At 62.2% G+C, this 57,671-nt stretch carries 49 protein-coding genes (1 of these 49 only partly in view); 7 read left to right on the forward strand and 42 right to left on the reverse strand.

What is annotated here, in order from left to right; genetic code table 11:
* The 16 genes from P3T20_RS13675 to guaB form a co-directional block, all read right to left on the reverse strand.
* A protein-coding gene (locus tag P3T20_RS13675; protein ID WP_429287107.1) for a MaoC family dehydratase crosses the window boundary here: on the reverse strand, nt 1–301 show its 5' portion. It extends 164 nt beyond the left edge of the window; the window shows 301 of its 465 coding nt (coding positions 1–301); it begins with the start codon at nt 299–301; its stop codon lies off the left edge, out of view.
* A gap of 30 nt (nt 302–331) precedes the next feature.
* Nucleotides 332–1,975: a fatty acid--CoA ligase gene (locus P3T20_RS13680; RefSeq protein ID WP_074264312.1), complete on the reverse strand. Its 1,644-nt coding sequence runs from the start codon at nt 1,973–1,975 to the stop codon at nt 332–334.
* Nucleotides 1,976–2,259: 284 nt separating this feature from the next.
* The gene (locus tag P3T20_RS13685; protein WP_083611394.1) at nt 2,260–3,390 is read right to left on the reverse strand and encodes an amidohydrolase family protein; all 1,131 of its coding nucleotides are present in this window, start codon (nt 3,388–3,390) and stop codon (nt 2,260–2,262) included.
* A gap of 89 nt (nt 3,391–3,479) precedes the next feature.
* Nucleotides 3,480–3,944, reverse strand: a complete 465-nt coding sequence (locus P3T20_RS13690; protein WP_167379383.1) for a GlcG/HbpS family heme-binding protein — start codon at nt 3,942–3,944, stop codon at nt 3,480–3,482.
* A 71-nt stretch (nt 3,945–4,015) separates the two neighbouring features.
* The gene (locus P3T20_RS13695) at nt 4,016–4,936 is read right to left on the reverse strand and encodes a LysR family transcriptional regulator (protein ID WP_074266031.1); all 921 of its coding nucleotides are present in this window, start codon (nt 4,934–4,936) and stop codon (nt 4,016–4,018) included.
* Between the two features lie 70 nt (nt 4,937–5,006).
* Entirely contained in the window at nt 5,007–5,855 is an 849-nt protein-coding gene (locus tag P3T20_RS13700; protein WP_074264310.1) for a fumarylacetoacetate hydrolase family protein, read from the reverse strand.
* A 107-nt stretch (nt 5,856–5,962) separates the two neighbouring features.
* On the reverse strand, nt 5,963–7,168 hold the full coding sequence (locus P3T20_RS13705; protein ID WP_074264309.1) for a porin: 1,206 nt from the start codon (nt 7,166–7,168) through the stop codon (nt 5,963–5,965).
* Between the two features lie 251 nt (nt 7,169–7,419).
* The gene (locus P3T20_RS13710) at nt 7,420–8,166 is read right to left on the reverse strand and encodes an SDR family oxidoreductase (protein ID WP_074264308.1); all 747 of its coding nucleotides are present in this window, start codon (nt 8,164–8,166) and stop codon (nt 7,420–7,422) included.
* A gap of 73 nt (nt 8,167–8,239) precedes the next feature.
* Complete coding sequence (locus P3T20_RS13715; RefSeq protein WP_074264307.1) at nt 8,240–8,935, reverse strand: GntR family transcriptional regulator; 696 nt, start codon at nt 8,933–8,935, stop codon at nt 8,240–8,242.
* Nucleotides 8,935–10,170, reverse strand: coding sequence for an LVIVD repeat-containing protein (locus P3T20_RS13720; protein ID WP_217272802.1), 1,236 nt, complete (start codon nt 10,168–10,170; stop codon nt 8,935–8,937). Before P3T20_RS13720 ends, P3T20_RS13715 begins: the two co-directional genes overlap by 1 nt.
* A gap of 63 nt (nt 10,171–10,233) precedes the next feature.
* Complete coding sequence (locus P3T20_RS13725; RefSeq protein WP_083611392.1) at nt 10,234–11,550, reverse strand: MFS transporter; 1,317 nt, start codon at nt 11,548–11,550, stop codon at nt 10,234–10,236.
* 316 nt (nt 11,551–11,866) lie between these two features.
* Nucleotides 11,867–12,781, reverse strand: a complete 915-nt coding sequence (kdgD, locus tag P3T20_RS13730; protein WP_074264304.1) for a 5-dehydro-4-deoxyglucarate dehydratase — start codon at nt 12,779–12,781, stop codon at nt 11,867–11,869.
* Nucleotides 12,782–12,936: 155 nt separating this feature from the next.
* Nucleotides 12,937–13,545, reverse strand: a complete 609-nt coding sequence (locus P3T20_RS13735) for a 2'-5' RNA ligase family protein (protein ID WP_429287108.1) — start codon at nt 13,543–13,545, stop codon at nt 12,937–12,939.
* 382 nt (nt 13,546–13,927) lie between these two features.
* Nucleotides 13,928–15,511, reverse strand: coding sequence for a glutamine-hydrolyzing GMP synthase (gene guaA / locus P3T20_RS13740; protein ID WP_074266030.1), 1,584 nt, complete (start codon nt 15,509–15,511; stop codon nt 13,928–13,930).
* Between the two features lie 110 nt (nt 15,512–15,621).
* The gene (locus P3T20_RS13745) at nt 15,622–16,308 is read right to left on the reverse strand and encodes a hypothetical protein (RefSeq protein WP_429287109.1); all 687 of its coding nucleotides are present in this window, start codon (nt 16,306–16,308) and stop codon (nt 15,622–15,624) included.
* Between the two features lie 6 nt (nt 16,309–16,314).
* A complete protein-coding gene (guaB, locus tag P3T20_RS13750) occupies nt 16,315–17,775 on the reverse strand; it encodes an IMP dehydrogenase (RefSeq protein ID WP_074264301.1) in 1,461 nt (486 codons plus the stop codon).
* A 242-nt stretch (nt 17,776–18,017) separates the two neighbouring features.
* On the opposite strand from guaB, the gene P3T20_RS13755 reads away from it, so the two are divergent.
* Entirely contained in the window at nt 18,018–19,001 is a 984-nt protein-coding gene (locus P3T20_RS13755; RefSeq protein WP_074264300.1) for a DMT family transporter, read from the forward strand.
* A 104-nt stretch (nt 19,002–19,105) separates the two neighbouring features.
* Here P3T20_RS13755 and P3T20_RS13760 read toward each other — a convergent pair whose 3' ends face one another.
* Nucleotides 19,106–19,438, reverse strand: coding sequence for an RnfH family protein (locus P3T20_RS13760; RefSeq protein ID WP_074264299.1), 333 nt, complete (start codon nt 19,436–19,438; stop codon nt 19,106–19,108).
* A complete protein-coding gene (locus tag P3T20_RS13765; RefSeq protein WP_074264298.1) occupies nt 19,435–19,872 on the reverse strand; it encodes a type II toxin-antitoxin system RatA family toxin in 438 nt (145 codons plus the stop codon). Before P3T20_RS13765 ends, P3T20_RS13760 begins: the two co-directional genes overlap by 4 nt.
* A gap of 100 nt (nt 19,873–19,972) precedes the next feature.
* Here P3T20_RS13765 and smpB point away from each other — a divergent pair, with 100 nt between their 5' ends.
* Nucleotides 19,973–20,419, forward strand: coding sequence for an SsrA-binding protein SmpB (smpB, locus tag P3T20_RS13770; protein WP_074264297.1), 447 nt, complete (start codon nt 19,973–19,975; stop codon nt 20,417–20,419).
* A 134-nt stretch (nt 20,420–20,553) separates the two neighbouring features.
* Here smpB and P3T20_RS13775 read toward each other — a convergent pair whose 3' ends face one another.
* From P3T20_RS13775 to ppsA, 3 genes are all read right to left on the reverse strand, one after another.
* A complete protein-coding gene (locus tag P3T20_RS13775; protein ID WP_074264296.1) occupies nt 20,554–21,486 on the reverse strand; it encodes an SPFH domain-containing protein in 933 nt (310 codons plus the stop codon).
* A 38-nt stretch (nt 21,487–21,524) separates the two neighbouring features.
* Nucleotides 21,525–21,974: an NfeD family protein gene (locus P3T20_RS13780; RefSeq protein WP_429287110.1), complete on the reverse strand. Its 450-nt coding sequence runs from the start codon at nt 21,972–21,974 to the stop codon at nt 21,525–21,527.
* Nucleotides 21,975–22,160: 186 nt separating this feature from the next.
* Complete coding sequence (ppsA, locus tag P3T20_RS13785; RefSeq protein ID WP_074264295.1) at nt 22,161–24,566, reverse strand: phosphoenolpyruvate synthase; 2,406 nt, start codon at nt 24,564–24,566, stop codon at nt 22,161–22,163.
* Nucleotides 24,567–25,065: 499 nt separating this feature from the next.
* Here ppsA and ppsR point away from each other — a divergent pair, with 499 nt between their 5' ends.
* A complete protein-coding gene (gene ppsR, locus P3T20_RS13790; RefSeq protein WP_429287111.1) occupies nt 25,066–25,881 on the forward strand; it encodes a posphoenolpyruvate synthetase regulatory kinase/phosphorylase PpsR in 816 nt (271 codons plus the stop codon).
* A gap of 70 nt (nt 25,882–25,951) precedes the next feature.
* Here the strand turns inward: ppsR and P3T20_RS13795 are convergent, their stop codons facing one another.
* The 16 genes from P3T20_RS13795 to rpsB form a co-directional block, all read right to left on the reverse strand.
* Nucleotides 25,952–26,737 (reverse strand): TrmH family RNA methyltransferase, encoded by a 786-nt coding sequence (locus P3T20_RS13795; protein WP_429287112.1) that lies wholly within the window; start codon nt 26,735–26,737, stop codon nt 25,952–25,954.
* The gene (rnhB, locus tag P3T20_RS13800; RefSeq protein WP_429287113.1) at nt 26,734–27,432 is read right to left on the reverse strand and encodes a ribonuclease HII; all 699 of its coding nucleotides are present in this window, start codon (nt 27,430–27,432) and stop codon (nt 26,734–26,736) included. The genes P3T20_RS13795 and rnhB overlap by 4 nt, the downstream gene beginning before the upstream one ends.
* On the reverse strand, nt 27,429–28,598 hold the full coding sequence (lpxB, locus tag P3T20_RS13805; RefSeq protein ID WP_074264291.1) for a lipid-A-disaccharide synthase: 1,170 nt from the start codon (nt 28,596–28,598) through the stop codon (nt 27,429–27,431). The genes rnhB and lpxB overlap by 4 nt, the downstream gene beginning before the upstream one ends.
* Nucleotides 28,599–28,601: 3 nt before the next feature.
* Nucleotides 28,602–29,390: an acyl-ACP--UDP-N-acetylglucosamine O-acyltransferase gene (gene lpxA / locus P3T20_RS13810; RefSeq protein WP_429287114.1), complete on the reverse strand. Its 789-nt coding sequence runs from the start codon at nt 29,388–29,390 to the stop codon at nt 28,602–28,604.
* 140 nt (nt 29,391–29,530) lie between these two features.
* On the reverse strand, nt 29,531–29,998 hold the full coding sequence (gene fabZ / locus P3T20_RS13815) for a 3-hydroxyacyl-ACP dehydratase FabZ (protein ID WP_074264289.1): 468 nt from the start codon (nt 29,996–29,998) through the stop codon (nt 29,531–29,533).
* 193 nt (nt 29,999–30,191) lie between these two features.
* Nucleotides 30,192–31,319, reverse strand: a complete 1,128-nt coding sequence (gene lpxD, locus P3T20_RS13820) for a UDP-3-O-(3-hydroxymyristoyl)glucosamine N-acyltransferase (protein WP_429287115.1) — start codon at nt 31,317–31,319, stop codon at nt 30,192–30,194.
* A gap of 44 nt (nt 31,320–31,363) precedes the next feature.
* The gene (locus P3T20_RS13825) at nt 31,364–31,924 is read right to left on the reverse strand and encodes an OmpH family outer membrane protein (RefSeq protein ID WP_429287169.1); all 561 of its coding nucleotides are present in this window, start codon (nt 31,922–31,924) and stop codon (nt 31,364–31,366) included.
* A 52-nt stretch (nt 31,925–31,976) separates the two neighbouring features.
* Nucleotides 31,977–34,280: an outer membrane protein assembly factor BamA gene (gene bamA / locus P3T20_RS13830; protein ID WP_429287116.1), complete on the reverse strand. Its 2,304-nt coding sequence runs from the start codon at nt 34,278–34,280 to the stop codon at nt 31,977–31,979.
* Nucleotides 34,281–34,346: 66 nt separating this feature from the next.
* Nucleotides 34,347–35,741: an RIP metalloprotease RseP gene (gene rseP / locus P3T20_RS13835; RefSeq protein WP_074264285.1), complete on the reverse strand. Its 1,395-nt coding sequence runs from the start codon at nt 35,739–35,741 to the stop codon at nt 34,347–34,349.
* A 7-nt stretch (nt 35,742–35,748) separates the two neighbouring features.
* On the reverse strand, nt 35,749–36,954 hold the full coding sequence (locus P3T20_RS13840; RefSeq protein ID WP_074264284.1) for a 1-deoxy-D-xylulose-5-phosphate reductoisomerase: 1,206 nt from the start codon (nt 36,952–36,954) through the stop codon (nt 35,749–35,751).
* A 10-nt stretch (nt 36,955–36,964) separates the two neighbouring features.
* The gene (locus P3T20_RS13845) at nt 36,965–37,786 is read right to left on the reverse strand and encodes a phosphatidate cytidylyltransferase (protein ID WP_074264283.1); all 822 of its coding nucleotides are present in this window, start codon (nt 37,784–37,786) and stop codon (nt 36,965–36,967) included.
* The gene (locus tag P3T20_RS13850; protein WP_074264282.1) at nt 37,780–38,562 is read right to left on the reverse strand and encodes an isoprenyl transferase; all 783 of its coding nucleotides are present in this window, start codon (nt 38,560–38,562) and stop codon (nt 37,780–37,782) included. Before P3T20_RS13850 ends, P3T20_RS13845 begins: the two co-directional genes overlap by 7 nt.
* Nucleotides 38,563–38,626: 64 nt before the next feature.
* The gene (gene frr / locus P3T20_RS13855) at nt 38,627–39,187 is read right to left on the reverse strand and encodes a ribosome recycling factor (RefSeq protein WP_074264281.1); all 561 of its coding nucleotides are present in this window, start codon (nt 39,185–39,187) and stop codon (nt 38,627–38,629) included.
* 98 nt (nt 39,188–39,285) lie between these two features.
* Nucleotides 39,286–39,999, reverse strand: coding sequence for a UMP kinase (pyrH, locus tag P3T20_RS13860; protein ID WP_074264280.1), 714 nt, complete (start codon nt 39,997–39,999; stop codon nt 39,286–39,288).
* Nucleotides 40,000–40,220: 221 nt separating this feature from the next.
* Nucleotides 40,221–41,102 carry a translation elongation factor Ts gene (tsf, locus tag P3T20_RS13865; protein WP_074264279.1) on the reverse strand — a complete coding sequence of 294 codons (882 nt, stop codon included), beginning with the start codon at nt 41,100–41,102 and terminating at the stop codon, nt 40,221–40,223.
* A gap of 171 nt (nt 41,103–41,273) precedes the next feature.
* Nucleotides 41,274–42,026: a 30S ribosomal protein S2 gene (gene rpsB / locus P3T20_RS13870; RefSeq protein ID WP_074264278.1), complete on the reverse strand. Its 753-nt coding sequence runs from the start codon at nt 42,024–42,026 to the stop codon at nt 41,274–41,276.
* Nucleotides 42,027–42,390: 364 nt separating this feature from the next.
* Between rpsB and map the strand changes: the two genes are divergently transcribed.
* Genes map through P3T20_RS13885 form a run of 3 tightly spaced genes read left to right on the forward strand, consistent with a single transcriptional unit; the run spans nt 42,391 to nt 47,711 of the window.
* Nucleotides 42,391–43,206 (forward strand): type I methionyl aminopeptidase, encoded by an 816-nt coding sequence (gene map / locus P3T20_RS13875; protein ID WP_074264277.1) that lies wholly within the window; start codon nt 42,391–42,393, stop codon nt 43,204–43,206.
* Nucleotides 43,207–43,235: 29 nt separating this feature from the next.
* On the forward strand, nt 43,236–45,815 hold the full coding sequence (locus P3T20_RS13880) for a [protein-PII] uridylyltransferase (RefSeq protein WP_074264276.1): 2,580 nt from the start codon (nt 43,236–43,238) through the stop codon (nt 45,813–45,815).
* Between the two features lie 6 nt (nt 45,816–45,821).
* Complete coding sequence (locus tag P3T20_RS13885) at nt 45,822–47,711, forward strand: pseudouridine synthase (RefSeq protein WP_429287117.1); 1,890 nt, start codon at nt 45,822–45,824, stop codon at nt 47,709–47,711.
* Nucleotides 47,712–47,883: 172 nt separating this feature from the next.
* On the opposite strand, the gene def is transcribed toward P3T20_RS13885, so the two are convergent.
* Nucleotides 47,884–48,417: a peptide deformylase gene (def, locus tag P3T20_RS13890; protein ID WP_074264274.1), complete on the reverse strand. Its 534-nt coding sequence runs from the start codon at nt 48,415–48,417 to the stop codon at nt 47,884–47,886.
* On the reverse strand, nt 48,414–50,465 hold the full coding sequence (gene ligA, locus P3T20_RS13895) for an NAD-dependent DNA ligase LigA (RefSeq protein ID WP_429287118.1): 2,052 nt from the start codon (nt 50,463–50,465) through the stop codon (nt 48,414–48,416). Before ligA ends, def begins: the two co-directional genes overlap by 4 nt.
* A gap of 225 nt (nt 50,466–50,690) precedes the next feature.
* Here ligA and P3T20_RS13900 point away from each other — a divergent pair, with 225 nt between their 5' ends.
* A complete protein-coding gene (locus P3T20_RS13900; protein WP_429287119.1) occupies nt 50,691–51,536 on the forward strand; it encodes a hypothetical protein in 846 nt (281 codons plus the stop codon).
* Nucleotides 51,537–51,660: 124 nt separating this feature from the next.
* Here P3T20_RS13900 and P3T20_RS13905 read toward each other — a convergent pair whose 3' ends face one another.
* From P3T20_RS13905 to P3T20_RS13915, 3 genes are all read right to left on the reverse strand, one after another.
* The gene (locus P3T20_RS13905) at nt 51,661–52,890 is read right to left on the reverse strand and encodes a cell division protein ZipA C-terminal FtsZ-binding domain-containing protein (RefSeq protein WP_429287120.1); all 1,230 of its coding nucleotides are present in this window, start codon (nt 52,888–52,890) and stop codon (nt 51,661–51,663) included.
* A gap of 97 nt (nt 52,891–52,987) precedes the next feature.
* Nucleotides 52,988–56,506 carry a chromosome segregation protein SMC gene (smc, locus tag P3T20_RS13910; protein WP_429287170.1) on the reverse strand — a complete coding sequence of 1,173 codons (3,519 nt, stop codon included), beginning with the start codon at nt 56,504–56,506 and terminating at the stop codon, nt 52,988–52,990.
* Between the two features lie 148 nt (nt 56,507–56,654).
* Nucleotides 56,655–57,584: a DMT family transporter gene (locus tag P3T20_RS13915; RefSeq protein WP_074264270.1), complete on the reverse strand. Its 930-nt coding sequence runs from the start codon at nt 57,582–57,584 to the stop codon at nt 56,655–56,657.
* Nucleotides 57,585–57,671 lie beyond the last annotated feature (87 nt).

The raw sequence follows: 57,671 nt of genomic DNA on the forward strand, positions 1-57,671 counted from the left end.
TCATGAAACGCACCTTGTCGAGACCGTAGTTAAGGCCCGCGGAAGCGTCCTTTGGAACGACACCGATTTCGATCGCGAAGCCGCCAAGCAACGACAAGGTCAGATAGCCGTGTGCGATCGTGCCGCCGAACGGACTCTCACGCTTCGCCCGTTCCTCGTCTACGTGGATCCACTGCCTGTCGCCCGTACACTCGGCGAACGCGTTGATACGCGCCTGATCGACGACCACCCAGTTCGACACGCCTAACTCGACGCCCACGAACTCGTTGATGTTGGCGACGCTGTAATTTTCCAGACTCATCTTTTGCACTCCTTGAAATTGGCTTGCCGATCAGGCGAACTGCTCGCGCAGCCACTTCTTGTTGGTCTTGCCGACGCTCGTCTTTGCCAGCGCGTCGACGAACTTCACGACCTGAGGCACCGCATATTTCGATATCTTTCCGGATGTGCTAAACGACAGGACGTGCTGCTTGATGTCGTCTTCCGTGACGGCTGCGCCTTCCTTGAGCACGACCAGAGCCACTGGCCGCTCGCCCCACTTGTCGTCCTTGATGCCGATCACCGCCACTTCCGACACACCGTCATATCGCGAGATCAGGTTTTCTATCTCCAGCGACGACACCCACTCGCCGCCCGACTTGATCACGTCCTTGAGACGGTCGGTGATCTGTACGTTGCCGGTCGAATCGACATTGGCAATATCCTGGGTATGCAGATAGCCGCCAGCCCAAAGCTGCGCCGAAGCCTCCGGATTGTTCAGATAGCCCTGCGTGAGCCACGGTGCCCGCGCAACGATCTCGCCAGTGGCTACACCGTCGTGCGCGAGTTCGTCCATGTTCTCGTCGACGACGCGCAGGTCGACGAGCGGCACTGGCCGGCCGGTCTTGCAGCGCAGGCGCAGTTGCTCGTCCTCGTCGAGGTTTTCGGCGCCGGGAGGAAGTTGCGCCAGACTGAGCACCGGGCACGTTTCAGACATCCCGTATCCAACGAACACGTCAATTCCGCGATCCAGCGCCGCCTTGGCAAGGCCTTGCGGCAAAGCGCCACCGCCGATGATGATCTTCCACCGGCTCATGTCCGTCGCCTTGCCCTCCTCGCACGAGAGCAGCATGTGCAAGATCGTGCCGACGCAATGCGAGAACGTGACGTTCTCTTCACGCACGAGTCGCGCGAGCCGGTCCGGCAAATAGCGGCCGGGATAAACCTGCTTTACCCCCAGCACTGTGGCGATGTACGGCATGCCCCATGCGTGGACGTGAAACATCGGGGTAAGCGGCATGTACACGTCGCCACGATGGAAGCGCTGCCCCGAGACAGGGCTCGCCAGTGCCGCCATCAGCGTGAGGGTGTGCAGAACCAGTTGCCGATGGGTAAAGTAGACGCCCTTGGGAAGACCGGTCGTACCTGTGGTGTAAAACGTCGTTGCGCGTGTGTTTTCGTCGAAGTCCGGGAACGTGTAGCTCGTGCTATGCGCCGCCAGCATCGCCTCGTATTCAGCTGAAAAGGAAATGCTGTGGGCAGACGCTTCGCTGCCCGGCTCATCGATCCAGATAAAGGTGCGCACTGTTTCCAGCTGGTCCTTGATCGATTCGACGACAGGCAGAAAATCCGTGTGAACCAACAGGACGTCAGCACCGGCGTGATTGATCGTGTAGGCAATCTCCGCTGGAGACAGACGCACGTTCACGGTCTGCAAAACCGCGCCCATCATCGGGACAGCGAAATAGCATTCGAGGTAGCGGTGACTATCCCAATCCATTACGCCGACGGTGCTGCCGTGCTGCACGCCAAGCTCGCTCAGACCGTTGGCCAGCCGGGCGATGCGCTCGCGCAACGTTGAATAGGTCATCCGGAACTGATCCCGGTAGACGATCTCCTCGTCCTGCGACTGAACAAATGGTGTGAGTAAAAGCTGTTTAATCAGCAACGGATACGCGTAGGCCGTGGAGTCTGGCGTCTTGATTTCGTCCTGCATGTGTCTCTCCTTGAGTCCCCAAATGGATTGCAGGCGACTATTGATCTATTTGTTTTTTTGGCCTGCTGTGCTAATGCGTTGGGAGAATCATGCAAGTGCCGGGACACGGGATGTACCCCCTGAATGGGGGAGTGCCGGCGAACCAGGTGGGGGAGACAGGCGGTAGATGCGGGCCTCGGGGAGGCCGTGGCCCTTGCTGGGCGGGGGTTGGCGCGGGTTGGCGGGAAAGCAGCGGAACGCGGCGCGCTATGGCCGCCGACGCGCCACCGCTCTTTTCCGTCCGCTTATACGACGAGATTCGGCAAAATCGCGTGCGCGTTCTGCCATTCGATCTTCGCGAGCGCTGCGGCACTCATCCCGGAAGCTCGCAGCCCATTGGCGGTGTCCAGCGGCGATGCGGCGGGGAAATCCGAGCCGAACAGGATCCTTTCGGGCGGCATCAGCGCCGTCAGCGACGGCAGCGAATACTGGTTCCAGGCCTGTGCGGTGTCGAAGTACAGCTTCTGGATCAGCGCTATGCCACCGCCCGGTTCGGCCTTCATCAGATCCGGATCTCCCGACACCATGCGAGCGAAACGGAAAGTTAGAAACGGCACATCGCCACCGCCATGAGAAAATATAAAGCGGATGTTAGGATAGCGAATCGTAGTGTGATTCATCAGCAGACTGGCGATGGTGCGCGAGGTCTCGGTACCGTATTCGACCACGATGTCAGGCACTTTAGGCACGACATTCGTGCAGCATGCCGGCTGCAGCGGATGAACGAAGACCGTGGCCCTGCGGCGCTCGAGCTCTTCCATCACCGGCGCAAATGCCGGGTCGCCGAGATACTTCGTACCGTAGCTCGTCATCATGCCGACGCCTTGCGCCTTCAGCGTGTCGAGGCCATACGCGATCTCGGCAAGCGTGCTGTCGATGTCGGGCAGCGGCAACGTCGTGAACATGCCGAAACGCCCCTTGTAATCGGCGACCATGCGGGCCTGAAACTCGTTGCAATCGCGAGCGAGGGCCTTCGCCTGATCATAGTCGCCGAAGAAGATACCCGGATCGCTGGTCGATACCACAGCGGTCGCAATGCCGCCCGCGTCCATCGCGTCAAGCGACTTCTGAACCGTCCACGACTGATTGAAGACCTGATTGGTGCGGCGTCCGAGCATCATCGCAAGCAGTGCGGGCGATGTGTAGTGATGATGCACGTCCACGATCCGCGCCGCTGGCCTGGTCTGCTGCGCCCACACATCGCCACCGATCGCGAGCCCCATCCCAAGCGCAGCGGCGGCGCCGAGAAAACCGCGGCGCCCAGCGCCGTGCGCGGGCAGTGCGTGATGCTGTGTGTGGGTATGCGGATGCGAGAGTCCGCAGCCGCAAGGTGGCGCGGCCGGGCGTAGATCGAGCCGGCTCCATTTTTTCAGCATATGTGTCTCCGTTGTCGGCAGGAGCTATCTATCGCTTTGGCGATTGCTCCTGTTCCATGCAACATCGTTGCGGTCGACCGCCTGATTCGCTATTGCAGCGAAGCGGCCGCTTTCAAGGCTGTCTGGCCGTCCTGCGCCGGCGACGCACCGCTGACACCCACGGCCCCCACGATCTTCCCGTCATAAACGAGTGGCTGACCACCATCGGCGGGCAGCATGTCCGGCAGTGCCAGCACATTGAGTTGTCCTGCGGCTATCCGATCCGCAAAGCCCTTGCTGGGGCCCTGAAACATCAGCGCTGTGCGAGCCTTGCCGAGCGCCATCTGCACACCTGCCAGTTGCGCGTCGTCCATGCGTACGAAAGCCAGCAGGTTACCGCCGTCGTCCACTACCGCAATCGACTGGCGCAACTGGTTACCTTTCGCCGCTGCCAACGCGGCTTCGACTATGCCTTGCGCGCCGGCTAGCGTGAGCACCTTCCTGTCTGCGACCTGGGCCTGCGCGCCATGCGCGAGCGCCAGCAGAAGCAGGAAAGACATTGTCCGATTACGCATGTTGTCTCCGTTCACCGATAGAAGCTTCGAACAGGAAAATCGGCTCTTTTCTTTCCGGAGCCTCGCACTCCTCATTGCGTCAGAGCCAGCGGCTGGCGCCGGTTGCCAATGTTCTGGAGTAGCGGCAACGCCTTCGCCAGCGCCGGATTGTCGTTGCCGATCTTCCACGCGAGGTGCAGTTCCACGAGTTTCACGGGATCAATACCGTCGATCTCGCGAAATACAATGCCTTCGTAGCACAGCCTGCTGGCGGTCTCCGGCACGAGCGCCGCACCCAGGCCCGAGCGAACCACGGCCAGCATCGAGTGGACCTGGCTCACCTGCTGACCGTATTTCGGCGTCGCGCCGACGCGGGCGAATACATGCCGAACCAGTTCATGAAAGTACTGCGCTTCGTCGGGCGAATACATCACCATCGCCCGGCCATTGAAGTCCCGCAGATGCAGCGTCTTGCGCCGCGCTAGCGGGTCCTCGAGCGGAAGCGCGGCGACCAGCGATTCGCGCGCCACACATACGCTATCCAGATCGTCGCAATCAGGCGGCAGCCGACGCAGCAGGCCGACGTCCAGCTGGCCGTTTTCCAGAGCCTCCACCTGCGAGCGGCTAACCATTTCGCGCAACTCCAGGTCGACGCCTGGCAGCGTTCGCCGCAACTGCCCCAGCATCTCCGGCAGATATTCGTAGCCGGCGGCTGCCGTGAAGCCAATCACGATCCGCCCTGCCTCACCCTGCCCAGTCCTCAGTGCCGACAGGCGCGCCCTCTCGGCAAGACGCAAAATGGCGTGCGCCTCCGGCAACAGACTGCGTCCCGCAGGCGTCAGCCGCACCATGCGGTTTGTCCGGTTAAAGAGTGACGTCCCTATGCTGTGCTCGAACAGCTGGATCTGTCTGCTCAAGGGCGGTTGCGTCATGTGCAGCCGGGCAGCCGCCCGACCGAAGTGCAGTTCTTCCGCAACCGTCACGAAACAGCGCAATTGATTCAGATCGAACACGAACATTCTCCTTCACGTCGCCGGCGGTGCACGCGCACGACACCCGGTCACCACCTGCATCGAGTCATGCTTATTCGTCGACGATCGAATTCTTCAGGATACCGATCTTCGATATCTCGACCTCCACCGCATCGCCCGGTTTCATCCAAAGCGGCGGCTGACGATACGCTCCCACACCACCCGTGGTCCCGGTGATGATCACGTCACCCGGCCTTAACTCGGTGAACGTGCTGATGTACTCGATCAAGGCGGGAATACCGAAGATCAGATCGTCTGTGGTGGCGTGTTGCACGACCTCGCCATTCAGACGCGTCGTCAAGGAAAGCAGAGAGGGATCGCCCACTTCGTCAGTCGTGACGAGCCACGGTCCGAAGCTGCCTGTGCGCGGGAAATTCTTCCCAGGTATCAACTGGCTCGTGTGTCGTTGCCAATCGCGCACGCTGCCGTCGTTGTAGCAGGAATAGCCTGCCACGTAATCCAAGGCATCCGCGGCTTTCACGTGGCGCGCGTTACGGCCGATCACGACGGCAAGTTCGCCTTCGAAATCGAGCTTTTCAGATGCGCGCGGACGCACGATGGCCGCGTTGTGCGCCGTTTGCGAATCGGCGAAACGGGTGAAAATCGTCGGCTTTTCCGGCGTTTCGCGCCCCGTTTCCTTCAGGTGTTCCAGGTAGTTGATGCCGATACAGAGGATCTTTCCCGGATCGGGCACCACCGGGAGGAATTCCACATCAGCCCATGCGTGAGTCGCTTTCGCATACCGGGTGATTGTCTGGATGGCGGCGAGGCTATCAAGCGCGAGCGCCTGTTTCAGCGTTGAACCGACTTCCAAAGCGTAAGGCGCCAGATCGACGACACCTTCATTTACTACAACGCCAAACGACTCTTTGCCTGCATGTCGAAAACTCACGAGCTTCATGCCCATCTCCTGGAAAAATCTGTTGCGTCCGCGACCGCACCGTTGCATGCTGCCGCCCGATCGACACGCGTCGTCGAACCGACTGTCAATGCAGCGGGAAGGTCTCCTTAGAATCTGTGCATCAGACCGATGCCACCGACAACCTGGCTGCGTGACGACGCAGGCTGTGCGTTACCGCCGTCGCCAGCCGATGCCACGGCATTGACGATGTCTCCGCCGCCGTTGATGCCGAGTGTCTGACCATTTGCCCGCTGAAAGCCTTCCATGGCATAGAGGGCCGTGGCTTTCGAAAGGCTGTAGACCTGACCGAAATTGATCTGGTTATATTGCGCGGCTGACGAAATCCGGTTTGCACTGGTCGCGCGCGTATAGGCGTAACCCGCTGCGAGATCGAACGCAGGGGTCACTTTGTAATGCAACACTGCACCGACCGTGTTGAAAATGGCCGTGTCGGTAAATGAAGAGCGTATGCCCGGGATGTACTGGGTATTCGAATACATCAGGGACAAATCCCATGCCGGACTGAACGTGTAGGCGCCCGCCACCGCGAAGCGCTGCTGCGCTTGCGCCGTCTGGTATCCGACGTTGATGGCCGATATGCCGATCTGGGCGCCGTTATTCGAGGTGACCGACGACGCACCAAATGCCCCGCCGCCCGACGTCGAGTTGTTGACACGCCAGATCGCGGCTGCGGCGCCGATCGGACCGTTGATGTACTGCACACCAGCGCTCCACGACGAGCCGGCGTTGAAACTTCCCGCGACACCACCGAGGGCGTATTCGCCGCTAACGGTCAAACCGTAGAAATTCGGCGACGTGTAGACGAGTGCGTTGTTCTCGTGAAAGTCGGTGTCCGTCCCATCAATATCGCCCGGGTGTGCGGCGTAGTAACCGGTCAGCCGCGGCTCCGGACTAAATGGCTGCAGTAGGGTGTAATAGGCCGAGTATTCGCGTCCCGCCGTGAACGTGCCGTATGTCTGATTCGTCAACCCAACATAGGCGAGCCGGCTGAACCCTAACCCCGAGGTCGACTCCGCACCGGTCGCGGCACTGAAACCCTGTTCCAACGTAAAGATGGCCTGCGTTCCTCCGCCGAGATCCTCGACGCCTTTAAAGCCAAGCCGATCTGCCGCAAAGACGCCCGTCGTCATCTTGACGAGAGAGCGGCCGCCACTCGTGGAACCGAGCGTAGTTGCACTGCTCTGATATCCAATGCCGTTATCCACAATGCCATACAACGTTACTGAGCTCTGAGCGTGTGCAACATTAGCCAATATCGACGCACCTGCCGCCATCCAGACAATCTTTCTCATTTCCGTCTCCGTTTTTCGATAGTAATAAGATGACCTAATTACTCTGAAAGTCTCACTCCTGATTTCTTCTATCTAATTAGTTATACTTATTTATATATCTACTTCTTATCCCGGCAATCTGGCAAAGCAACGGCGTGACGTGTATTACCTGTCAGCCCGATTTCAACACTCTCGTCTTCGTTGGCTGGCCGGCCAGCCAACGGATATTCAGACTCGACTCAAGCCTGGATGAGGCCTGAGTCGGAGCAGCATTAGCCTCGTCCGAGGAACGACGGCATTTGCGATGCCATCACGCTCACGAACTGGACATTAGCGTCGAGGCTCATATTCGCGATCAACAAAACCGTATTGCCTACATTGGCAGCGTCCATCGTCGGTTCGACAGCCGTGGTTCCGTTCGGCTGAAGCACGCCCTTGGCCATGCGGGCGGTCATCGGGGTCGCTGCGTTGCCGATGTCGACCTGGGAACTCACGATGTCGAACGCACGACCGTCCAGACCGATGCACTTGGTCAGTCCCGTGACGGCGTGTTTCGATGTCGTATAAGGCGCGGAACCAGGCCGCGGCACGTGAGCCGACAACGAGCCGTTATTGATGATGCGGCCGCCTCGAGGAGACTGGTCCCGCATCATGCGAAATGCCGCGTTGGCGCACAGAAACATCCCGTGGATGTTCACGTCGATGACCGCCGACCACTGCTCGAAGGTCACGTCACCGAAATTGGTTGCAGGCGAACCCGTACCGGCGTTGTTGAAGAGGACGTCCAGTCTGCCGAACTCCGCTGCGACCCTGGCGAAAAGTGCTTGCACCTCGTCGGGCTTCGAAACATCCGTAGGCACAACCAGGCTACTGCCGCCCGCCAGACGCGCGGTCTCTTCCAGCGCGTCCTGACGGCGCCCCGCCAGCGCCACCGAATATCCGTTCTGCAGCAGCGCCGTGGCTACCGCTCGTCCCACACCGCTGCCGGCCCCTGTGACCACCGCAAATCTGTTCGCCATACTGAATTCCCGTTTGGAAGTTGTGTTATGTCCTGTTGATCGGCTCGGGCAACATGCCCCGCCGCTCCCCAATCTAATCCGGCAGGTCCAGGTTCGACCTGATGATGATGTCTGCTGTGGTGCGGTAATGCTCCATCAGCATCTCGATCGCCCGCGCGGGCGGCCCATCGATGGCGGCGTCTATCAAGGCCTTGTGTTCCTTGGTGACATCGCGCTCTGGATACGCCAGGCTCATTGACAGGTAGCGATAACGCGCCGCGTGATCGGTCATCAAAGAACAAAAATCGAGCAGCCATCGCGATGGACACGTGGCGATCAGCGCCATGTGAAACTGCTTGTGCGTGTCTTCCCACGGCGCGTTCTCCTGAAACACCTCAGGATCCGCCGACCGGTTGGTACGGGACAGCCGATGGCCCGCGAGTATCAGGTCCTCTTCCCATTTAGGTGTCCTGTGAGCCAGTGCCTCTCGCAGTGCGATGGACTCGACCCAGCAACGCGTGTTGGTCAACTCGCTCAATTCGCGCCGCGAAACCTGCGCGACAAAGAAGCCCTTCTGGTCGACTTTCTGAACAAAGCCTTCCGTGACCAGCTGATTGAGTGCCTCACGTATTGGCGTGCTGGTCACGCCATAACGTTGGCTGATCTCATCGATTAAAAGTTTGGCCGCCGGCGTCAGTTTTCCACACAGGATGTCTTGACGCAGCACCCTATAGACCGCACTTGTGCGCGTCGAGCTCGGGGCAGCCTTGGTATTTTGCGAAGGCAACATCAAAGATCCTCGTACTGCGCGATGGTCAGGCCAGCGTTCGTGTCCGTCACGTACATCAGGCCATTACGGTCAACGAACACGTCCGCGGACTGCGTGACAGGAACGGCACCTGGCCGGATATCGACCAGTGCCTGCGGTGCACCCGGGACGAGATGGCCGACTTCGCGCGGCCTGAAAGCATTGGAGATGTCGAACACACGAACGCCCGCATTGTGCCAGGTGGCAAAGATGAGATTTTCGCTCTGAAACGCACCGGGCCTGTTCTCATGGAGGTTATGAGGTCCAAACTTGCCTCCGACCGCGCAGTAGTTGAGCTCTTCAGGCTGCGGCAGCGTCGCGATCGAAATCGGGTTGCCCGCGTCACGAACGTCGAACACCCAGGTGTGCGCGAGACCTGCAGCGCAATTGGAACTGATCGCTTCGTCCGCGACGATCGCCAACTGGCGCCCGGGCAAAGGCAGCGGCGTATGCGTGCCTCCAGCGAAAGGCGGCGAGATGACCGTGTGGCTGATCAGCTTCGGCGCAACCGGATCGGTAAGGTCGTGGATGGTCAGCCCACCATCCCGCCAGGCGCCGAATAACTTGCCGTCAGCGGGAATGGCATGGTGCAGCGCCCAGCGCTTGCCCTTCGGCCAGGTCGGCGTTTCCTCCGCTTCCCGGTTCATGCCGGGCAACGCCCAATGTCCTGCGAGCGTCGGCTTCGTAGGGTCGCTTACATCGAAGATCGCCAGAACGAAATCGGTGAAGCCGTGCAGATGGGCCGAAGCGTAGGCATAGCGGCCACCCGTCCACCACAGTCGATGCAATCCAATTCCCTCGACAGGGCAAAAGCCGATTTCCCGCGGATTCGACGGGTCAGCGCCAATCTCGTAGATACGCAAGCCCGCGACGAATGGCTTCTCGCGACGGTTGAAGCTGTCGTCGATGGCGTTCGTAAAATAATCCTGTTGGCTCTGATAGCGCTGCAGCGCCCACACGTTCGCACTGTTGACGGCCAGCAGAAGATTGTCGTGCAGCTGCAGATGATGCGCACGGGTGTTCGGAGCACAGGCAATGAAGTTGACGGGCTTTGGATCTTTCGGGTTGCGAACATCTATGACCGAGATGCCATCGCTGAACATGTGACCGATATAGGCATGGCCGCGGTCCACCATGATCTGGACGCCGTCCGGACGCTTACCCTGATCGGTATGGCCTAAAAACGTCACGTTCGGAGAATGCGATATCGGGTACATCGTGAACCTCATCGGGTTTAATTCCAACAACCTGTCCAGTTACTTCAGCGCGGCGCGGCCTCGTTACGCGATCGATTCCAGCGAGCGGCGGCGAGTCTCCGGTCCAATCAGATGGAGTCCCGACGCGGCGATCGCCATTAAGGCCGCGATGGTGCCGAATACGACAGGAAGACCGTAAGTATGCTGGATCATCGGGAGCGCGGGAACAAAGCCAGCGGTGGCCAACCTTCCGATACCCGCCGCCATTCCAAAGCCGGATGCACGCGCCTGGGTTGGGAAGACCTCGGACGTGAAAATCTGCATCGTGTTGCCGCCCACCTGGTAGAAGAAGATCATCAGGAAGCCAGCCGCAATCAGTTGCATATCAGTTGAAGCGTTCGCGAAGACGATGGCAAACGCGCCGGAGCACAGGAACGCGATAAACGCGGTGCGTCGTCTTCCAAACCTGTCGAGGGCGTACATCATGAAGAGACTTGCGCAAGGCGCCGCCATCGTCATGCCGAACGTGTACGAAAGCGATCTGGTAATCGTGAAGCCTTTGCTGCTCATGATATTCGGCAGCCAGGTTCCGAGACCAATCGTGACGCAGAAGAACGCACTGAAACAGACCATCGCCGCCAGCAGCCGGACCCGATAGTCCTTCCACACCACCGCGAACGGATCGGTCGTGGTCGTGATCGCGACGTCCGAAAGCTCCTCGGAAGGTGAACCGAGACCCATCTTCTTGATGATCGCCAACGCTTCCTTGCCACGCCCTTTAGCAGCAAGCCAGCGGGGAGACTCGGGTAGTGCGAACCGAAGCACGAACAGAACGAGTGCCGCGACGCCTATCGCCCCCCAGATTCCACGCCATCCGATAGATTCGCGAAAGTAAAGCGTGACCAGAAACGCCAATGGCCAGACCAGCGCGCCACCAATGAAGTGCACCAGGGCGAGGATCCGGCCGCGAATGTCTTTTGGCGCGTATTCGCCTGCGTAGGTAAATGCCAGCGGTTGCTCGGCTCCAAGGCCGAGACCTGCGATGAAGCGCGTGACCAGCAGCCACATGACGGTCGGCGCCAGCGCGCTAGCGATCGTGGCAAGGCCAAACAGCAGCAGATTGAACTGGTACACCGCTTTGCGTCCGAAGCGGTCAGTAAATTGGCCCTGCAAAAATGTGCCAATCGCGAGACCGAATAGTTGCGCACTTCCCACCCATCCGAGCTGCGCCTGCGTCGCGAAATGCTGCCTCAGCATGTCCGGAATGAATGAACCGTAAATCGCGTAGTCGATTACATCAATGCAATAGCCGGCAGCAACGAGTGCAACGACCTTGACATGGGTCGGCGTGATTCGCGCTCCGTCCATCGTGTCTGAAACGAAAGCCTCGACTGTTCGCATTGTCTCCTCTCTTATTTTGGAAATACTGGTTGCCCGTGGCTGGGTGGGTTTGGACGCGCGGATCACCGTGCGCCTAAGCCGCTTGCCCGCCGAGGCATGAATATTTATTGTTCAGTATTTCGCGGTTAAATGTAGCATCCAAGAATTTTAGTGTCAAAATATATTTTGCGCTTTGCATGAGTGGCGCCCTGCCGGCGTCCGTTTTGCGTGCCGTCCTTTGTCGCGTTATGGATGGCGCGTGGCAGAGCCGGGAGAGCGAAACCTGGCCGGGGGTTTTGCGCCGATCGGCGTGCCGCCCGTCAGGCCACTCCGCTCGTCAGCGGCGATCTCCGATGAGCTGTTTGAGCTGGCCCAACTCCTCGTCCGTCAGATCGGACAGCGGCGTACGTACCGGGCCGGCCGGACGGCCGACAGCTTTCATGCCGGCCTTGACGATGGAGACCGCGTAGCCGGCGCGGCGGTTGCGGATCAGCGTATAGGGCAGCACGAAATCGCGCAGTTCGCGCTGGACGAAGACGTGATCGCGGGCACGCACCGCTGCGTAGAACTTCAATGCCCACTCCGGCAGAAAATTGAAAATCGCCGATGAGTAGGTCGTCACACCCATTTCGAGATACGGAAGCGCGTAGGTCTCGGCTGTCGGTAAACCACCGACGTAGGTCAGGCGATCGCCAAGACGGTTATAGACGCGCGTCATCCGGTCGATGTCGCCGACACCATCCTTGTAGCCAATCAGGTTCGGGCATTGATCCGCGATGCGCGCCACGGCGACGTCGTCCAGCATGGCGTTTCCGCGGCTGTAGACGGTAACCCCAAGCGAGGTTGCACGGCAGACGCGAATAGCGTGCTGCGCTACGCCGGCGGAATCGCATTCGGTGAGGTAAGGCGGGAACAGCAGGATGCCGTCGGCGCCGTTGGCCTCGGCCGCCTGGGCCAACTCGATCGCTTGCGCCGTGCCGCCGCCGGCCGGGGCGACGACAGGGACCTTGCCCGCCACCTGCTCGACAGCGGCCTTGATCACGCGGCTGGTTTCGGTGGGTGTCAGCGAGAAGAATTCGCCTGTGCCGCCGGCGGCGAACAGCCCCGCGACCGGGTAGCTGGACAGCCACTCGAGGTTGCTGCGGTAAGCAGCCTCGTCGAAAGCGTGATCCTCGTCGAAATGGGTAACCGGGAAGGACAGCAGGCCTGCGCTCAATGCATCGCGCAGTTCCTCTGGTCTGTAGTGGCTCATCAGCGTGATATCTCCATGAAGAATGATGGAGACTTTAGAAAGAAGATCGATTCACGTAAATTCCAAACAGTGAATCGATTGATACCTTTCCTGGATCGATCGCTGGGGTTGGGGTGATGGCGGGGCGATGTCCGCGGGTTAGGTCAAGTCAAAAGCTATGCTGCCAGCGGCCAACGCTCCAGCGCGATATGGCGGGTACGTCCGAGCAGGCTGTGCATCAACACGAACTCGCGGACGTTCCAACTGGCGGCTTCGATGGGACGTTTATCGATCCAGGGCATGCCGTAGGCGAGCGTCACGTGTGGTGTGAATTCCGACGTGAGGTCGAATCCTGCGTTTTGCAATGCACCTACGAGTGCGTCGTGGAGCGTGTAGAGGCCAACCAGCCCCTCAGTACCTCCAAGCACCAGCGTTCCGGGCCGAGGTTTCTTTGCGAAAGTCAAAGCATGGTCGAATTCGACGCTGAACGGTTCCATTCTGATTGACGCGGCGGCTTTGATTGCTACGTCGACCAGCTCTTGCGGCAAGCCGCCCGCGAAATTCCCTAGGTGCTGCAGCGTGACGTGCAGGCGGTTGGCCGCGTGCGGCTTGCTCTTCGGACGCATCTCTCCGCACATTTGCTGCCCGAGTTTCGCGATGCCGGCCGCGGTATTGGCGTCGGGTAGGACTGCGAAGAACAGGCCGTCTGTCGCGACCGCTGGTGCCTCTATCCCCGGCAACCAGAGTTGACCGGCATGATGCGCCCGAGACGATAAAGCAGGCATGTCGATGAATCTCCGTTCAATGGTGCGCCACGCTTTCCTGCGCCTTTGAAGAGCGTGCCGATTGCGGCTTTTTGAGTGGCTGGCTTACGGTGGATCGCCGGGTACGCGCGCCAAATTGCGGCTCAGCGTTCCACACTACCAAGTCCGTTTTCGTGGATCGGGCGCGTTGCCCCCAATACTGTACATCCATACAGTGTTGGTGGCAACATGGAATTGTTCTGTGGTGTGCACAGCGACACAGCTTGCGATGGATAGGGAAATGGTCCGCTCACCTGAACAGCGAGTGAGTCTTGTCGACGGCGCAGACGGTATCTGACGAGCCACTACGCTTGCTGCGCGCGCATACCGTCAGGAAATACCGTCAAATGGAGCTTAAGCCCCCTCACTCCCACTCAATCGTCGCCGGCGGCTTCCCCGAGATGTCGTACACAACCCGGTTAATCCCTCTTACTTCATTAATAATCCGGTTCGACACATGCCCGAGCAGTTCATGCGGCAGATGGGCCCAATGCGCGGTCATGAAGTCCAGCGTCTGCACAGCGCGCAGCGCTACAACATACTCATATGTGCGCCCATCGCCCATCACCCCCACGCTTTTGACCGGCAGAAACACCGCGAACGCCTGGCTCGTCAGGTCGTACCAAGACTTGCCGCTTTCCTTGTCGATGGTGGTACGCAGCGTCTCGATGAAAATCGCGTCCGCACGGCGCAGCAGATCCGCAAACTCGCGCTTGACCTCACCCAGAATCCGCACACCCAGCCCTGGACCCGGGAATGGATGGCGATACACCATCGCCGGCGGCAAACCGAGCTTCACGCCGAGCTCGCGCACTTCGTCCTTGAACAGTTCACGCAGCGGCTCAAGCAGCTTCAGATTCAGCGTCTCCGGCAAGCCACCCACGTTGTGGTGGCTCTTGATGGTCTGCGTGGCCTTCTTTCCCTTGCCAGCCGACTCGATCACATCCGGATAGATCGTCCCCTGCGCGAGCCACTTCGCATCCGTCAACTTCCCTGCTTCCGTCTGGAACACTTCGACGAATTCCGCGCCGATGATCTTGCGCTTGGCTTCCGGATCCGTCACACCAGCGAGCTTCGACAGGAACACTTCGCTCGCGTCGACGTGAATGACCTTCACGCCGAGGTGATCCGCGAACGTCGCCATTACCTGCTCAGCCTCGTTCAAACGCAGCAGGCCGTGATCGACGAACACACAGGTCAGTTGATCGCCAATCGCACGATGCAGCAACGCAGCCGCCACCGACGAATCCACGCCACCCGACAGCCCCAGGATCACATGCTCGTTGCCGACCTGCTCGCGAATCTTCGCAACCGCTTCGTCGACGTAATGACCCATTTCCCAGTCAGGCTGCGCGGCGCAAATCGTCAGCACGAAGCGTTCGAGCATCGCGCGGCCCTGCACCGTGTGCGTGACTTCCGGGTGCCATTGCAGGCCGTAGAAATGGCGCGCTTCGTCGGCCATTGCGGCGATCGGGCACGATTCCGTGGACGCCATCAGTTGAAATCCCGGCGGCATTTCCAGCACCTTGTCGCCGTGGCTCATCCACACTTTCAGCATGCCGTGACCTTCCGGCGTGGTGAAGTCGCTGATGCCCTCGAGCAGGCTCGTATGGTTGCGTGCCCGCACTTCGGCGTAACCGAATTCGCGCACGTGGCCATTGTCGACCTTGCCGCCGAGCTGCTCGGCCATCGCCTGCATGCCGTAGCAGATGCCGAGCACCGGCACGCCGAGTTCGAACACCGCTTGCGGCACGCGCGGCGTATCGGTCTCGGTGACCGAGCTCGGGCCGCCCGACAGGATCACGCCCTTCGGCGCGAAGTCGCGAATGAAGGCCGCATCGACGTCGTACGGATGGATTTCCGAGTACACGTTCGCCTCGCGGACGCGACGTGCAATCAGTTGGGTGACTTGCGAACCGAAGTCGAGAATCAGGATCTTGTCATGCATGGCAGCGGACGGAATAAAAGTGGACGGATAAGGAAAGCCGCGCACAAGGCGCGGCGTTGAATTCAAGACGGAATCCGGAAGCTGCGGCAGGTGGCGTGGCGCCCCGGGCCTCAGCCATGAAACGGAGGCCGTGGCGCGCCGGGCGCATCCGCAGCGGAGCTGCGCGCTTCGGCGTCGCTCGCCGAGAGCGTTCCCGGACGGTTCGCCGCAGCGAAGTCTGGCTCGACCGGATGCCCGGTGGCGGAACTGATCGGGCTGGCGGGCCTCACGACAGGCGGTGCGACGGGTTCGACCACAGGCTCAGCCCGATAGCCCACCACATCGCGTCCCCTCGCTGCATCTTTCGCAGCTTGCCTTTCAGCACGCTCGGCAGCAGCGATCTCAGCGAGACGCAGCCGTTCGCGGCGCCGTACCGTGCGAGAGAGCCGCACACCGCCCAACCCCAGCACCACCAGCACGACCCCCGTCAGCACCGCGACCAGCTGACCGAAGCCGGTCAGTTCAGGCCGGTGCATGCCGATCAGCCAGACCACCATCAGCAGGCCCGTCAGCCAGTTCACATGCCCAACGACCTTGGCGACCGTCGAGGTCAGCGCGCCGTCGATCGAGGCATGGAAGGCCAGCCACGCGAGACCGATCAGCGCAATGCCGAGGCCTTGTCCAACCAGCGTGGGCTGCGTCTGCACCAGTTGCAGCGCGTTGTACAGCGAGGTCCACGGCGTCAGCAGGAACAGCACGCCGAACGCCAGCAGGAGCAAGGCATCGATGATCAGTACAGCACGCAGCAATGGCTTCATGGGCGATTAGTCCACGTGGTAGTTAGGCGCTTCCTTGGTGATCTGCACGTCGTGAACGTGCGACTCGCGCAGGCCGGCACCGGTGATCTGCACGAATTCAGCCTTGTCGTTCATCTCGGCGATGGTGCGGCAGCCGCAGTAGCCCATGCTGGCGCGCACGCCGCCGATCAGCTGGAACAGGATCGCCGTGACCGATCCCTTGTAGGCGACGCGGCCTTCGATGCCTTCCGGCACCAGCTTGTCGATGTTCGCGGAGTTGTCCTGGAAGTAACGGTCTGCTGCGCCGTCCTTCATCGCGCCGACCGAACCCATGCCACGATACGACTTGTACTGGCGGCCCTGATACAGGAACACGTCGCCCGGCGATTCTTCGGTGCCGGCGAACATGCTGCCCATCATCACGGCGCTCGCGCCGGCAGCCAGCGCCTTGCTGACGTCGCCCGAGAAACGCACGCCACCGTCGCCGATGACCGGCACGCCCGTGCCCTTGAGCGCTTCCGACACATTGGCGATAGCAGTGACTTGCGGCACGCCCACACCCGCGACGATACGCGTGGTACAGATCGAGCCCGGGCCGATACCGACCTTCACGCCGTCCGCACCGTATTCGACCAGCGCCTTGGCAGCAGCAGCCGTAGCGATGTTGCCGCCGATCACTTCCACATGCGGGAAGTTCTTCTTGACCCAGCGCACACGCTCGAGCACGCCCTTGCTGTGGCCGTGCGCGGTATCCACGACGATCACGTCCACACCCGCCTGCACCAGCAGTTCCACGCGCTCTTCGTTGTCCTCGCCTACGCCGACCGCCGCGCCCGCGCGCAGCTTGCCGTGTTCGTCCTTACAGGCGTCCGGGTGTTCGGTCTGCTTGGTGATGTCCTTCACCGTCATCAGGCCGCGCAGTTCGAAAGAGTCGTTGATGACCAGCACGCGTTCCAGACGATGGCTGTGCATCAGCGCCTTCGCTTCGGCGAGCGGCGTGCCTTCCTTGACGGTGACGAGACGATCGCGCGGCGTCATGATGTTGCGCACCGGTTCGTCCAGACGCTCTTCGAAGCGCAGGTCGCGGTTGGTGACGATGCCGATCAGCTGCGCCCCTTCGACAACCGGGAAACCAGAAATGCCATGCTGGCGCGACAGCGCAATCACGTCGCGCACCTTCATTTGCGGCGGTACAGTGATCGGATCGCGCACCACACCCGATTCGAAACGCTTCACCTTGGCCACTTCGCTCGCCTGCTCGGCCGGCGTCAGATTCTTGTGGATGATGCCCACGCCACCCATTTGCGCCATCGCAATGGCGAGACGGGCTTCGGTGACGGTGTCCATGGCGGCGGACACGAGCGGCATATTCAGGGAAATGTTGCGGGTCAGCCGGGTTTTGAGGCTGGTGTCGCGCGGCAGAACATCGGAGAAAGCCGGGACGAGGAGCACGTCATCGAACGTGAGTGCTGTTTGGATCAGACGCATGGCAAATCCTATAGGCGCAAAAGCGAATTATACGCGATACCTCCCCGGTTTTCACTGCGCGAACAGCAGGTTAGCGAATTTCCGGTGATTTTCCAGGGTCTTTTGGCGAGGGAATTTCGCTTCGCCGTTCGGGTCGGGTTCGAACCAGTTTCGTTTCGCAAGACGAGTGCAGGATCGAACAAGACACCCTGGGAGAGGCACGCTATCCTGCGCAACTGTTCAGCTTTATGTCGGAGTAGTCGATGCAGCGTGGCGTGGCGTACGGCGTAATGGCCGGGGCGTTGTGGGGCGTGGTGTTTCTGGTGCCGCGGATGTTGCCCGAGTTTTCCCCGCTGCTGCTGAGCGCGGGCCGCTACACGATGTACGGCATCGTCTCGCTGGCGGCCGCCCTGCCGATGGCGCGCTCGCTCGCCGCCCGCCTGACCCGCGAGGACCTCGTGGCGCTCGTCAAGCTGGCGCTCGCCGGCAACCTGCTCTACTACATCCTGCTGGCAAGCGCGGTGCATCTGGTCGGGATGGCGCCGGCGTCGCTGATCATCGGCGTTCTGCCCGTGACGGTCACGCTGCTGGGCCGGCGCGATCACGGCGCTGTGCCGCTCGCCCGCCTCGTGTGGCCGTTGGCGATGGTCGTGGCGGGCATCGTCTGTATCAATGTGGATGTGTTTTCCATGGCCGATGGCGCGCCCGGCACGGCGGGCAGCGTCCTGAGCAAACTGGCGGGGTTGGCCTGCGCGGCAGGCGCCCTCGCCTGCTGGACCTGGTTCGCGGTCGAGAACTCCCGCTATCTGCGGCGCCAGGCTCACTACAGCGGCAACGAGTGGTCGGTGCTGTGGGGCGTCGTGACCGGGGCGCTCGGCGCGGCGCTGTGGCTCCTGATCGCACTGCTGCCGTCCGGCAGTCTGCAGACCACGCTCAGCAGCGAACGCTGGCATACCTTCTGGATGCTCAATCTCGGCGTGGCGATCGGCGCCTCGTGGCTCGGCAACGGCCTGTGGAATGCCGCGGCGAAGCGCTTGCCGTTGACGCTGTCAGGTCAGATGATTGTCTTTGAAACGCTGTTTGCGCTGCTTTACGCGTTCATTTACGACCACCGGCTGCCGCGCCCGCTGGAGATGGCCGCGATCGCCTTGCTGGTGGCAGGCGTGAGCTGGTCGGTGCGGCAACATGCGGACGACGATCCGGGCGCGACGCCGCTTGAAGAGAAGGCGCAGGTGTCCGCGCATTGATCGGGCTGGCTAACCCGTGCCAGGCGCCCTGGCGCGATGACGGCGGCTGGCCCAGGTCGCTGCAGCCCTGATGCGATTGCAGTAGTTCGCGCGCCCCGGCCGCCCTATCGCGAATCCCTGTTCTTCCACTTGCGCCCTTCGATCGAACCTTCCTTGCGGGTCTTTTCGACACGCCGCTGGCGCGCCGCCTTCGGATCGACGATCAGCGGCCGGTAAATTTCCACGCGGTCATGATCGACGAGCACCGTATCGAGCGATTTGAGCTTGCCGAACACACCCACCTTCTGCTGCGTCAGATCGATCTGCGGAAAACGCTGCAGGATGCCGCTGGCATCGAGCGCCTGCTGCACGGTCGCCCCTTCAGGCAATTCGACGGGAATCAGCGTCTGTCCGTCGGGCAACGCGTAGCAGACTTCTATCGACAGCCGCCCGCTCATGCCTTACCGTAGCGTTGATTGGCACGCTTCACGAACGATTCGACGAAGGTGTTGGCGATATGGCTGAACACCGGGCCAATGATCTTTTCGAGGAAGATGTTGGTGAATTCGTAGTGCAGCGCGAATTCGATCTTGCAGGCATCCTCACGCAGCGCCGTAAAAAGCCAGTAGCCAGTGAACTTGCGAAACGGGCCGTCAGCGAACTCCATGTCGATGCGCTCGGGCCGCTTCATGCTGTTGCGGGTAGCGAAGTGCTGCCGGATGCCCTTGAAGTTGATGTCGATCTTCGCCTCCATGCCGTTCTCGTCCTGACGACGGATCTCGACCCCGCCGCACCAGGGCAGGAAGTTCGGGTAATCGTTGACATCGGTGACGAGGTCGAACATCTGTTCCGCCGAATGGCGTATCAACACGGTTTTCTGGACATCTGCCATAAATTGGACAGCACGTGGCAAGGGTGGACAAGCGCCGCGGGCTTTCCTTGCCCCGCTTTGCTAAAATCGTGATTTTAAACGAGTTGGGCACTTTCCATTAATGAGCATCATAGACAACAGAAAAGCCTTCTACGACTATTCGGTCGAAGAGCGCTACGAAGCAGGACTCGTGCTCGAAGGATGGGAGGTCAAGGCCTTGCGCGCCGGTCGCGGCCAGATCAAGGAAGGCTACGTCGTGATCAAGAATCACGAACTGTTCCTGATCGGCACGCACATCAGCCCGCTGCCCGAAGCGTCGACCCACATCACGCCCGACCCGGTGCGCACCCGCAAGCTGCTCCTGCATAGCGAGGAGATCAGCAAGCTGATCGGCAAGGTCGAGCAACGTGGTTATACGCTCGTGCCGCTAAACTTTCATTACAAGGGCGGCCGGGTCAAATGCGAAATCGGTCTCGCGAAGGGTAAAAAGCAGCACGACAAGCGCGAAACCGAGAAGAAACGGGACTGGGAACGGGAAAAGGCCCGCTTGATGCGTAACCCCACCTGAGGTCGCGCGTGGGCCGCAATACCGCGGCTGGCAACGGGACATCTCACCAATAAAATGGCCCGCATACCACGCGAGCCATTTTGCTTTGAGCGGGCACCCAGTTCCCCGAATAGCGGAAACGGCCCGGCGCGCTACTACCGCACCTCAGTCGCACCCTTCCCCTTGTTCACGATGGTCAGCGCCGAGGCGATCATCGAACTCATATTCGACAGGTCACCGGGCACGATCAGCGTCGTGCCCTGCTTCGCCACGTTGGCGAACGCGTTCACGTACTGTTCGGCCACCTTCAGGTTCACCGCTTCCATGCCGCCGGTGGTCTGGATCGCCGCAGCGATCTTCTGGATCGCCTGCGAATTGGCTTCGGCCACCGCCAGAATCGCCGCAGCCTGACCCTGCGCCTGATTGATTGCCGCCTGGCGCTCGCCCTCGGACTTCTGGATCGAAGCTTCACGCCCACCCGAGGCGATATTGATCTGCTCCTGCTTGCGCCCTTCAGAAGCCGCAATCAGCGCCCGCTTCTCGCGCTCGGCGGTGATCTGCGCCTGCATGGCGTGAAGAATTTCCTTCGGCGGCGTCAGATCCTTGATTTCATAGCGCAGCACCTTCACGCCCCAGTTCGACGCCGCTTCATCGAGCGAAGAAACAATGCTGTGATTGATGAAGTCGCGCTCCTCGAACGTCTTGTCGAGTTCGAGCTTGCCGATCACCGAGCGCAGCGTGGTTTGCGACAACTGCGTAATCGCAAACACGAAGTTGCTCGAGCCATACGATGCCTTCATCGGATCGGTGACCTGGAAGTACAGCACGCCATCGACCTGTAACTGAGTGTTGTCGCGCGTAATGCAAACCTGGCTCGGCACTTCGAGCGGGATTTCCTTGAGCACGTGCTTATACGCGATGCGGTCCACGAACGGCACCACGATGCTTAGACCCGGCGTAAGCGTGGCGTGATAGCGGCCGAGCCGCTCGAGCACCCACGCGTGCTGCTGAGGCACGATCTTGATGGTCTTGGCCGCGATCATGAACACGATAACGAGCAGCACTACCGCGACGATAGTCGAATCCATACTTGTTCCCATCTGTGGTTTGACTCCGGTTTGAGTTGTTATGGTGCCGGGTGCGAATGCTTGCCCGCCACGACGATCAGGCGGCTGCCGTCGAGTGCGCTGATCTCATAGACGCGCGCGTCCTCCGGCTCACCGGGTGCGAGTTCGACGTCCCACGCGGCACCGCGATAGTTCACGCGCGCGCGCCGGTCACGCCATCCGGTCACGGCGAGCGTCTGACCGATATCAAGATTCACGTCGGGATTGCTTGCAGCGGTTTTGCGGGTCGCCCGCCGGCCAAAACGCGAGCGCCGCAACAGCAGCACCGCAGCCAATGCGACGAGCGCCGCGACCGCAAATTGCACATCGGGATTGGCGCCCGACACGCGCGCGAGACCGCCGGCCAGGAAACCCAGCGCAATCATCAACAGATAGAAGGTGCCGCTCATCAGTTCCAGCACGATAAGCACGCCCGCCCCGACCCACCAGAACAGTCCACCTGGCGCCACGTCGACCTCCACTGCGCTGCATGAGGCCGGAGCAAGTGCTAAGGCACTAACTCCGGCCGACAAAACAAAAACACCCCGGATCTACCGAGGTGTTTATAGCACGAAGCTGGTGCACTTTACCGGGCAGTGCGGTCCGCTTTGACGAACCGCACCAAACGGCTATGCGTGTTGCTTATTTTTGCCGCTTCATTTCGCCGACGACCTGGCCAACGCCTGCCACGTCTCGATGATGGTATCCGGGTTCAGCGAGATCGACGCAATGCCTTCATCGGTCAGCCACTGTGCGAAATCCGGATGATCGGACGGGCCCTGGCCGCAGATACCGACATACTTGTTCAACCGCAGACACGTTTCAATCGCGCGCTTGAGCATGAACTTGACCGCCGGATCGCGTTCGTCGAAATCGACTGCCAGCAACTCCATGCCCGAGTCGCGGTCGAGACCGAGCGTCAGCTGCGTCAGGTCGTTCGAGCCGATGGAGAAACCGTCGAAGAACTGCAAGAATTCTTCGGCGAGGATCGCGTTCGACGGCACTTCGCACATCATGATCAGGCGCAGACCCTTCTCGCCACGCTTCAGGCCGAACTTGTCGAGCAGGCCGACCACGCGCTCCGCTTGCTTCAGCGTGCGCACGAACGGCACCATGATCTCGACGTTGTCGAGGCCCATTTCCTCGCGCACCTTCTTCAGCGCGATACATTCCATCTGGAACGCTTCGGCGAAATCGTCCGCGATATAACGCGAGGCGCCGCGGAAACCCAGCATTGGGTTTTCTTCGTCCGGCTCGTAGCGCGAACCGCCGATCAGCTTCTTGTACTCGTTCGACTTGAAGTCCGACAGACGCACAATCACAGGCTTCGGATAGAACGCAGCGGCGATCGTCGCGATACCTTCGGTCAGCTTGTCGACGTAGAACGCGCGCGGCGATGCGTGACCGCGTGCAACGCTTTCGACGGCCTTCTTCAGGTCCTGATCGACGTTCGGATACTCGAGAATCGCCTTCGGGTGCACACCGATGTTGTTGTTGATGATGAACTCGAGCCGCGCCAGACCCACACCCGCGTTCGGCAGTTGCGAGAAGTCGAAGGCAAGTTGCGGATTGCCGACGTTCATCATGATCTTCACCGGAATCGGCGGCAGTTCGCCGCGCTGGACTTCGGTGACTTCCGTTTCGAGCAGACCGTCGTAAATCTTGCCTTCGTCGCCCTCCGCGCACGATACGGTGACCAGCGCGCCTTCCTTCAGCAGATCGGTTGCATCGCCACAACCCACCACCGCCGGCACACCCAGTTCACGCGCGATGATGGCCGCGTGACAGGTACGGCCGCCGCGATTCGTGACGATCGCCGAAGCGCGCTTCATCACCGGTTCCCAGTTCGGGTCGGTCATGTCAGCCACCAGCACGTCGCCCGGCTGCACACGATCCATCTCCGACGGATCCTGGATCACGCGCACCGGACCCGCACCGATCTTCTGACCGATGGCGCGACCCGTGACGATGACCTGCGACTGGCCCTTCAGCTTGAAGCGTTGCTCGGCCTTGCCGCTTGCCTGGCTCTTCACCGTTTCCGGACGTGCCTGCAGGATGAATATCTTGCCGTCGCGGCCGTCCTTGCCCCACTCGATGTCCATCGGACGCTCGTAGTGCTTCTCGATGATCACGGCGTACTTCGCCAGTTCGATCACGTCTTCGTCGGTGATCGAAAAGCGGTTTCGCTGCTCATGCGCAACGTCGACGGTCTTCACGCGGCCCGGTTCGCCCGGCTTGGTGAACTCCATCTTGATCAGCTTCGAGCCTATCGAGCGGCGGATGATGGGGTATTTGCCCTGTGCGAGCGTGGTCTTGAAGACGTAGAACTCGTCCGGATTCACCGCGCCCTGCACGACGGTTTCGCCGAGGCCGTAGCTCGAGGTGATGAACACGGCGTCCTTGAAACCGGACTCCGTATCGAGCGTGAACATCACACCGGCCGCGCCGACGTCCGAGCGCACCATGCGCTGCACGCCCGCCGACAACGCCACTTCAGCGTGAGTGAAGCCCTTATGAACGCGATAGGAGATAGCACGGTCGTTATACAGCGACGCGAACACGTGCTTCATGCGATCGAGCACGTCTTCGACGCCGACCACGTTGAGGTAGCTTTCCTGCTGGCCAGCGAACGACGCGTCCGGCAAATCTTCTGCCGTAGCGGACGAACGGACGGCGAACGAAAGCTCGTCAGGCGAGCTGTTCTGGAGCGTGTCGAAGCCCGCACGGATATCCGCCTCGAGCTTCGGCTGCAGCGGTGCATCGACGATCCATTGACGGATCTCCTTGCCCGCTTCGGCGAGCGCCTTCACGTCGTCGACGTCCAGCGTCTCCAGACGTTTGGCGATGCGCTCGGTGAGGTTGCTGTGATGGAGGAAATCGCGGAATGCCAGCGCCGTGGTGGCGAAGCCGGTCGGCACCCGAACGCCTGCCTGAGCGAGTTGACTGATCATCTCGCCCAGGGACGCGTTCTTGCCGCCCACAATCTCCACATCGGTCATCCGCAACTGCTCGAACGGAACTACATACGCCTGATCCTTTGCGACGTTAACTGCGTTAGTCATACAAGCCCCTAAGTGTGGAAGAAATACACGACTGTGCAAGTGGGCTTGGACGCGAAGCGGTCATAAGAACCGCTGAGTACCTGATAAGCCGGCAATCTCGCGTCTTGCACAACCTGTTAGATAAACAATCGCTTAATAGCGCACACGATTTGCAGGACCTTGCAGCCGGACCACGAAGCGCACCAAAAGCACGACGAAGCCAACGGTTTGACGAAATTATTCAAATTCGCCGCAAGTTATCAGCAAAAAGCGGGGCGTTGACCGGGCGATAAATGCGAGTTAGCCGCGGTTCGCCTGCAATTGCTTATCCAACAGGTTGCCGCTATTCTACCGTGCCGACTCTCAAAATGTGACAGTCGGACGAGAATTGCGCCTCGAACTGCGCGCCGCACCGATGCCCCTGTAGTTTCCGGTTAGCCACCGTACACTGGGCGCCGACGCAGCGATGTTAGATTCGAGCGTAATTTCCCGCTCACGTTCCCTGCCTACTGCCCCACTGATGCCGCCTACCGTATTCATCGTCTCCGACGGTACCGGGATCACTGCCGAAACCTTCGCGCATTCGATCCTGTCCCAGTTCGACCAGAAATTCCGCCTGGTTCGGGTTCCCTTTGTCGATTCGACCGAGAAAGCCTACGCCACGCTGGAAAAAATCAACGAAGCGGTCAAGCAGGACGGCCGCCGGCCAATCGTCTTCACGACGCTTGTCGACAGCTCGTCGAACAGGATCGTCAAGGGCTCGAACGCGCTGGTGCTGGACATGTTCCAGACCTTCGTCGAACCGCTCGAACAGGAACTGGAACTGAAGTCGAGTCACGCGATGGGCCGCGGCCACCAGAACGCGGACACCGAGGAGTACAAGAACCGCATCGAGGCGATCAATTTCTCGCTTGCCCATGACGACGGCCAGTCAAACCGCAATCTGGCCGATGCCGATGTGATCCTGGTTGGCGTGTCGCGCAGCGGCAAGACGCCGACGAGCCTGTATCTGGCGATGCAGTACGGTGTGAAGGCGGCCAACTATCCGCTGATTCCGGAAGACTTCGAACGCGGCAAGCTGCCGACGCCGTTGCTCGAACATCGCAACAAGATGTTCGGGCTGTCGATCGATCCGCAGCGGCTCTCGGAGATCCGCAACGAGCGCCGTCCGGGCAGCAAGTACGCGGCGCCGGAAAACTGCCGTTACGAGATCAACGAAGCGGAAGCGATGATGCGGCGTGAGGGGATCAAGTGGCTGTCGTCGACGCACAAGTCGATTGAAGAAATCGCGACGACGATCCTGCAGGAGATCAAGCTCGACCGGCCGGGGTATTGAGGACGGCGCAGGCAGGGCTGCGGCTTCAGGCTCGCGCCGTGCGCGTGCCCCAAGCGAGGCATGAGGTCAGTCAGCGCGCCGAGCGCTGCTGGCGGCACTGCTCGAACAGGCACACGGCGGCGGCAGCCGCCACATTCAACGATTCCATTCCGCCTGGCTGCGGAATCGTCACGCGCAACGTGACCGCGTCGCGCCACGTCTGCGACACGCCCGCGCCTTCGTTGCCCATCACCCAGGCTAGCTGGCCGGACAGGTCGCAATCGTAGATCGCTTCGGCGCCGTGCGAGTCTGTAATCACCACCGGTACGTCAAGGCGTTCGATCAGCGTCTGCGGTTCGACGTCTTCGTGAATCTCCAGCAGAAAGTGCGCGCCCATCCCCGAGCGCAGCACTTTCGAAGACCACGCGTAGGCCGTCCCCGGCGCGCAAAACACCTGCTGAATCCCTGCGGCGGCGGCGCTGCGCAGAATCGAACCGACATTGCCCGCGTCCTGCACACCATCGAGCACGACACAGGTCTGCGCGACCCGTTCCGGTAACGGCGGCGCAAGTTTCTCGACCAGCAGCAGAATCCCCACCCCATTGACCACATTCGATAGCTGGCCGAACAACGCGTCCGGCAGCGTCACGATACGGTGCTCGTCGATCCGCGAAACGATGGTCTGCGCCTCGTCGTGAAGCAAGGCGCCTTCGGTGACGACACAGGTTTCAGGTTGGCCAGCAACGTCCAGATACGCGCTCGCGAGATGGAACCCTTCGAGCAGCGCGTGGCCGCTGCGTCGCTGCTGGTGCGTCGAACCGGCCAGTGCCTTGAGGCGCTTGTAGAGCGGATTGTCCCGCGAGGTGATGGCTTTCACAGGCAGGGAAGAATCAGCTCAGCGCCCGGCACGCTCACCGACACGTTGCCCAGGCGCAGATGCGCCTCGCGCACCGGCGCGAACGAGCGGCGGTGATGTTCGCATGGCCCGTGCTCACGCAAGGCCGCCAGATGCTGTGGCGTGCCGTAACCGGAATGCGCGTCGAAGCCATATACGGGGAACGTCTGATGCAACTCCAGCAGCATACGGTCACGCGTGACTTTGGCGAGAATCGACGCTGCGGAAATGGACTTCACCAGCGCGTCGCCGCCAATAATCGCCTCGCTCCGAATGCTGAGCACCGGACAGCGGTTGCCGTCGATCTTCACGAGCGTCGGCGCAACCGCGAGGCCCTCGACGGCGCGCTTCATCGCCAGCATCGTCGCATGCAGGATATTGAGCGTATCGATCTCTTCGACCGACGCCGAAGCGACACAAAAAGCCAGCGCCCGGTCGACGATCTTGTCATACAGTTCATCGCGCTTTTTGGCAGTGAGCGCCTTCGAATCGTCGAGCCCGCGGATCATCGGCTTCGACGGATCGAAAATCACCGCGGCGGCCACCACCGGCCCAGCCAACGGCCCACGCCCCGCTTCATCGACGCCGCAGACGATCTCGTCCGCCGCGTTGAAGTCAAAACCCGGCTGCGCTGCCACCGCAGCGGACTTGCGCCGGGGCGCGCGCTCGCCTGTCATCGACGCCCCTTGCGCGTTTCGACCACATTCGCCACCACTTCCGCGGCGCGCAGGGCAGTGTTCTGCTTCAGCACGTGATGCATTTCCGTGAAAATTTCCGTCAGCGTGCGCCGGTTGGCCTCGTCGCGCAACTGTTTCAGGGTGGCATCGGCGAGCGCTTCAGGCGTCGCGAAGTGCTGCAGGATTTCCGGCACCACGAAACGTCCGGCCAGAATGTTCGGCAGTCCAACGTACGGCAAATAGCCTTGCCGCCGCATGATCTGACCGGTCAGCCACGGCACCTTGTAGGAAATCACCATCGGTTTCTTCAGCAACGCGGCTTCCAGCGTCACCGTGCCGCTCTTGACAAGGATCGCGTCAGCCGCCGTCATCGCCACCTGCGCCTGCCCTTCCACCAGCGTCAGCGCGAGGCCCGGACTGGCGTCCACGAGCGGCTGCAGCAATTCGCGCAACGCCGGCGTCGCCACCGGCATCACGAAGCGCACGCCCGGCTCGCGGTGCTGCATCAACTCCATCGCAGCGAAAAACGTCGGGCCGATCAGATTGATTTCCGAGCGACGGCTGCCTGGCAGCACGGCGATCACCGGGCCGCTTTCCGGCAGACCCAGCTTGCGGCGTGCGCCCAGCGTGTCGGGTACAAGCGGAATCTCGTCCGCGAGCGGATGGCCGACATACGAGGCCGCCACGCCGGCTTTTTCAAGCAGCGCGGTTTCAAACGGAAACACGCACAGCATATGGTCGACGGCTTTGGCAATCTTCTTGATCCGGCCGCCGCGCCATGCCCAGATGGACGGGCATACGAAGTGAACGGTCGGAATGCCGGCGTCGCGCAGCGCGTGCTCGAGGGCAAAGTTGAAATCAGGCGCGTCGACGCCGACAAACACAGTTGGCGGCTCAGCCAGCAACTGACGTTTCAGCTCGTTGCGGATGCCTAGAATCTCGGGAATGTGACGCAGCACTTCGACATAGCCACGCACCGAAAGCTTTTCAATCGGCCAATGGGCGTCGAAACCCGCGGCGATCATACGCGGGCCGCCAATGCCGTAATACTGCGTATCGGCCGGCAAGTGGCTGCCGAGGCCTTCCAGCAGGGAGGCAGCAAGCAGGTCGCCGGACGGTTCTCCGGCGACCATCGCAAGCCGTAGCGGACTCGGTTGCAGGACCATCGGTTAGCGGATGATGCCGCGTTGCGACGCGACCACGAAGTCGAGCAGCGCCTGCACCGGCGCGTCGCCTTCCCCGCCGGCCGAGGCCAGATCGCGTAGCTGCAGCTTGGCTTCTTCCAGCGACAGGCCGTTCTTGTACAGCAGGCGGTACGCGGCACGCAGCGCCGAAATCGCGTCCGCGGAAAAACCGCGCCGGCGCAGACCCTCGACGTTGATGCCATGCGGCTCGGCCTTGTTGCCGGCAGCGATGACGAACGGCGGGATGTCCTGCACAAGTGCCGACGCGCCGCCCAGCATCGAATGCGCACCGATACGCACGTACTGGTGCACACCCGACATGCCGCCGACGATCGCATAGTCGCCGATCAGCACGTGACCGGCCATCTGCGCGTTGCTCGACAGGATCACGTTGCTGCCCACATGGCAGTCGTGGCCGATGTGCACGTACGCCATGATCCAGTTGTCGTCGCCGAGCGTGGTCACGCCCGCGTCCTGAATCGTGCCGGTGTGGATCGTGGTGAACTCGCGAATCGTGTTGCGATTGCCGATCACGAGCCGGGTCGGCTCGTCCTTGTACTTCATGTCCTGCGGCCGGCCACCGACCGATGCATAGTGGCCAATGCGGTTATCTTCGCCAATCGTCGTGTGACCTTCGATCACACTGTGCGAGCCGATCGTCGTGCCCGCGCCAATCGTGACGTTCGGGCCAACAATGGCATACGGCCCGATTTCAACCGTTTCGTCGAGCTGTGCGCCCGGCTCGATGATTGCAGTGGGATGAATCCTGCTCATGCGCCCTCGCTTCTGATTCCGTTGCGTTATCCGGAGGCCAGGCGGGCGTCAGTCGCCCTACCGGCTATCCATTGCTGGCCGCTCCCACGGATGCCTGTTGCATGCACGTGCGTCAGCGGTCCAGCGTTACCAGCCATGCCTTACTGGCCGTTCGTATCCGTATGACGGACTGCGCACATCAGGTCGGCTTCCGCGGCAACCGCGCCATCCACCTCGGCGCGCGCCTTGAACTTCCAGATGCCGCGCATATGCCGCTCAAACGTTGCGTTCAGGATCAGCTGATCGCCGGGCTCCACCACGCGCTTGAAACGCGCGTTGTCGATGCCGACGAACAGATACAGCGTGTTGGCCGGATCATGCGGCTCTTCCGAGAACGTCAAAAGCGCCGCGGTCTGCGCAAGCGCCTCGAGGATCAGCACACCCGGCATGACCGGACGGCTCGGGAAGTGACCCATGAAGTACGGTTCATTGATCGACACGTTCTTCAGCGCTTTGATGCTCTTGTGCGGTTCGAGTTCGAGCACCCGGTCAACGAGCAGGATCGGATAACGATGCGGCAGCAGCGTGAGAATCTTATGAATGTCGAGATTGATTTTTTCGGTGCTCATGGTGTTTCTGCTCACGCATTGACTGCGCGATGATGACTGCGGATACGGTTCAGGTGGGTTGGTAACGCGTGCTGCCGCCGCTTTCTGTAACCCGGCAGCCCATCCTGCCCGGTCACCCTTCGCGACGCTTCCTGCTTGACCAGCTTGACGTGCTTGAAACCGGGCCGTTGCTGATCGCCGACCCGGCCCGCGCTCACGCCTTGTTGCCTGGCGCGTCGGCGGCCGCAGCCGCTTCCAGCGCCTTGATACGGTCACGCAGTTTATCGAGGTTGCGCAACAATGCTGCGCTCTTGTTCCAGTCGGCGTGGTTCACGGCCGGGAATGCACTCGTGTACATGCCCGGTTTCAGCAACGATTTCGACACGCCCGACTTGGCGGTGACGATCACATGATCGGCCAGTGTAACGTGTCCGGCGATACCCACCGCGCCACCGATCATGCAATGACGGCCAATCGTGGTGCTGCCGGCAATGCCCGCGCAGCCGGCAATGACCGTGTACGCGCCAATCCTGCAGTTATGACCGATCTGCACCAGGTTGTCGATCTTCACGGATTCTTCGATCACGGTATCGGCCATGGCGCCGCGGTCGATCGTCGTATTGGCGCCGATTTCGACATCGGGGCCAATCGATACAGCGCCGACCTGCGGAATCTTGACCCAGCTGCCCGTACGGGATTCGCCTTCGCCGACGAAGTCCGGCGCAAAGCCGAAGCCGTCGGAACCGATCACGGCACCGGCGTGAATGATGACACGCTCGCCAATCTTGCAGCCGTAGTACACGCTGACGTTCGGATACAGGTGCGAGCCGGCACCGATCTGCGTGTCGCGGCCGATCGCCACGTTCGCGTCCAGCCGCACGTGCTCACCGATCACCGCGCCGGCTTCCACCGTGACGTGCGGGCCGATCACCGCGCTTGCAGCGATCTGCGCCGACGGATCGATCGTCGCGCTGGCATGCACGCCCGGCACGGGCTTGGGCGCGGCCATGTCGATGAACGTCTGCGCGACTCGCGCGAAGTAAGCGTAGGGGTTGGGCGTGACGATGAAATTGCGGGCGCCGTGCAAACGGGCGCCGTGCAAGCGGGCGCCGTCGGCGCCCGCTTCGGGCGCGCCGCCTAGTTTGGCGAGATCTTCAGCGTTGATCAGCACCGCACCCGCGCGGGTAGTCTCAACCTGCGACAGATATTTCGGATTGGCGAGGAACGCCAGCTGATTCGGGCCTGCCTGGTCCAACGGGGCCAGGCTGCCCACGCGGTGCGAGCGATCTCCGACTACTTCACCGCCGAACTGCTGGACGATGTCCTCGAGCGTAAATGCCATGCGTGTACTGCTCCTGCTTTTCAGTTGCCAGTTCGGTTACCGCTTCAGTTGCCGGCCGGGGCCGACGCGCCATTCGCAGACGCCGCCAGGGCCTTGAGGACCTGGTCGGTAATGTCGATGCGCGGGCTCACATACACCGCTTCCTGCACGATCAGGTCGTAGTGCTGCTGCTCGGCGATCTGCTTGATCACCTTGTTGGCGCGGTCGAGCACGGCTGCCAGTTCCTCATTGCGACGCTGGTTCAGGTCTTCGCGGAACTCACGCTGCTTGCGCTGAAAATCGGTGTCCAGTTGCGACAGGTCGCGCTGCTTTTCCGCGCGATCGGCCGGCGCCATCGACGCGCCGTTCTTGTCCAGCGCATCCGACATCGACTTCAGCTTCTGCGCCATATCCTGCAGATCCTTGTCGCGTTTTGCGAATTCGGCCTCGAGTTTGGTCTGCGCCGCCTTCGCGGCAGCCGACTCGCGCAGGATGCGATCCGAGTTGACGGCGGCAATCCTGGCTTCCTGTCCGTGCGCTACACCCGCGCTCAAAGTCATTGACAGCACAAGCGCGCACGTCGCAAAGGCGCACGTCACACGTTTCGAAAACATACCGGTTCGCAAAGTCATCCTCTCGATACTGTAAAAGAGGCCCGGGTTATCCCGGACCATCCAATCAGAATGCCGTTCCGAGCTGGAACTGGAATTTCTGGTACTGGTCGCCGTTGTGCCTGGTGAGCGGGAAACCCAGACTCAGTTTTAGCGGTCCGATCGGCGAGATCCACGCAAGACCGACGCCGTAACCGTAACGCAAGCCGTTTGCCCCCACGCTGTTGCCTTCATCGCCCCAGACGTTGCCTGCGTCGAGAAACGTAAACACTCGCAGGGTGCGATCATAGCCTGTGCCCGGCAAGGGGAACGTCAATTCGACGTTCCCCACCAGCAGCTTCGAGCCGCCGATCGGGTCGCCTGTCGTTGCGTCGCGCGGCCCCAGGGAGCTCGGCTCATAGGCGCGCACCGTCCCGATACCGCCCGCGTAGTAATTCTTGAAGATCGGAAAAGGCTTGCCGCCGACGCCGCTGCCGTAACCGCCCTGGAGATTGAAACCCAGGACGAAACCACGCGCAAACGAATAATAGTACTGCGCGCTGATGTCGGCCTTGTAATACTGCGTGCCGCCCGCCGGCGTGCCGAGTTCGGCATTCGCCTGAGTAAAGTAGCCACGACTCGGCACCAGTGCGCTGTCGCGCGCATCGCGTGTCCAGCCCGCTGTTATCGGCACGTTGTTCGACACCCGGCCGAATTCGTTCACGTAGTCGATATAGGTTTGCGGCGTGGCAGCGTCTACATCGAGCGTATTTTGCTCAACACCGGCGCCGAAATAGACCGTATCGACTTCCGAGAACGGGATACCGAACCTGACGTCACCGCCCAAGGTGACGATCTTGAAGCTCGAATCCGCGGAGTAGTACAACGGCTGCTGCGTGCGATAGTAGACGTCGCTAATGCGCCTGATGCCGTCCACCGTGAAGTATGGATCGACCTGAGTAACAGTCAGGGTGCGGTAGGTCTTCGCCGTGTTGATGTTCACCGCGAGGCTCGTGCCGGAGCCAAACACGTTGTCCTGCGAAATGCCCGCCGAGAGGATCGGGCCTTCGCCCGAGCCGTAACCGACGCCGAGCGTGATCGAGCCGGTCGGCTTTTCTGTGACCTTGACGTTCACGTCCACCTGGTCCGTCGTGCCTTCGACGGGCACCGTGGTCACGTCCACGTCCGAGAAGTAGCCGAGGCGGTTCAATCGATCCTTGGACAACGCGAGGCGATTCGCATCGAACCACGAACTCTCGAACTGGCGCATTTCACGGCGCACCGCTTCGTCGCGCGTGCGAACGTTGCCGACGATGTTGACGCGGCGCACATAGACGCGCCGGCTCGGGTCCACTTGCAGCGTCAGGCCGACCGTGTGATGTTGCTGGTCGATCAGCGGCTGGGCGTTCACCGTGGCGAAGGCATAGCCATATTCGCCGAGCTTGTCGATGAGCGCTTTGGTGGTGGCCTGCAGCTTCTCAGCCGAAAAAACCTCGCCGGATCTGATCTTGACTAGCGAGTCGAGTTCAGCTTCGCGGTCCAGCAGATCACCGGCCAGGTGGATGCCGGAAATCGTGTACGGCTCGCCCTCATGCAGGGTGAGCGTGAGGTACATGTCTTTCCTGTCCGGCGACAGCGAGACCTGCGTCGAGTCGAACGAGAACTCGAGGTAGCCGCGATTCAGGTAGTACGAGCGAACCTTCTCGAGATCGCTGGTCAGCGTGTCTTTCGAGTACAGGTCGTTCTTCGTGTACCACGAGAACCAGTTCGGCGTGGCCTGCTGCATCTCATCGGACAGCGCGCTGTCGGTGAACGCCTTGTTGCCGATGAAGTTGATCTGGCGAATCTTTGCGCTCGGACCTTCGTCCACCGAGAACAGCAGTGCCACGCGATCCTGGTCGATCGGCGTGACCGTTGTCCTGACTTCAGCCGCGTAGTAGCCGTGCGTGAGGTATTGACGCTTCAGTTCCTGCTCGGCCTTCTGGGCGAGCGCCATGTCGTAGAAACGGCCTTGCGACAGCCCGACCGAGCGAAGCGCCTTGCTCAGATTGTCCTTGTCGAATTCGCGCAGCCCGGAGAAGTCGATTGTGCCGATCGCCGGGCGCTCCGTCACCTGCACGATCACGACTGCGCCCTCGGTAAGGATCTTCACGTCATTGAAGAAGCCGGTCGCATACAGCGCGCGAATCGCTTCGGAGGCCTTGTCGTCAGAAAAAATATCCCCTCGCTGGATCGGCAGGTAGGCGAACACCGTGCCGGGCTCGATGCGCTGCAGCCCATCGATGCGGATGTCTTGCACCACAAACGGCGACGTAGCATGGGCAGCTAACCCATGCGCGGCTAAAGCAGCAGCGGCGACCGATTTAGGTACAAGGCGACGAGGTTTCGACAACGTACTTCCCCAATGTAAAGCTCAATCATGCTGGGCGGCCGCTCCTCGCGGGCGCCGCCGGACACGTCAAAAATGGATCAGCCGGGCCAGATCGTTGAAAAGCGCGATCGCCGACAAGGCGACGATGCAGGCCAGTCCAGCTCTCTGCAGAACGAGCTGCCAGCGGTCGGAGACCGCCTTGCCAGTTGCAGCTTCAACCAAATAATATAACAGATGCCCCCCGTCCAATACCGGAATCGGGAGCAGGTTAAGTACGCCGAGACTGATGCTAACCAGTGCCAGGAATGACAGGAATGCTGATGGACCCAACCTTGCGCTTTTACCTGCGTAGTCGGCGATCGTGACCGGACCCGACAGGTTTTTCAACGATGCTTCGCCGGTAATCATCCGGCCGAACATGCGCACCGAGTAAGCCGCCAGATCCCAGGTGCGGCGCGCGCCCAGCTGCAGACTTTCGATCGGACCATAACGCACCGTGATGGACGGCACCTGGGTCGCGAGTTCCGCACCGATCCGGCCGACCTCCGCGCCGCTCGCGTCGTCGTGCTGCGCGAGCGGGACCACATGGATGTCCTCGGTCTTGCCGCCCTGCTGTGCATCGCCACCCCGCGCGACCTGCAACGTGACGCTCTTGCCCGCGTGCGTCTTGATGTAGGCGATGAACGACGTGGCGTTATCGGTAGGCGTGCCGTCGATCGACAGCAGACGGTCACCGGCGGCGAGGCCCGCGCGCTGCGCCGCACTGCCGGCCTGCACGCCCGCCACGATCAGCTTGCCGCCGCCCGGCTCGAAGCCCAGATGCGACATGAAATCGTCGTCGACATCCTTCTCGGACACATCGCGCAGATCCAGCGGGAAATCGAAAGTCCCATGGCTGTCTTTGGCGCTCAGAATGATGCGGCGATGATCGAACGCCGCACCCAGCATCTTCCAGCGCAGGTCCGACCACGAACGAACCGGTTCGCTGGAGCCGGCGTCGCCATCTGCGTTGCGCACTGCGATCACCGTCTCGCCACCGTCGAAACCGGCGAGCGCAGCAGGTGTGTTCGGAGTCGGCGCAGCAACGATGGCAGCCGGTTCGCTCACGCCCGTGCCAAACACGGCGGCGAACAGCACAATGGCAAGAATGAAATTGGCGATCGGCCCGGCCGCGACAATCGCAAACCGCTTCGCGACATGCTGACGGTTAAACGCGTGCGGCAGGTCGGCGGCATCAATCGGCGCGCCCACTTCTCGCTCGTCGAGCATCTTCACGTAGCCGCCCAACGGCAACGCGGCGATCGTCCATTCGGTGCCCGTCTTAGGGCTCACCCACTGAACCAGCGGCTTGCCGAAGCCGATCGAAAAGCGCAGTACTTTCACGCCGCACAGGCGCGCCACGCTGTAATGGCCGTACTCATGTACCACCACCAGCACGCCTATCGCGACCGCGAAGGCGAGCACCTCGATCAGCACGTTCATATTCGCCTCACTGGACGGCACGTTCCGCGCGAAGGGCGTCTTGCGGCAAACGCTGGATAAAATCCGCCGCCGCCCGGCGCGCGGCTGCGTCGGCTTCGATCACGTCGTCGAGCGCGTGGGCGCTACGATTGGGCAGCGCGTTCAGCACCGCGTCGACCACTTGCGCGATCGCCATAAAGCCGATCTTGCGCGACAGGAATGCATCCACGGCAATCTCGTTGGCGGCGTTCAAAGCCGCACTGGCGAGACCACCTTCGGCGAGGGCCTTCATGGCCAACGCCAGACACGGGAAACGGGCGTAATCCGGCTTTTCGAACGATAGCGAGGCGACCTGCACGAGGTCGAGCTGCGCCACGCCCGAATCGACCCGCTCGGGAAACGCGAGTGCGTGCGCGATCGGCGTACGCATGTCGGGATTGCCAAGTTGTGCGAGTACCGAACCGTCGGCGTACGAGACCATCGAATGGATCACGCTCTGCGGATGAATCAGCACCTCGATGCGCTCGCCCGGCAGCGCGAACAGCCAGTGCGCTTCGATTACTTCGAGGCCCTTGTTCATCATCGTTGCCGAGTCGACCGAGATCTTGCGGCCCATTACCCAGTTCGGGTGCTTGCAGGCTTCATCGGGTGTCACGTTGACCAGACTGGCCGGCTCGCGCGTGCGGAACGGGCCGCCCGACGCGGTCAGGATGATCTTCGAGACGCCGCCATGCAGCGCGGCTTCGCGCGGCAGGCACTGGAAAATCGCGTTGTGTTCGCTGTCGACCGGCAGCAGGACAGCGCCGTGGTCGCGCACCGCGTCCATGAAGATCGCGCCGGACATCACCAGCGCTTCCTTGTTGGCTAGCAGGATGCGCTTGCCGGCGCGCGCAGCCGCCAGGCTCGGCGCAAGTCCCGCCGCGCCGACGATGGCCGCGACAACCGTATCGCAACCGGCGCTCTTCGAAACCTCGACGAGCGCCTGCGGGCCGTACGTTACCTCGGTCTTGCAGCCGGCTTCGCGCAGCTTCGCGGCGACTTGCGCCGCCGTGTCGGCGTCGCCGACCACGGCCACTTCGGGCCTGAAACGCAGGCATTGTTCGACGAGCTTGTCGCCGTTGCGATGCGCAGTGAGCGCATATACCGAGAAGCGCTCCGGATGACGCGCGACGACGTCGAGCGTGCTGTCTCCGATTGAGCCCGTGGAACCGAGCAGTGTCAGTCTTTTTTGCATATCTCTTTCTCTAGCCGAGCAGCAGCATGGCGAGCGGCAGCACCGGCAACAATGCGTCGATGCGGTCAAGGACGCCACCATGGCCCGGTAGCAGGCCGCTGGAATCTTTCACGCCAGCCTGACGTTTTAACATCGACTCGAACAGGTCGCCCACGACGCTGAAGGCCACCAGAATGGTCAGCGCAACCAGCGTACGGATCGCGCCAAGGCGCTCCAGCAGCGCAGAATACAGTGTCGGCTCGAATGCGTGCACCAGGATGGCTACCGTCGCGACGACCAGGACCGCCAGCCAGCCGCCGATCGCCCCTTCCCAGGTCTTACCGGGGCTGATGGCCGGCGCCAGTTTGTGCCGCCCGAACGCCTTACCCGCAAAGTATGCACCGATATCGGCCAGCCAGACCACCAGCAACAGGGACAGAACAAACGGCACGCCCGCCATCCTGGCCGCGACCAGCGCATGCCAGCAGGCCACGAACACGACGATCCCTACGATAAACAGGAACAGCCGCCAGGCGCCCTGCGCCAGCGTTGGCTTGCGCAGCAGCACGTAGGGACCGGCCAGCACCCAGAACACCGCAGCGGCCTGAAAGAGTGGCCGCGGAAGATGCATGCCGGTGCCCAGGCGCGTGCTCGCGACGAGCGCGGCCGCCGCGACCAGCGCATAAATGACGGGACCCGTGCCCTCGACTTTCAGAAGACGCGCCCATTCCCAGGCGGCAAACACGAGCACGAACGCGATCAGCGCGCCAAACGCGCCCACCGGCGCGAACAGCGTGACCGGCAAAAACACAGCCAGCAGAACGATCGCCGTGATAACACGGGTTTTTAGCATGGAAGCGAATCGACGTTTTGCGATTGCGGCTCGAGCTGGGCGCTCGTCCGGCCGAAGCGGCGTTCGCGCTCCGCATAAGAATCGATCGCGTGGCGCAGCGCCTCGGCGTCGAAATCCGGCCAGAAGGTGTCGGTGAAATAGAACTCGGTATAGGCGAGCTGCCACAGCAGGAAGTTGCTGATGCGCTGTTCGCCGCCGGTGCGGATGAAGAGGTCGGGTTCCGGTGCGTACGCCATGGCGAGATGCTCCGCGAACGTTTCCTCGGTCACTTCGACGGCCACGCCCGCCAGCGCCGATTGCTCGGCAAGCTTGCGGGTGGCCTGCATGATGTCCCAGCGGCCGCCGTAGTTGGCGGCGATGGTGAGAGTAAGACGCGTGTTGCGGGCGGTTTTGGTCTCGGCGCGGCGGATCAGATCCTGGATGCGCTTGTCGAACATCGACAGATCGCCGACCACGCGCAGGCGAATGCCGTTGGCGTGCAGCTTGCCGACTTCACGCTCGAGCGCGGTCACGAACAGGCGCATCAGGAACGACACTTCGTCGTTTGGACGGCGCCAGTTTTCGGAGCTGAAGGCGAACAGCGTCAGGTATTCGACGCCAGAGCGTGCACACGCCTCGACGGCGGCGCGCACCGCGTCGACGCCGCGCGTATGGCCGGCCACGCGCGGCAGACGGCGTTGCGTTGCCCAACGGCCATTGCCGTCCATGATGATCGCGATATGTCGCGGCACCGCCGCGACATCAGGCACGCGAACGGTTGAGCTGGTATAGGTCATGGCCGTCGGGACAGTGACTGCAAAAAAAGAAGTAAAGACCTGAAGATGCTGAAGCCCGACGGCCTCAAACCGTCATGATCTCGGCTTCTTTGGTCGTCACGAGCTTGTCGATTTCAGTGACGAACTTGTCCGTGAGCTTCTGGACGTCGTCACCGGCACGACGCTCGTCGTCTTCGGAGATTTCCTTGTCTTTCACGAGCTTCTTCAATTGCTCGTTGGCATCACGGCGCAGGTTGCGCACCGCGATCTTGGCCGTTTCGGCTTCGCTACGCGCCACCTTGGTCAGCTCGCGACGGCGTTCTTCGGTCAGCGCGGGCATCGGCACGCGGATCACGTCGCCTTGCGTAGCCGGGTTCAGGCCCAGATCGGAGTCACGAATCGCCTTTTCGACGACCGGCACCATCTTCTTTTCCCACGGCTGCACGCCGATCGTACGCGCGTCGATCAGCGTCATGTTCGCGACCTGCGAGATCGGCACCGGCGAGCCATAATAATCGACCTGGATGTGATCGAGCAGGCCCGTGTGTGCACGGCCCGTACGGATCTTCGACAGATCGTTCTTGAACGCGTCGATCGAGCGCTGCATTTTCTGCTCGACGCCCTTCCTGATATCAGCCACAGACATTTTTAAACCTCCGAACCTTCAAAACGGTGCGAGCCGGCCAGCGCGCGAGTAGCGGCGGCCCGGGCCCGCGCTAAAGCCCACGTTATGTGAACGAGAGTTTACACGTGGACGAGCGTACCCTCGTCCTCGCCTTGCACAATGCGCTTTAGCGCACCCGGCTTGACAATCGAGAACACGCGGATCGGCAGTTTCTGGTCGCGGCACAGCGCAAACGCCGTGGCGTCCATGACCTGCAGATTGCGGCCGATCGCCTCGTCGAAGCTGATCGTCGTGTAGCGCGTTGCCGTCGGGTCTTTCTTCGGATCGGCCGAATAGACGCCGTCCACCTTGGTGGCCTTCAGCACGACTTCCGCACCCACTTCCGAACCGCGCAGCGCCGCTGCGGTATCTGTCGTGAAGAACGGGTTGCCGGTACCGGCCGCGAAGATCACGACCTTGCCTTCTTCCAGCTGGCGGATCGCCCGGGGGCGAATGTACGGCTCGACCACCTGGTCCATGCGCAGCGCGGATTGCACGCGCGCCTCGATACCGGCGTGGCGCATCGCGTCCTGCAGCGCCAGCGCGTTCATCATCGTGGCCAGCATCCCCATGTAGTCAGCCGTCGCACGGTCCATACCGGCCGCGCCGCCTGCCACGCCACGGAAAATATTGCCGCCGCCGATCACCACGGCCAGCTGCGTACCGAGCCGCACGACCTCGGCCACGTCCGCCACCATTCTTTCGATCGTTGCGCGATTGATGCCAAAGGCATCATCGCCCATCAGAGCTTCACCGGAGAGTTTGAGCAGGACGCGTTTATAGGCAGTGGGCATAGGGGTATCCAGATCGCGCAGAACAGGGCAACAACAAGGAACTAACTGTAGGGGTGAAATGCTGATTCGGGCAAGCGCCGCCAAATTGACGAACCCTAGGGTTCGCCAGCGGCGGCGGCACGGCGAGGGTCAACCCGCGCACCGCCTTGCGGCGCTGCCGACCGCGGCGAGGTCTTGCCCCACCGCGGATCCAACGGTACAGCGTGAAACTTAGGCGATGCTTATTGTTGCTTTGCAGCAGCCACTTGAGCGGCCACTTCTGCTGCGAAGTCGTCCTGTTTCTTCTCGATGCCTTCGCCGACCACGAACAGCGCGAACTTCTGCACGCTTGCGCCGGCGGCCTTCAGCATCTGTTCGATCGTCTGTTTGTCGTTCTTAACGAACGTCTGGTTCAGCAGCGACACTTCCTTCAGGTACTTCTGCACGCTGCCGTCGACCATCTTGGCGACGATTTCAGCCGGCTTGCCCGATTCTGCAGCCTTCTGTTCAGCAATGCTACGTTCCTTGGCGATCAGATCTGCCGGGACTTCGTCTGCCGACAGCGAGACCGGCTTCATGGCCGCGATGTGCATGGCGACGTCCTTGCCGACCTGCTCGTCCGCGCCGGTGTACTCGACCAGCACGCCGATACGCGTGCCGTGCAGGTACGCAGCCAGCTTGTTGGCGGTTTCGAAACGCACGAAACGGCGGATGGACAGGTTCTCGCCGATCTTGCCGACCAGCGCGAGGCGCACTGCGTCGACCGTCGATCCTTCCAGCGGCAGGGCTGCCAGTGCAGCGACGTCAGCCGGGTTCTTGGCAGCGACCAGTTCGGCGATCTGCTTCGAGAACGCCAGGAAGTCGTCGTTCTTCGAAACGAAGTCGGTTTCGCAGTTCAGTTCGACGATCGCACCGACGTTGCCGCCGATGAACGACGCGATCACGCCTTCAGCGGTGACGCGCGAAGCGGCCTTGCTGGCCTTGTTGCCGAGCTTCACGCGCAGCAGTTCTTCAGCGCGCTCCATGTCGCCGTCGGCTTCCGTCAGCGCCTTCTTGCATTCCATCATGGGCGCGTCGGTCTTCGCGCGCAGTTCTGCAACCATGCTTGCGGTAATTGCCGCCATCATTTGCTCCTAGAGTCTGTCTTTCACACACCGCCCGCACTTCGATGCCGGCGGCAAGAATTCGTTTCCGCACAACGCGAATTTTTCTCGCACTGTACTGTAGCCAGGTGTCATGACTTAAAAAAAGGGGGCCTGTAGAAAGCCCCCTTTTTTGCCGGACACAGGGCAGCCTTACGCTTCCGAGTTGACCTCGACGAACTCGTCGCCGTCACCGCCGCGAGCAGCCTGCACCACTTCGTTGACCGCGTTTGCACGGCCTTCGAGGATCGCGTCAGCCACGCCAGCCGTGTACAGAGCGACTGCCTTGCTGGCGTCGTCGTTACCCGGGATCACGTAGTCGATGCCTTCCGGCGAGTGGTTCGTGTCGACCACGGCGATAACCGGCACGCCAAGCTTGTTGGCTTCGGTCACGGCAATCTTGTGGTAGCCGACGTCAACCACGAAAATGGCGTCCGGAATGCCGCCCATATCCTTCACGCCGCCAATCGACTTTTGCAGCTTGGCGATTTCGCGTTCGAACAGCAGCGCTTCCTTCTTGCTCATGCGTTCCGTTTCACCGGCTTCCAGCGCTGCTTCCATGTCCTTCAGGCGCTTGATCGAAACCTTCAGCGTCTTGAAGTTGGTCAGCATGCCGCCGAGCCAGCGTGCATTGACGAACGGCATGCCCGCGCGTTGTGCCTCTTCGGCGATCGTGTCGCGCGACTGACGCTTCGTGCCGACAAACAGGATCGTGCCGCGATTAGCTGCCAGCTGACGCACATACTTCAGTGCGTCGTTGTACATCGGCAGCGTCTTTTCGAGGTTGATGATGTGAATCTTGTTGCGATGGCCGAAAATGAAGGGGGCCATCTTCGGGTTCCAGAAGCGCGTTTGGTGGCCGAAGTGGACACCTGCTTCCAGCATTTGACGCATGGTAACTGCCATGAAAATCTCCGCGAGGGTTGGGTCTTAAGCCGGCTGCTGCATCTACCGCGCCGTCTTCGCCATATGCGAGGACCTGACGCGGCGGACACCCTGGGTGCTGCCGGCTTGCGAGTCTGCTGCCTTGAAATCCCCTGTAGCGCAGGCAACTATCGCTACAGGCGGGTCTTTTCCACAAAATAGAATAATGTGGAGCGACTTAGCCAGAGATTATAGCACGTGACTATCGGCAGACTCAACCCGACCGGCAGCCCCGAAACGGCGGGCGGGTTGCACCCGGCGACGGGGCCGTCAGCCCTCTCAAAAGCCAGCGGGAGCCGGAATATGGTGCGATAATCTTTAAATAACCGCATTTCAGGCCCGACTCATGGCTATTACGCTCAAAAACGACCACGATATCGCGCAGATGCGCGTCGCCTGCCGCCTCGCAAGCGAAGTGCTCGACTACATTACCCCGTTCGTCACCGCCGGCATCACCACCGGCGAACTCGACCGTCTGTGCCACGAATACATGCTGAAGGAACAGGGCACGGTTCCGGCGCCGCTGAATTATCAGCCGCCCGGCTACCCGCCCTATCCGAAGGCCACCTGCATTTCCGTCAACGACGTGATCTGCCACGGCATCCCGGGCGACAAGACGCTGAAGAACGGCGACGCGCTGAACATCGACATCACCGTCATCAAGGAAGGCTACTTCGGCGACACGAGCCGCATGTTTATCGTCGGCGAAGGTTCGATTCTGGCCAAACGCCTCGTGCAGACCACCTTCGAGTGCATGTGGCTCGGCATCGACCAGGTCCGGCCTGGCGCCCATCTCGGCGACATTGGCTATGCGATCCAGCGGCACGCTGAAGGTCAAGGCTACAGCGTAGTGCGCGAATATTGCGGCCACGGGATCAGCACGGTGTTTCACGAAGATCCGCAGATCCTGCACTACGGCCGTCCGGGCACAGGCTTCGAGTTGCAGGCGGGCATGATCTTCACGATCGAGCCGATGATCAACGCGGGCCGCCGCGACATCCGTACCATGCCGGATCAGTGGACTGTGAAGACCAAGGACCGCAGCCTGTCCGCGCAGTGGGAACATACGGTGCTCGTGACCGAAAGCGGTTACGACGTGCTGACCGTCTCGGCCGGCACCCCGGCGCGTCCGCCGGTTGTCGCTTCCGCCACCACGGCCTGACCGCCTCTCGTTCCCACTCACGCGCGCCCATGAGCAGTGTTCCAGCCGTCGCCCCTTCCGATGCCACATCGCTCAAAGCCGACTACAAGGTGGCCAAAGCCAGGCTGCTGGATCGCTTCAGGCTGGCAACCAACGTCGAATCGTTGATGGCCGCCCTCGCGCGCACCACAGACGAGTCGCTGCGCGCCGCATGGAACGCCTGCGACCTGCCGCCGTCCCTCGCCCTGCTGGCGGTAGGCGGGTACGGACGCGGCGAACTGGCGCCGCATTCGGACATCGACATTCTTGTCTTGCTGCCCGATCAGCCGATCGCGCATCTCGAAGCACGCATCGAGCGCTTTATCAGCCTCGCGTGGGATCTCGGACTCGAACTCGGCAGCAGCGTGCGCTCCGTCTCGCAGTGCCTCGAAGAGGCGGCCAATGACGTCACCGTGCGCACCTCGTTGCTGGAAGCGCGCCGTATTACCGGCAGCAGCGCGCTATTCGATGAATTCGCGCAACGTTATCGGGAGGCGCTCGATCCACGCGCGTTCTTCCAGGCGAAAGTGCTGGAGATGCGCCAGCGGCATGCCAAATTCCAGGACACGCCCTACGCGCTCGAGCCGAACATCAAGGAAAGCCCCGGCGGCCTGCGCGATCTGCAACTGATCCTGTGGGTGACCCAGGCGGCTAGCTTCGGCAGCAGCTGGCAGGAACTGGAAACGCGCGGCCTGATTACCGAGCGCGAAGCACGCGAACTCGAGCGCAACGAGGGTTTTCTGAAGGCGCTACGCGCCCGCCTGCACGTGATTGCGGGACGGCGCCAGGACATTCTGGTGTTCGACCTGCAGACGGCAGTGGCCGAAAGCTTCGGCTACAAGCCGACCGCCACCAAGCGCGCCAGCGAGCAGTTGATGCGCCGCTACTACTGGGCTGCCAAGGCAGTCACCCAGTTGTCGACGATCCTGATCCAGAATATCGAAGCGCAACTGTTCCCGAACACGAGTGGTATCACACGAGTTCTTTCGGAGCGTTTCGTCGAGAAACAGGGCATGCTCGAAATCGCCCGCGACGACGTGTTCGAACGCGAGCCAAACGCGATCCTCGAAGCATTTCTGCTCTACGAGCAAACGCCTGGGGTGAAGGGTCTCTCGGCGCGCACGCTACGCGCGATCTACAACGCGCGCGACGCGATGGATCAGCACTGGCGCCGCGATCCGGAAAACCGGCATCTGTTCATGGAAATTCTGAAGCAGCCCGCCGGCATCACGCACGCGCTGCGGTTGATGAACCAGACGAGCGTCCTCGGGCGCTATCTGCTGAATTTCCGTCGTATCGTCGGGCAGATGCAGCATGACCTGTATCACGTCTACACGGTCGACCAGCATATCCTGATGGTGCTGCGCAACCTGCGCCGCTTCGCGATTGCGGAACATGCGCACGAGTACCCGTTCTGCAGCCAGCTGATCGCCAACTTCGAGCGTCCGTGGGTGCTGTACGTGGCGGCGCTGTTCCACGACATCGCCAAGGGCCGCGGCGGCGACCACTCCACGCTCGGCATGGCCGACGCGCGGCGCTTTTGCCGCGAACACGGCATCGAAAACGGCGATGGCGATCTGGTGGTGTGGCTGGTCCAGCACCACCTGACGATGAGCCAGGTCGCGCAGAAGCAGGACACGAGCGACCCTGAAGTCATCAAGCGCTTTGCGGAGCAGGTGGGCACCGAACGGCGTCTGACGGCGCTGTACCTGCTGACCGTCGCCGATATTCGCGGCACCAGTCCGAAGGTCTGGAATGGCTGGAAAGGCAAGCTGCTCGAAGACCTGTACCGGGCCACGCTTGCGGTGCTCGGCGGCGCACGCCCTGATGCGCACTCCGAACTGAAATCGCGTCAGGAGGAGGCGCTTGCGCTGCTGCGGCTCGAAACGGTACCGGAGAACGCGCACCAGGCGCTGTGGGACAAGCTGGACGTCGGCTATTTTCTGCGTCACGACGCGGCGGATATCGCGTGGCAAACGCGTGTGCTGTACCGTCATGTCGAGACGCCTACGCCGATCGTCCGCGCGCGTCCGTCGCCAGTCGGCGAAGCCCTGCAGGTGCTGGTTTATGTGAAGGACCGCCCTGACCTCTTTGCCGGTATCTGCGCGTACTTCGACAAGAACGGCCTGTCGGTGCTCGACGCTCGCGTCAGCACGACCCGGCACGGCTACGCGCTGGATAATTTTATTGTCCAGCACACCGAAGAAGACGTGCATTATCGTGACATCGCCAATCTGGTGGAACAGGAACTGACCGCGCGCCTCACGGCGGACGGCACCCTGCTGCCGGATCCGTCGAAGGGGCGCCTGTCGCGCCTGTCGCGGACCTTCCCTGTGACGCCGCGCGTCGACCTTCGGGCCGACGAACGTGGCCAGTACTACATCCTGTCCGTGTCGGCGAACGACCGGCCAGGCCTTCTTTATTCGATCGCGCGCGTGCTGGCCGAGCACCAGGTCGGCGTCCAATCGGCGCGGATCAATACGCTCGGCGAACGCGTAGAGGACGTGTTCCTGCTGGATGGACGCGGCCTCTCGGACAACCGCCTGCAAATTCAGGTCGAGACCGAACTGCTGCGCGCGATCGCAGTGTGAGATTTCATGCGAGTCAAATTGACAGCCAAGCATCCGCGGTCGGCTTCGTCCGAACGCGCCCCTGTTCGCTCGGGTAGTACGACCGCGCGTAAGCCGACGCGCCCTGCCGGGCCGCGGCCCGCCACGCCGGCCGCCGGTGGGCGGGAAGCCAAACCGGCGGACACCGGTAAGCGACCGGCGGGTAAGTCTGTGGGTTTTGCGGGCGGCGCTGGGCGCACGCAAGGTGGCGCGCGGCCGCCGCGTGCGGAGGGTTCTTTTTCGCGCGATCGCGATGCGGGGGCTAGTGGCGCTGCACGGCGTACGTCGTCGGATCGGCCGCCGCGGCGTGATGGTGATGCGGGTGCGCCGCGGAGGTTTGAGGGTGAGCGCGCAGAGCGTGCGCCGCGCAAGTTCGACGGCGAGCGGACTGAACGTCCGCCGCGCAAGTTCGACGGTGAACGGACCGAACGCCCACCGCGCAGTTTCGCAGCGGGTGAGCGAAGCGAGCGAGCGCCTCGTCGCGACGGCCCCAGCGGCGCTCCGCGCCGTTCTGAGGGCGACCGCGCGCCGCGCCGCGCTGAAGGCGAGCGGCCAGCACGCTTCGCCCGCGACGAAGGCACCGGCCGCCCGGCATTTGGCGCACCGCGTGGCCCTCGCAGCGCAGACGATGCCCGCCGCCCAACCGGCCCGCGCGCCGGCGGCAGCTTCAACACCGGTCCCCGTGGAGAAAGCCCGGGACACAACGAACGTGGAGAGTCGCGCGAACGTGGCACGTCCGAGCGCCCGCGCTTTGGCGCAGGCCGCAGCGGTTCCGACGAGCGCCGCACGTTCGAGCGGGCACCGCGCGACGAAAGCGCACGCCGAAGCACACCAGGTGGCCGCGAAGGTCGCTCGGCTTCCGGTGAGCGCAATGTTTCCGAGCGCGGCGAGCGTTCTTTCGCCGCGCCCGTCAAGCGTGCGTACGGAGATCGCGCCGAACGCGCGCCGCGCGAGGATCGTGGAGCACGAGCACCTGCCGCACGCGGGTTCGGCGATCGGCCGCCACGCGCAGAACATTCGGAGCGTCCGCCGCGCGCCGGCAAACCAGCGCGCCCCGAGCGCAGTGAAGGATCCGCTCCGCCCCCGGCCACCGCGCATCGCCGCGATCGCGACGATGCCCCCGGCACGTTACGGCTGTCGAAGCTGATGTCGGAGCTTGGGCTGTGTTCTCGCCGCGAAGCGGACGAGTGGATCGAAAACGGCTGGGTGCGCGTCGATGGTGAAAAAATCGACACGCTCGGCTCCAAGGTCCGCCCGGACCAGCGCATCGAGATCGACCCGGCCGCGCAGGCGATTCAGGCACGCCTCGTCACGATCCTCATCCATAAGCCGGTTGGCTATGTCTCGGGTCAGGCGGAAGACGGCTACCAGCCAGCCGTCACGCTCGTTACACCGGAAAACCGCTGGGAAGCCGACAACTCGGATATCCGTTTCTCGGTATCGCATCTGCGTCAGCTTGCTCCGGCGGGCCGGCTCGACATCGACTCCACCGGCCTGCTGGTACTGACCCAGGACGGCCGGATCGCGAAACGGCTGATCGGCGGGCATTCGGAGGTCGAGAAGGAGTATCTGGTGCGCGTGACCTACGGCGACATGACGACCGAGATCGACAAGCACTTCCCCCTCGAAAGCCTCGAGTTGCTGCGTCACGGTCTGGAACTCGACGACGTGCCGCTCAAGCCGGCCAAGGTTAGCTGGCAGAACGGCGAACAGTTGCGCTTCGTGCTGCGTGAAGGCAAGAAACGTCAGATCCGGCGCATGTGCGAGCTGGTCGGCCTGGAAGTAGTCGGCCTCAAACGCGTGCGTATGGGCAGCGTGCCGCTCGGTGCGTTGCCGCCGGGGCAATGGCGCTACCTGGCGCACGACGAGTCGTTCTGAGTCTGATCGTATAGCCGTGTGACGGGCCGGCCGCCGCACGCGTCGAGCGCTGTGCCGAGGTGCGCTGTAAGCACCCATCCGGCCGATGTGCAAAAGCCCACGCAAATGCGTGGGCTTTCTTTTTCTATCAAGGCGATCGAACGCTCGGAGGCCTCACGGCCACCCTTCGCGCTCAGTCGTCGCTATTCGGATCCAGATCCGGAAACAGCACTTCCGTGAAGCCGAACTTCGCGAAATCGTTGATCCGCATCGGGTAGAGCTTGCCGATCAGGTGATCGCACTCGTGCTGGACGACGCGGGCATGGAAGCCTTCGGCGACACGGTCTATCGGATTGCCGAACTGGTCGAAGCCGTGATAGCGGATCATCGAAAAACGGCTGACGGCGCCGCGCAGACCCGGTACCGAAAGACAGCCTTCCCAACCCTCTTCCATATCCTGCGACACCGGGGTAATGGTCGGATTGATCAATACCGTTTCCGGCACCGGCGGCGCATCCGGATAGCGTTCGTTGTGCCCAAAACCGAAAATCACGACCTGCAGATCGACCCCGATCTGCGGCGCAGCGAGCCCCGCGCCATTGGCGTCGTGCATGGTCTCGAACATGTCCTTGATGAGGGCATGCAGGTCGGGCGTGTCGAAGTGGTCGACCGGAGCGGCGATGCGCAAAAGACGCGGATCGCCCATCTTGAGAATTTCGCGGATCATGTTATCTGCCCCTCCAGGAGCTTACGCATACCATCTTCGTCGAGTACCGGGATGCCGAGTTCCTCAGCTTTCACAAGTTTGCTGCCTGCCTCGGCGCCAGCCACGACGTAATCGGTTTTCTTCGACACCGAACCGGCCACCTTGGCGCCCGCTGCTTCAAGCATTTCCTTGGCTTCTTCACGGGCCAGCGTCGGTAAAGTGCCCGTCAGCACAATCGTCTTGCCCGCCAGCAAGCCTTGTGGCGCCTTGGGCGCCGGCGGCCCTTCCGGCCAGGTCACCTTGCCAGGCGCGCGCAACTGCTCGATCACCGTCCGGTTGTGCTCTTCGGCGAAAAACTGATGAATCGACTCGGCCACCACCGGTCCTACATCATTCACTTCCAGTAGTTCCTCGACCGTGGCGTTCATGATTGGATCGAGCGAACCGAAGTGCTTTGCCAGATCCTTAGCCGTCGATTCGCCCACCTGACGAATTCCGAGCGCGTACAGGAAACGGCCAAGAGTCGTGTGCTTGGCCTTTTCGAGCGAGTCGAGCAGGTTCTGCGCGGACTTTTCGGCGAAGCGATCGAGCTCGGCCAACGTCGTAAAACCGAGATTGAACAGATCGGCGGGCGTACGCACGAGCTTCAGTTCGACCAGTTGGTCGATGATCTTCTCGCCGAGCCCGTCGATATCCAGCGCGCGGCGTTGCGCGAAATGCCACAGGGCCTGCTTGCGCTGCGCCGGACAAAACAGGCCGCCCGTGCAGCGGGCGATTGCCTCGTCAGGCAAACGTTCGATGGCCGAGCCGCAAATTGGGCACTGCGTGGGCATCACAAACTCAGTGGCGTCCGCCGGACGCCGGTCCATGAGCGCGCTCACCACTTCCGGGATCACGTCGCCGGCGCGCCGCACGATCACGGTATCGCCGATACGGATATCTTTGCGGCGCACTTCGTCTTCGTTGTGCAACGTGGCATTCGTCACCGTCGCGCCGCCGACGAACACCGGCTCGAGACGTGCCACCGGCGTGATTGCTCCCGTACGGCCAACCTGCACGTCGATCGCCAGCAGCTTCGTCAGCGCTTCCTGGGCCGGAAACTTGTGCGCGAGCGCAAAGCGCGGAGCGCGCGAGACGAAGCCGAGTACGTCCTGCTCGTCGCGGGCGTTGACCTTGTACACCACGCCGTCGATATCGTACGGTAGCCCGTCGCGCTTCTCGCCCACCTTATGGAAGAACCCCAGCAGCCCCTCCACGCCCTCCACCACCGCTCGCTCGCTGTTGACCGGCAAGCCCATTTCGCCATACCAATCGAGCAGCACACTATGGGTAGCCGGCATCGGCTCGCCGTCGAGCACACCGATCCCATAGGCGAAGAAAGACAGCGGGCGCTGCGCCGTGATCTTCGAATCGAGCTGGCGCAAACTACCGGCCGCGGCGTTACGCGGGTTGGCAAATTCCTTGAGACCCGCCGCACGTTGCCGCTCGTTGAGACGTTCGAAATCGCGCTTGAACATCAGCACTTCACCGCGCACGTCGAGCACCTTCGGCACACGCTTACCCTTGAGCGTCAACGGGATGGACCGGATCGTGCGGACATTACCGGTCACATCTTCGCCGGTCGTGCCGTCACCGCGCGTGGAGGCCTGCACGAAGTGCCCATCCACATAGCGCAGCGAAATGGCCAGGCCGTCGAACTTGAGCTCGCAGGCGTAACTGACCGGCGTTTTGCCGAGCGCATCGGCAATGCGTTTGTCGAACGCCGCGATGTCTTCATCGGCAAAGCCATTGTTCAGCGAGAGCATCGGCTGGTCGTGCAGGACCGGTTCGAAGCCGCTCGCGGCCTCGCCGCCGACGCGCTGGGTAGGCGAGTCCGGTGTGATCAGATCCGGATGCTCCGTCTCGATCTGTTGAAGCTCCTTGAAGAGCTTGTCGTATTCCGCATCCGGCAGATCCGGCTGGTCGAGTACGTAGTACGCGTGGTTCGCGCGTTCGAGTTCCGCGCGCAACCACGCAGCACGCTTGGCCGGGCTGCTCGTTGCTGGGTCAGGGACGGTGGTTCGGGCCATGCTTTGAGAAGATCCGCCGGTGAAATTCAGACCTCAGATTATCTCAGGAACCGCCCGTCGTGGACATTGGCCGGATGGCCAGTTTCGTACGCCGCCTCACCGATCGTCGGCTAGCCCTGGCCAGACGGCTAACGTGCGCTGTGTTGCATTGACACTTGAGGAGCGGAATGCGACTGTAAGCGCATGAGCCACATGCCGCTCCGGCATATCCACCGAAGGACAACCATGACGGGTTTTACTGTGATCAGACGTGGTCTCGGGCGGCTGGCCTCGTTGGCCATGTCGCTTTGCATTGCACTGTGCGTCTGGCACGCCGCGCCCGCGTGTGCGCTCGAACAGGTCGTCACCGTCCCTGTAGCGGACAACACGACGATCTCATACCTGCTAACGCAAAAGGACGACAGTCACCCCGACTGGGTTCTCGTCATGTTCGCGGGCGGCGACGGGGCATTGCAACTGGCGCAGGCGAGCGACGGCACTATCAGGCTGGGTCTGAAGAAAAACTTCCTCGTGCGAGCGCGCACCTTGCTGGTCGACGACCGCTTTGCCACTGCACTGGTCGATACGCCGTCCGATCAGCCTGGCGGCTACTCCGACAGCTTCCGCGCGTCGCCGCGCCATGCACAGGACCTCGCGCGTGTCGCGGCTGACCTGCGCACGCGCTTTCCGCAGGCGAAACTCGTGCTCGTCGGCACAAGTCGGGGGACGATTTCTTCTGCGTTTGTCGGCCGGGCGCTGCCCGATACCTGGGACGCGGTCGTCCATACCTCGACGCTAAGCAGTCCAGCGCGTGGTCAGGCGCTGCCGCTGGCCGGCTTCAACTACGGCGAGATCCACGCACGTCAGCTCTTCGTGCATCACGAAGACGACGGCTGCTATCTCTGTTCGTTCAGTGCAGCGAAGCGTATCGCGGACGATGGTCATGATTTCATTGCTGTCAGCGGCGGAAACGCACGCGGCAACCCATGCGAGGCAATGGGCCATCACGGCTTCAATGGACAGGATGAAGCGGTGGTCGCCGCGATCAAGGCGTGGATCAGCGGCGGCGCATGGCCGAAGGAGGTCGACTGAAGCAGGGTGCGTGCGACGCTGGCGAGACCGGCACACGCAGCTTTAATCGTGGCGTCGAAGGGGCGGCGGCACAGTCGAGGCGCCCTATTATTGCGCGAGCCCAGCTGCCGCAACCGCCAACGGTTTACTGGCTAAACAACCGCCGCGTGGCCGGCGAACCCGCCGGAATCCCAGCTTGCTCCAGCTTGGCGTACAGCGTCATCAACTGCTTCTCAATCGCCAGCAACGACGTTTCCGGCAGCGGACGGCGCCCATCGTCCACCACCCGGCCGCCAATCCGCTCCGACAGCGACTTGGCGTAGTCGCACATCAGCCGGAACGGCAGGATGTCTTCATCGGCCACCGGCACGTCGAGCACCAGCGTGATCATCTGGCCGCCCTTGTAGGTGAGGTCGTCGCGCAGGAAGTTGGTATCGCCGAACTGCAGCATGAACACTGGGCTTTGCCGGGCGTCGAGCTTGACGAAACGCGTGCCGTCGCGCGAAAGCAGCAGGCCGTCCTGCGAAGCCACGGCCTGCACATAGTTCGCCGACCACGGCGCCCCGTCCGACAGCACGTTGATCGACAGTTGCGCATCGCATTGGGCGGCGAAACCGTCCAGCTCGCGTGCCATCGCCACCGTTTCCATCATGTCGGGGAATTCGGGAGCCGCGTCGATGGCATCGGCAAACTGCTGCACGCCCGTGACGAACTCGGAAAACTCCAGTTCATTCAGCGGACCACTGCGGTTAGCCAGTTGCGCGGCTGCACGCAGTTCTTCGTAGCGCACGCCGTTCTGCAGCAGTTCCCATGCGCCGCCGCCTTCCGGCTTGCCCTCGATATGCACCGGCTTGCTGCCCGCACGGCGCAGACGTTGCGCAAGCGGAATCACCTTGTCGCCTGCCAGCGGACCGGCGAGGCGAACCGGCACGATGCAATCAATGCGCCGATCCACGATCGCAGGCGGTGCAGAAGAGATCGTTGTCGCGGCCGGCATAATCGGCTCAGAGGGCTCGTCGGCACTAGTGGGCACGCCCTCGGTTTGCGGCTCGGGGAAACCATTCGGCGTAGTCGTCTCGGCCTGGATATCCGCGGGGGTGTCGAGCGGCGGCGCCGTGCCGAAGGTAGGTTCGACGCGCGACCCGGTATCGGTCGCGTCATCCGACACGGGCTCGCGGCGAGTGGTCGGCCGGGCCGGTTCGATGAACGGGCTTTGTTCTTCCTGGTCTTCCCGTGCAAAGGCCTCGGCAGTATCGGCCGGCATCGGCCGCGGCATCCGGCGGCGCACCTTCGCGCCTTGCCATGCGTTGTAGACCACCACGCCCCCGACCACCACGGCACCCGCGCCGATCAAACCGAGTGTCAACTCGTCCATGCATGCTCCATCAGCAATTCTTCTGTTTGCGCGGCGTCTGAGCCTGCGCCGCGCGGCAAGCTTGCCGCAGCGGGGGCGCAGGCTCGCGCCGTCCGTATCAAACGATATTCTGGGCGAAACCGGCGGCCGTTTCCATGTCGACCGCGACGATCCGCGACACACCCTGCTCCTGCATCGTCACGCCGATCAGTTGCTGGGCCATTTCCATCGCGATCTTGTTGTGCGAGATGAACAGGAACTGGGTCTTGTCCGACATCGCGCGCACGAGATTGGCAAAGCGCTCCGTGTTGGCGTCGTCGAGCGGCGCGTCCACTTCGTCGAGCAGACAGAACGGCGCCGGATTCAACTGGAACATCGCGAACACGAGTGCCGTCGCGGTCAGCGCTTTCTCGCCGCCCGACAGCAAGTGAATCGTCGAATTCTTCTTGCCCGGCGGTTGCGCCATGACCTGCACGCCGGCGTCGAGGATTTCGTCGCCGGTCATGATCAGCTTGGCCTGGCCACCGCCGAACAGGCGCGGGAACAGTTCGCCGAAATGCTGGTTGACCTGATCGAAGGTGCCCTGCAGCAGCGTGCGGGTTTCCTGATCGATCTTGTGAATCGCGTCTTCCAGCGTTTCGATTGCGCTGTTCAGGTCAGCCGACTGCGCATCGAGGAAGCTCTTGCGCTCGGTAGCGGCCTTCAGTTCGTCGAGCGCGGCCATATTCACCGGACCCAGCGCAGCGATCGCGTTGTTCAGCCGCGTGACTTCGCCTTGCAGGTAGGACGGCTTCATGTCCGGCGTCAGCCTGGCCTGCAATTCGGCCTCGTCGACACCTGCCGCGGCGAGCTGCTCGATGAACTGCTCGGCGTTCAGACGCGCGGCCTGTTCCTTCAACTGCAGCTCGGTAATACGGTCGCGCAGCGGCTGCAGTGCGCGCTCTGCCGTGAGACGCGTCTCGTCGGCGGCGCGCAGCTTGGCAGTCAGATCGTCCAGCTCGAGACGCGCGGCATGCAGCGCCTCTTCCTTGACCGCGCGGATTTCCAGCGCGCCTTGCAGACCGGTATGCGCGGTCTGCTCATTGATCGTTTCGAGCTCGGCCCGCGCGTCTTCGAGCGATGCGGCAACCCGTTCGCTCTGCTCGTGCGCCACCTGAATGCTGCGCTTGAGTTCGTCGATGCGGTTCGCCATATTGCGCGCGGCAAAGCGTGCATCGGTGGCAGCCCGATCAAGATCGCGAGACTGCGCTCGCGCAGCCGTCAGTTCTTCATCGAGTGCTTCGAAGGCCAACTGGTTGTCTTCGAAGCGCGCCTGCAATTCAGCCAGTTCGGCGTCGTGACGCTCGAAGTTCGCTTCCGACTCGCCGCGCAAGGCGCGCTGCTCGTCGATCTGTGCGGTGATCTCTTCGAGTTCCTCGCGAATCTGCGTGCTGCGCTGCATGTAGCGCTCGTGCGCCTGAGTGAGCTTGAGCACATCCATCTGCAGCGCGTGCACGCGCTGGGTCGCGCGCTCGGCCTGCTGGCGCACGTCCGTCAAGGTTTGCGACGCCTGCGTGTGAGCCGCTTCGGCACGAATCGCCGCCGTCTTGGCTTCATCTGCCAGCAGCCCCTGGGCGCGCACCTGGCGCGTCAGGTTTTCGATTTCCTGCTGACGGGCCAGCATGCCGGCCTGCTCGGAATCGGCAGCATAGAGTTGCACGCCGACGCGCGTCACCACATGACCCGCCTTGACGACAAACGAGCCGCCTTCCGGCAACTGCGAACGCAGCGAGAGCGCCTGGGCAAGATCGTCGGCGACAAAAGCGAGACCCAGCCAGTCGTTCAACACCGCGCGCAGGCCCGCGTCGTCAATGCGCACCAGCGACAGCAGCGGCCGCAAGGCAGGCGGCGTCGTGACCGGCGCTCCAGCTGCCGGCGGTGCGTAAAAGGCGAGCTTGGCGGGCGGCGCATCGGTCGCGAAGGCCTTGACCCAGTCGAGATTCGACACTTCCAGCGCGGCGAGACGCTCGCGCAACACCGATTCCAGCGCCGTTTCCCAGCCTGCTTCAACGTGCAGCTTCTTCCACAACCGCGGCAGACCGTTCAGCTCGTGCTTCTCGAGCCATGGCTGGATCTTGCCTTCGGTCTGGACGTTTTCCTGCAACTGCTTGAGCGCAGCGAGACGCGCGTCGAGTTGATGAATCTGCGCCGTTTCCGACTGCACGCGCTCCTGGGCGCTGCGCCGTTCGCCGTCGAGGCGCGGCAGCGTTTCCTGGGCATCGGCGAGGCGCGCCTGGGCGTCGTTAAGAATCTCTTCGTGCTCGGCCAACTGCATGCGCAGCTCTTCGAGCTGGGCTTCGTCCGGCGCGTCGAGACCGCCCGCTTCCAGCTTCAACCGCTCATGACGCTGCTGCAACTGCTGCAGCTGCTGGTCGGCATTGCGCTGATGCGCGGCCTCCAGCTTGAGCGCCTGCTCGGTCTGTGCAATGCCGCCGCGCTCTTCGTTCAGCTGCGTCTGCGCATCGCGCCAACGGGCTTCGAGAGCGGGCATCGCGTCGTGCTTCGCAGCAGCTTCGTCTTCGGCAAGCGCGGCCTTTTCTTCCGCCACCGCCAGTTGTTCCGCAGCGTCTTCGAGGTCGTCCTGGGCCTTCTGGGCCTGCGACTGCCACTGCTCGCGCTGCGCGTTCAGCGCGGCGATCTGCGCCTGGACGCGGTTGCGCGATTCGACGATGAACTTGATCTCGGCCTCGAGCCGGCTCACTTCGGCGTTCGCCTCGTAGAGTGCGCCTTGCGCACCCTGCATCGCATCGCTCGCCGAATAGTGCGCCACACGCAGCGTTTCCAGCTGCGCTTCGACTTCGCGCAGCTTCGCGGTTTGGGCTTCGAGGTCGATCTGCGCCTGTTCGATGGCGCGTTGCTGGCGTTCCTGTTCGCCGCCGGCTTCGTTCTTGCGCAGCAGCCACAAGAGGCGCTGCTTCATTTCGCCGTCGGCCTGCAGTTCCTTGAACTTCGTCGCGACAACTGCCTGATCTTCGAGCTTTTCGAGGTTCGTGCCGAGTTCACGGACGATGTCTTCCACCCGCGTCAGATTCTCACGCGTGTCGTGCAGACGGCTCTCGGTCTCGCGGCGGCGTTCCTTGTACTTCGAGACGCCCGCGGCTTCCTCCAGGAACACGCGCAGTTCTTCAGGCTTCGCCTCGATCAGGCGCGCAATCATGCCCTGCCCGATGATGGCGTACGCCCGCGGCCCGAGACCGGTGCCGAGGAAGATGTCCTGGATGTCGCGGCGGCGCGCCGGCAGGTTGTTGATGTAGTAGCTCGAAGTGCCGTCGCGTGTCAGCACGCGCTTGACGGCGATTTCGGCATACTGCCCCCACTGGCCGGCGGCACGGCCGTCGGCGTTGTCGAACACGAGTTCGACGCTGGCGCGGCTGCCCGGCTTGCGCGCAGTAGAGCCGTTGAAGATCACGTCCTGCATCGACTCGCCGCGCAGCTCGGAAGCGCGCGATTCGCCGAGCACCCAGCGCACGGCGTCGATGATGTTGGACTTGCCGCAACCATTGGGACCGACCACGCCGACAAGCTGGCCCGGAACCTGGAAATGCGTGGGATCGACGAATGACTTGAAGCCAGCGAGTTTGATCGAGGTCAGACGCACGGCGATATCGCTGATTGAAAAGGGAAAATAAAGGTGGATCGCAAGGGCCGCGCGTGCCGTTCCCAGCCACTGCGAAACGACCCACACGAACCCCGCGATACGGGCGCCGCGCACGCCCGGCAAGGCGCGCGACGGCAAGCAGGGGCAATCATACCATCGCGCGTGAGCGGTCCTGGCGCTTAGGGTCGAGCTTAGTGCGATGCACCCAACTCGACAACGCCGACGCCAGCACGATGCACGCGCCGCCCGCCCATTCGCGCGGCCCGGGGGTCTCGCCGGCAAAGAGCCATGCAGACAGCGCCGTCACCACGATTTCGAACAGCATGATGATCGATGCGCGGTTCGCCGGGATGCGCGCCATGCCGTATTGCACCAGCATGTTATTGGACGCCAACAGGAAACCGAGGCCCAGCACCAGCAAGGCCGCCACGCCCAGGTGCGCGCCGGTGGGCGGCGCGGGCATCGCCTCGAATAACGACGCGCAGGCGCTGAAGATGGCAGCGCCGCCAAAAATCGTCGCGGTGCGCATTTCCGCCTTCATCCCGGGCAGCACACGGCTCGTCTTGAGAATCAACACATTGCTCATGGCAAAGCCCATGCCCCCGGCGAGGCCACCCCATTCAGCCAGATTCGCCGGCACCGGCAAACCCAGTTGGGGCGACCACAGCATGGTCATCGCGCCCGCCAGCGACAGCGCCGCGAGCGCGGCACCGGTCCACGTCAGGCGTTCATGCAGGATGAAATGTGCGAACAGCGCGGTCCATGCTGGGGTGAGGTAGAAGAGCAGCAGCACGCGCATGACCTGGCCGTGGATCGAACCCCAGACGAAACCGAGGTTCGTGACACCGGCGGCCAGCGCTAGTGCGGGCAGCAGCCAATGCCAGCGGACTGTGCGGATGGCGCGGTGGCGTACCAGCAGCACGAACAGGCAGCCGGCGCCGCTTGTGAGCGCGCTGGCGGCCGTGCCGGTCACTCCCAGCGAAGCCAGCATGCGCAGCGGGTACCAGATCATGCCCCAAACGGACGCGCCCAGCATGATGGCGAGCGCCGGCCAACTCGTGCGAATCCAGTTGCTCATCGCGCGGCGCTCCTGCTTCTGCTCGCGCTCGGGTTCTGGCGTGGGTCGTTCGAGCACTGAACGGCGGCGGCCGGACGTCCTGCAAGA

The organism is Paraburkholderia sp. GAS206C (assembly GCF_050435645.1).
Classification (GTDB): Bacteria; Pseudomonadota; Gammaproteobacteria; order Burkholderiales; family Burkholderiaceae; genus Paraburkholderia; species Paraburkholderia phenazinium_B.

Bases quoted from the DNA above. Each gene is read 5' to 3' on its own strand.
- ppsA (WP_074264295.1), bottom strand. From the start codon at position 24,566: ATGACTAACGCAGTTAACGTCGCAAAGGATCAGGCGTATGTAGTTCCG.
- P3T20_RS13915 (WP_074264270.1), bottom strand. From the start codon at position 57,584: ATGAGCAACTGGATTCGCACGAGTTGGCCGGCGCTCGCCATCATGCTG.
- P3T20_RS13845 (WP_074264283.1), bottom strand. From the start codon at position 37,786: ATGCTAAAAACCCGTGTTATCACGGCGATCGTTCTGCTGGCTGTGTTT.
- lpxB (WP_074264291.1), bottom strand. From the start codon at position 28,598: ATGGTCCTGCAACCGAGTCCGCTACGGCTTGCGATGGTCGCCGGAGAA.
- guaA (WP_074266030.1), bottom strand. From the start codon at position 15,511: ATGCATGACAAGATCCTGATTCTCGACTTCGGTTCGCAAGTCACCCAA.
- P3T20_RS13765 (WP_074264298.1), bottom strand. From the start codon at position 19,872: ATGGCAGATGTCCAGAAAACCGTGTTGATACGCCATTCGGCGGAACAG.
- smpB (WP_074264297.1), top strand. From the start codon at position 19,973: ATGAGCATCATAGACAACAGAAAAGCCTTCTACGACTATTCGGTCGAA.
- P3T20_RS13680 (WP_074264312.1), bottom strand. From the start codon at position 1,975: ATGCAGGACGAAATCAAGACGCCAGACTCCACGGCCTACGCGTATCCG.
- ligA (WP_429287118.1), bottom strand. From the start codon at position 50,465: ATGGCCCGAACCACCGTCCCTGACCCAGCAACGAGCAGCCCGGCCAAG.
- P3T20_RS13710 (WP_074264308.1), bottom strand. From the start codon at position 8,166: ATGGCGAACAGATTTGCGGTGGTCACAGGGGCCGGCAGCGGTGTGGGA.
- ppsR (WP_429287111.1), top strand. From the start codon at position 25,066: ATGCCGCCTACCGTATTCATCGTCTCCGACGGTACCGGGATCACTGCC.
- P3T20_RS13760 (WP_074264299.1), bottom strand. From the start codon at position 19,438: ATGAGCGGGCGGCTGTCGATAGAAGTCTGCTACGCGTTGCCCGACGGA.
- rpsB (WP_074264278.1), bottom strand. From the start codon at position 42,026: ATGGCAGTTACCATGCGTCAAATGCTGGAAGCAGGTGTCCACTTCGGC.
- tsf (WP_074264279.1), bottom strand. From the start codon at position 41,102: ATGGCGGCAATTACCGCAAGCATGGTTGCAGAACTGCGCGCGAAGACC.
- guaB (WP_074264301.1), bottom strand. From the start codon at position 17,775: ATGCGTCTGATCCAAACAGCACTCACGTTCGATGACGTGCTCCTCGTC.
- rnhB (WP_429287113.1), bottom strand. From the start codon at position 27,432: ATGACAGGCGAGCGCGCGCCCCGGCGCAAGTCCGCTGCGGTGGCAGCG.
- def (WP_074264274.1), bottom strand. From the start codon at position 48,417: ATGATCCGCGAAATTCTCAAGATGGGCGATCCGCGTCTTTTGCGCATC.
- P3T20_RS13840 (WP_074264284.1), bottom strand. From the start codon at position 36,954: ATGCAAAAAAGACTGACACTGCTCGGTTCCACGGGCTCAATCGGAGAC.
- P3T20_RS13725 (WP_083611392.1), bottom strand. From the start codon at position 11,550: ATGCGAACAGTCGAGGCTTTCGTTTCAGACACGATGGACGGAGCGCGA.
- P3T20_RS13880 (WP_074264276.1), top strand. From the start codon at position 43,236: ATGAGCAGTGTTCCAGCCGTCGCCCCTTCCGATGCCACATCGCTCAAA.
- P3T20_RS13755 (WP_074264300.1), top strand. From the start codon at position 18,018: ATGCAGCGTGGCGTGGCGTACGGCGTAATGGCCGGGGCGTTGTGGGGC.
- P3T20_RS13690 (WP_167379383.1), bottom strand. From the start codon at position 3,944: ATGCGTAATCGGACAATGTCTTTCCTGCTTCTGCTGGCGCTCGCGCAT.
- P3T20_RS13850 (WP_074264282.1), bottom strand. From the start codon at position 38,562: ATGACCTATACCAGCTCAACCGTTCGCGTGCCTGATGTCGCGGCGGTG.
- kdgD (WP_074264304.1), bottom strand. From the start codon at position 12,781: ATGAGCCACTACAGACCAGAGGAACTGCGCGATGCATTGAGCGCAGGC.
- lpxD (WP_429287115.1), bottom strand. From the start codon at position 31,319: ATGGCATTTACGCTCGAGGACATCGTCCAGCAGTTCGGCGGTGAAGTA.
- P3T20_RS13885 (WP_429287117.1), top strand. From the start codon at position 45,822: ATGCGAGTCAAATTGACAGCCAAGCATCCGCGGTCGGCTTCGTCCGAA.
- map (WP_074264277.1), top strand. From the start codon at position 42,391: ATGGCTATTACGCTCAAAAACGACCACGATATCGCGCAGATGCGCGTC.
- P3T20_RS13900 (WP_429287119.1), top strand. From the start codon at position 50,691: ATGACGGGTTTTACTGTGATCAGACGTGGTCTCGGGCGGCTGGCCTCG.
- P3T20_RS13685 (WP_083611394.1), bottom strand. From the start codon at position 3,390: ATGCTGAAAAAATGGAGCCGGCTCGATCTACGCCCGGCCGCGCCACCT.
- P3T20_RS13745 (WP_429287109.1), bottom strand. From the start codon at position 16,308: ATGAAGCCATTGCTGCGTGCTGTACTGATCATCGATGCCTTGCTCCTG.
- P3T20_RS13905 (WP_429287120.1), bottom strand. From the start codon at position 52,890: ATGGACGAGTTGACACTCGGTTTGATCGGCGCGGGTGCCGTGGTGGTC.
- pyrH (WP_074264280.1), bottom strand. From the start codon at position 39,999: ATGCCCACTGCCTATAAACGCGTCCTGCTCAAACTCTCCGGTGAAGCT.
- P3T20_RS13735 (WP_429287108.1), bottom strand. From the start codon at position 13,545: ATGCCTGCTTTATCGTCTCGGGCGCATCATGCCGGTCAACTCTGGTTG.
- P3T20_RS13715 (WP_074264307.1), bottom strand. From the start codon at position 8,935: ATGTTGCCTTCGCAAAATACCAAGGCTGCCCCGAGCTCGACGCGCACA.
- P3T20_RS13700 (WP_074264310.1), bottom strand. From the start codon at position 5,855: ATGAAGCTCGTGAGTTTTCGACATGCAGGCAAAGAGTCGTTTGGCGTT.
- fabZ (WP_074264289.1), bottom strand. From the start codon at position 29,998: ATGAGCACCGAAAAAATCAATCTCGACATTCATAAGATTCTCACGCTG.
- P3T20_RS13705 (WP_074264309.1), bottom strand. From the start codon at position 7,168: ATGAGAAAGATTGTCTGGATGGCGGCAGGTGCGTCGATATTGGCTAAT.
- P3T20_RS13775 (WP_074264296.1), bottom strand. From the start codon at position 21,486: ATGGATTCGACTATCGTCGCGGTAGTGCTGCTCGTTATCGTGTTCATG.
- frr (WP_074264281.1), bottom strand. From the start codon at position 39,187: ATGTCTGTGGCTGATATCAGGAAGGGCGTCGAGCAGAAAATGCAGCGC.
- rseP (WP_074264285.1), bottom strand. From the start codon at position 35,741: ATGAACGTGCTGATCGAGGTGCTCGCCTTCGCGGTCGCGATAGGCGTG.
- P3T20_RS13720 (WP_217272802.1), bottom strand. From the start codon at position 10,170: ATGTACCCGATATCGCATTCTCCGAACGTGACGTTTTTAGGCCATACC.
- lpxA (WP_429287114.1), bottom strand. From the start codon at position 29,390: ATGAGCAGGATTCATCCCACTGCAATCATCGAGCCGGGCGCACAGCTC.